Origin of the sequence: Pseudomonas sp. LBUM920 (assembly GCF_003852315.1) — a bacterium.
GTDB lineage: Bacteria > Pseudomonadota > Gammaproteobacteria > Pseudomonadales > Pseudomonadaceae > Aquipseudomonas.
The window spans coordinates 3409496-3465608 of the sequence record NZ_CP027762.1 but is presented as its reverse complement, the minus strand read 5'-3'; the positions used below and the strand labels follow the sequence as shown (position 1 = coordinate 3465608).

General features: G+C 59.8%; 58 protein-coding genes and 1 pseudogene (2 of these 59 cut by a window edge). 43 read left to right on the top strand and 16 right to left on the bottom strand.

Going from position 1 to position 56113, the window contains the following annotated elements; all coding sequences use genetic code 11:
- From C4J83_RS16125 to C4J83_RS15975, 31 genes and pseudogenes are all read left to right on the top strand, one after another.
- A pseudogene (locus C4J83_RS16125) lies at nt 1-2120 on the top strand (bifunctional DNA primase/polymerase) (it extends 570 nt beyond the left edge of the window).
- 328 nt (nt 2121-2448) lie between these two features.
- Entirely contained in the window at nt 2449-2937 is a 489-nt protein-coding gene (locus C4J83_RS16120) for a hypothetical protein (RefSeq protein ID WP_124417589.1), read from the top strand.
- Nucleotides 2938-3196: 259 nt separating this feature from the next.
- Complete coding sequence (locus C4J83_RS16115; RefSeq protein ID WP_047541828.1) at nt 3197-3541, top strand: phage holin family protein; 345 nt, start codon at nt 3197-3199, stop codon at nt 3539-3541.
- Between the two features lie 37 nt (nt 3542-3578).
- Nucleotides 3579-4079: a hypothetical protein gene (locus C4J83_RS16110; RefSeq protein ID WP_124417588.1), complete on the top strand. Its 501-nt coding sequence runs from the start codon at nt 3579-3581 to the stop codon at nt 4077-4079.
- Between the two features lie 246 nt (nt 4080-4325).
- Nucleotides 4326-4928, top strand: a complete 603-nt coding sequence (locus C4J83_RS16105) for a terminase small subunit (RefSeq protein WP_124417587.1) — start codon at nt 4326-4328, stop codon at nt 4926-4928.
- Nucleotides 4929-4931: 3 nt separating this feature from the next.
- The gene (locus C4J83_RS16100; RefSeq protein WP_124417586.1) at nt 4932-6956 is read left to right on the top strand and encodes a phage terminase large subunit family protein; all 2025 of its coding nucleotides are present in this window, start codon (nt 4932-4934) and stop codon (nt 6954-6956) included.
- A gap of 1 nt (nt 6957) precedes the next feature.
- Nucleotides 6958-7164 (top strand): phage head-tail joining protein, encoded by a 207-nt coding sequence (locus C4J83_RS16095; protein WP_124417585.1) that lies wholly within the window; start codon nt 6958-6960, stop codon nt 7162-7164.
- Nucleotides 7164-8645, top strand: coding sequence for a phage portal protein (locus C4J83_RS16090; RefSeq protein ID WP_124417584.1), 1482 nt, complete (start codon nt 7164-7166; stop codon nt 8643-8645). Before C4J83_RS16095 ends, C4J83_RS16090 begins: the two co-directional genes overlap by 1 nt.
- The gene (locus C4J83_RS16085) at nt 8642-9778 is read left to right on the top strand and encodes a head maturation protease, ClpP-related (RefSeq protein ID WP_124417583.1); all 1137 of its coding nucleotides are present in this window, start codon (nt 8642-8644) and stop codon (nt 9776-9778) included. The genes C4J83_RS16090 and C4J83_RS16085 overlap by 4 nt, the downstream gene beginning before the upstream one ends.
- Entirely contained in the window at nt 9775-10113 is a 339-nt protein-coding gene (locus C4J83_RS16080) for a head decoration protein (RefSeq protein ID WP_065929222.1), read from the top strand. Before C4J83_RS16085 ends, C4J83_RS16080 begins: the two co-directional genes overlap by 4 nt.
- A 62-nt stretch (nt 10114-10175) precedes the next feature.
- Nucleotides 10176-11171 carry a major capsid protein gene (locus C4J83_RS16075; protein WP_099489030.1) on the top strand — a complete coding sequence of 332 codons (996 nt, stop codon included), beginning with the start codon at nt 10176-10178 and terminating at the stop codon, nt 11169-11171.
- 2 nt (nt 11172-11173) lie between these two features.
- The gene (locus C4J83_RS16070) at nt 11174-11494 is read left to right on the top strand and encodes a head-tail joining protein (protein ID WP_124369982.1); all 321 of its coding nucleotides are present in this window, start codon (nt 11174-11176) and stop codon (nt 11492-11494) included.
- Nucleotides 11491-12156, top strand: a complete 666-nt coding sequence (locus C4J83_RS16065) for a hypothetical protein (RefSeq protein ID WP_124417582.1) — start codon at nt 11491-11493, stop codon at nt 12154-12156. The genes C4J83_RS16070 and C4J83_RS16065 overlap by 4 nt, the downstream gene beginning before the upstream one ends.
- Nucleotides 12149-12664, top strand: coding sequence for a hypothetical protein (locus C4J83_RS16060; RefSeq protein ID WP_124417581.1), 516 nt, complete (start codon nt 12149-12151; stop codon nt 12662-12664). The genes C4J83_RS16065 and C4J83_RS16060 overlap by 8 nt, the downstream gene beginning before the upstream one ends.
- A gap of 29 nt (nt 12665-12693) precedes the next feature.
- Nucleotides 12694-13227, top strand: coding sequence for a phage baseplate assembly protein V (locus tag C4J83_RS16055; protein ID WP_124418879.1), 534 nt, complete (start codon nt 12694-12696; stop codon nt 13225-13227).
- A gap of 56 nt (nt 13228-13283) precedes the next feature.
- The gene (locus tag C4J83_RS16050; protein ID WP_124417580.1) at nt 13284-13562 is read left to right on the top strand and encodes a hypothetical protein; all 279 of its coding nucleotides are present in this window, start codon (nt 13284-13286) and stop codon (nt 13560-13562) included.
- A 5-nt stretch (nt 13563-13567) separates the two neighbouring features.
- Nucleotides 13568-13894: a GPW/gp25 family protein gene (locus tag C4J83_RS16045; RefSeq protein ID WP_124417579.1), complete on the top strand. Its 327-nt coding sequence runs from the start codon at nt 13568-13570 to the stop codon at nt 13892-13894.
- The gene (locus tag C4J83_RS16040; protein WP_124417578.1) at nt 13891-14772 is read left to right on the top strand and encodes a baseplate assembly protein; all 882 of its coding nucleotides are present in this window, start codon (nt 13891-13893) and stop codon (nt 14770-14772) included. The genes C4J83_RS16045 and C4J83_RS16040 overlap by 4 nt, the downstream gene beginning before the upstream one ends.
- A gap of 1 nt (nt 14773) precedes the next feature.
- A complete protein-coding gene (locus C4J83_RS16035; protein ID WP_256660601.1) occupies nt 14774-15463 on the top strand; it encodes a phage tail protein I in 690 nt (229 codons plus the stop codon).
- Nucleotides 15460-17001 carry a phage tail protein gene (locus tag C4J83_RS16030; protein WP_124417577.1) on the top strand — a complete coding sequence of 514 codons (1542 nt, stop codon included), beginning with the start codon at nt 15460-15462 and terminating at the stop codon, nt 16999-17001. The genes C4J83_RS16035 and C4J83_RS16030 overlap by 4 nt, the downstream gene beginning before the upstream one ends.
- Nucleotides 16998-17429 carry a phage tail protein gene (locus tag C4J83_RS16025; protein ID WP_124417576.1) on the top strand — a complete coding sequence of 144 codons (432 nt, stop codon included), beginning with the start codon at nt 16998-17000 and terminating at the stop codon, nt 17427-17429. Before C4J83_RS16030 ends, C4J83_RS16025 begins: the two co-directional genes overlap by 4 nt.
- Nucleotides 17430-17533: 104 nt before the next feature.
- Complete coding sequence (locus C4J83_RS16020; protein ID WP_124417575.1) at nt 17534-18700, top strand: phage tail sheath subtilisin-like domain-containing protein; 1167 nt, start codon at nt 17534-17536, stop codon at nt 18698-18700.
- A 12-nt stretch (nt 18701-18712) separates the two neighbouring features.
- Nucleotides 18713-19216: a phage major tail tube protein gene (locus C4J83_RS16015; protein ID WP_124417574.1), complete on the top strand. Its 504-nt coding sequence runs from the start codon at nt 18713-18715 to the stop codon at nt 19214-19216.
- A gap of 14 nt (nt 19217-19230) precedes the next feature.
- Complete coding sequence (locus tag C4J83_RS31170) at nt 19231-19830, top strand: phage tail assembly protein (RefSeq protein ID WP_124417573.1); 600 nt, start codon at nt 19231-19233, stop codon at nt 19828-19830.
- 150 nt (nt 19831-19980) lie between these two features.
- Nucleotides 19981-23115, top strand: coding sequence for a phage tail tape measure protein (locus C4J83_RS16005; protein WP_124417572.1), 3135 nt, complete (start codon nt 19981-19983; stop codon nt 23113-23115).
- A gap of 9 nt (nt 23116-23124) precedes the next feature.
- Nucleotides 23125-23970, top strand: a complete 846-nt coding sequence (locus C4J83_RS16000) for a phage tail protein (RefSeq protein ID WP_124417571.1) — start codon at nt 23125-23127, stop codon at nt 23968-23970.
- Nucleotides 23945-24151: a tail protein X gene (locus C4J83_RS15995; RefSeq protein WP_124417570.1), complete on the top strand. Its 207-nt coding sequence runs from the start codon at nt 23945-23947 to the stop codon at nt 24149-24151. Before C4J83_RS16000 ends, C4J83_RS15995 begins: the two co-directional genes overlap by 26 nt.
- 92 nt (nt 24152-24243) lie before the next feature.
- On the top strand, nt 24244-25290 hold the full coding sequence (locus tag C4J83_RS15990; RefSeq protein WP_124417569.1) for a phage late control D family protein: 1047 nt from the start codon (nt 24244-24246) through the stop codon (nt 25288-25290).
- A gap of 604 nt (nt 25291-25894) precedes the next feature.
- Nucleotides 25895-26458 carry a glycoside hydrolase family 19 protein gene (locus C4J83_RS15985; RefSeq protein ID WP_124417568.1) on the top strand — a complete coding sequence of 188 codons (564 nt, stop codon included), beginning with the start codon at nt 25895-25897 and terminating at the stop codon, nt 26456-26458.
- Nucleotides 26440-26982, top strand: a complete 543-nt coding sequence (locus C4J83_RS15980) for a lysis system i-spanin subunit Rz (protein ID WP_124417567.1) — start codon at nt 26440-26442, stop codon at nt 26980-26982. Before C4J83_RS15985 ends, C4J83_RS15980 begins: the two co-directional genes overlap by 19 nt.
- Before the next feature lie 150 nt (nt 26983-27132).
- Nucleotides 27133-27927 (top strand): DNA adenine methylase, encoded by a 795-nt coding sequence (locus C4J83_RS15975; protein WP_124417566.1) that lies wholly within the window; start codon nt 27133-27135, stop codon nt 27925-27927.
- 163 nt (nt 27928-28090) lie between these two features.
- Here C4J83_RS15975 and C4J83_RS15970 read toward each other — a convergent pair whose 3' ends face one another.
- On the bottom strand, nt 28091-28303 hold the full coding sequence (locus tag C4J83_RS15970; RefSeq protein ID WP_124417565.1) for a hypothetical protein: 213 nt from the start codon (nt 28301-28303) through the stop codon (nt 28091-28093).
- Nucleotides 28304-29303: 1000 nt separating this feature from the next.
- On the opposite strand from C4J83_RS15970, the gene C4J83_RS15965 reads away from it, so the two are divergent.
- From C4J83_RS15965 to C4J83_RS15955, 3 genes are all read left to right on the top strand, one after another.
- Nucleotides 29304-30848 carry an S-type pyocin domain-containing protein gene (locus C4J83_RS15965; RefSeq protein ID WP_124417564.1) on the top strand — a complete coding sequence of 515 codons (1545 nt, stop codon included), beginning with the start codon at nt 29304-29306 and terminating at the stop codon, nt 30846-30848.
- A gap of 1 nt (nt 30849) precedes the next feature.
- The gene (locus C4J83_RS15960) at nt 30850-31125 is read left to right on the top strand and encodes a hypothetical protein (RefSeq protein WP_124417563.1); all 276 of its coding nucleotides are present in this window, start codon (nt 30850-30852) and stop codon (nt 31123-31125) included.
- An 842-nt stretch (nt 31126-31967) separates the two neighbouring features.
- The gene (locus C4J83_RS15955; protein ID WP_124417562.1) at nt 31968-32972 is read left to right on the top strand and encodes a hypothetical protein; all 1005 of its coding nucleotides are present in this window, start codon (nt 31968-31970) and stop codon (nt 32970-32972) included.
- Between the two features lie 183 nt (nt 32973-33155).
- On the opposite strand, the gene C4J83_RS15950 is transcribed toward C4J83_RS15955, so the two are convergent.
- The gene (locus C4J83_RS15950; RefSeq protein WP_124417561.1) at nt 33156-33479 is read right to left on the bottom strand and encodes a hypothetical protein; all 324 of its coding nucleotides are present in this window, start codon (nt 33477-33479) and stop codon (nt 33156-33158) included.
- Nucleotides 33480-34117: 638 nt separating this feature from the next.
- Here C4J83_RS15950 and arr point away from each other — a divergent pair.
- A complete protein-coding gene (gene arr / locus C4J83_RS15935; protein WP_119740178.1) occupies nt 34118-34534 on the top strand; it encodes an NAD(+)--rifampin ADP-ribosyltransferase in 417 nt (138 codons plus the stop codon).
- Between the two features lie 29 nt (nt 34535-34563).
- Here arr and C4J83_RS15930 read toward each other — a convergent pair whose 3' ends face one another.
- The 7 genes from C4J83_RS15930 to C4J83_RS15900 form a co-directional block, all read right to left on the bottom strand.
- Nucleotides 34564-34821, bottom strand: a complete 258-nt coding sequence (locus C4J83_RS15930) for a hypothetical protein (protein WP_119740826.1) — start codon at nt 34819-34821, stop codon at nt 34564-34566.
- Between the two features lie 110 nt (nt 34822-34931).
- On the bottom strand, nt 34932-35693 hold the full coding sequence (locus C4J83_RS15925; protein ID WP_124417560.1) for an SDR family oxidoreductase: 762 nt from the start codon (nt 35691-35693) through the stop codon (nt 34932-34934).
- Between the two features lie 38 nt (nt 35694-35731).
- Nucleotides 35732-36559 carry an EamA family transporter gene (locus tag C4J83_RS15920; RefSeq protein WP_124417559.1) on the bottom strand — a complete coding sequence of 276 codons (828 nt, stop codon included), beginning with the start codon at nt 36557-36559 and terminating at the stop codon, nt 35732-35734.
- 74 nt (nt 36560-36633) lie between these two features.
- On the bottom strand, nt 36634-37506 hold the full coding sequence (locus tag C4J83_RS15915; protein ID WP_124418877.1) for a LysR substrate-binding domain-containing protein: 873 nt from the start codon (nt 37504-37506) through the stop codon (nt 36634-36636).
- A 63-nt stretch (nt 37507-37569) separates the two neighbouring features.
- The gene (locus C4J83_RS15910) at nt 37570-38991 is read right to left on the bottom strand and encodes an efflux transporter outer membrane subunit (RefSeq protein WP_124417558.1); all 1422 of its coding nucleotides are present in this window, start codon (nt 38989-38991) and stop codon (nt 37570-37572) included.
- Entirely contained in the window at nt 38988-40556 is a 1569-nt protein-coding gene (locus tag C4J83_RS15905; RefSeq protein ID WP_124417557.1) for a DHA2 family efflux MFS transporter permease subunit, read from the bottom strand. The genes C4J83_RS15910 and C4J83_RS15905 overlap by 4 nt, the downstream gene beginning before the upstream one ends.
- Complete coding sequence (locus tag C4J83_RS15900; protein WP_119740189.1) at nt 40549-41658, bottom strand: HlyD family secretion protein; 1110 nt, start codon at nt 41656-41658, stop codon at nt 40549-40551. The genes C4J83_RS15905 and C4J83_RS15900 overlap by 8 nt, the downstream gene beginning before the upstream one ends.
- 98 nt (nt 41659-41756) lie before the next feature.
- Here C4J83_RS15900 and C4J83_RS15895 point away from each other — a divergent pair, with 98 nt between their 5' ends.
- The 7 genes from C4J83_RS15895 to C4J83_RS15865 all read left to right on the top strand — a co-directional run bounded on the left by C4J83_RS15895 (nt 41757) and on the right by C4J83_RS15865 (nt 48135).
- Nucleotides 41757-42467 (top strand): CerR family C-terminal domain-containing protein, encoded by a 711-nt coding sequence (locus C4J83_RS15895; RefSeq protein WP_124417556.1) that lies wholly within the window; start codon nt 41757-41759, stop codon nt 42465-42467.
- A gap of 34 nt (nt 42468-42501) precedes the next feature.
- Nucleotides 42502-43023, top strand: a complete 522-nt coding sequence (locus C4J83_RS15890; RefSeq protein ID WP_124417555.1) for a DUF1993 domain-containing protein — start codon at nt 42502-42504, stop codon at nt 43021-43023.
- Between the two features lie 224 nt (nt 43024-43247).
- The gene (locus C4J83_RS15885) at nt 43248-43712 is read left to right on the top strand and encodes a hypothetical protein (RefSeq protein WP_106579097.1); all 465 of its coding nucleotides are present in this window, start codon (nt 43248-43250) and stop codon (nt 43710-43712) included.
- Between the two features lie 226 nt (nt 43713-43938).
- Nucleotides 43939-44883, top strand: coding sequence for an alpha/beta fold hydrolase (locus C4J83_RS15880; protein ID WP_124417554.1), 945 nt, complete (start codon nt 43939-43941; stop codon nt 44881-44883).
- A 70-nt stretch (nt 44884-44953) separates the two neighbouring features.
- Nucleotides 44954-45562, top strand: a complete 609-nt coding sequence (locus C4J83_RS15875) for a LysE family translocator (protein ID WP_119740197.1) — start codon at nt 44954-44956, stop codon at nt 45560-45562.
- A gap of 624 nt (nt 45563-46186) precedes the next feature.
- Nucleotides 46187-47170: a GlxA family transcriptional regulator gene (locus tag C4J83_RS15870; RefSeq protein WP_124418876.1), complete on the top strand. Its 984-nt coding sequence runs from the start codon at nt 46187-46189 to the stop codon at nt 47168-47170.
- Between the two features lie 50 nt (nt 47171-47220).
- Nucleotides 47221-48135, top strand: coding sequence for an ADP-ribosylglycohydrolase family protein (locus C4J83_RS15865; RefSeq protein ID WP_124417553.1), 915 nt, complete (start codon nt 47221-47223; stop codon nt 48133-48135).
- A 22-nt stretch (nt 48136-48157) separates the two neighbouring features.
- Here C4J83_RS15865 and C4J83_RS15860 read toward each other — a convergent pair whose 3' ends face one another.
- The 5 genes from C4J83_RS15860 to C4J83_RS15840 are packed head-to-tail and all read right to left on the bottom strand — an operon-like array spanning nt 48158 to nt 54603.
- Nucleotides 48158-49417 carry an NAD(P)/FAD-dependent oxidoreductase gene (locus tag C4J83_RS15860; protein ID WP_124417552.1) on the bottom strand — a complete coding sequence of 420 codons (1260 nt, stop codon included), beginning with the start codon at nt 49415-49417 and terminating at the stop codon, nt 48158-48160.
- A gap of 3 nt (nt 49418-49420) precedes the next feature.
- Nucleotides 49421-50992, bottom strand: coding sequence for an aldehyde dehydrogenase (NADP(+)) (locus tag C4J83_RS15855; protein WP_124417551.1), 1572 nt, complete (start codon nt 50990-50992; stop codon nt 49421-49423).
- Between the two features lie 60 nt (nt 50993-51052).
- Nucleotides 51053-52000 carry a dihydrodipicolinate synthase family protein gene (locus C4J83_RS15850; protein WP_119740208.1) on the bottom strand — a complete coding sequence of 316 codons (948 nt, stop codon included), beginning with the start codon at nt 51998-52000 and terminating at the stop codon, nt 51053-51055.
- Between the two features lie 38 nt (nt 52001-52038).
- Complete coding sequence (locus C4J83_RS15845; RefSeq protein ID WP_124417550.1) at nt 52039-52965, bottom strand: 4-hydroxyproline epimerase; 927 nt, start codon at nt 52963-52965, stop codon at nt 52039-52041.
- 12 nt (nt 52966-52977) lie between these two features.
- Complete coding sequence (locus C4J83_RS15840) at nt 52978-54603, bottom strand: APC family permease (RefSeq protein ID WP_106579106.1); 1626 nt, start codon at nt 54601-54603, stop codon at nt 52978-52980.
- Between the two features lie 176 nt (nt 54604-54779).
- On the opposite strand from C4J83_RS15840, the gene C4J83_RS15835 reads away from it, so the two are divergent.
- The gene (locus tag C4J83_RS15835; protein ID WP_119740214.1) at nt 54780-55574 is read left to right on the top strand and encodes an AraC family transcriptional regulator; all 795 of its coding nucleotides are present in this window, start codon (nt 54780-54782) and stop codon (nt 55572-55574) included.
- On the opposite strand, the gene C4J83_RS15830 is transcribed toward C4J83_RS15835, so the two are convergent.
- Both C4J83_RS15830 and C4J83_RS15825 read right to left on the bottom strand, forming a co-directional pair.
- Entirely contained in the window at nt 55507-55992 is a 486-nt protein-coding gene (locus tag C4J83_RS15830; protein WP_124417549.1) for a nuclear transport factor 2 family protein, read from the bottom strand. The genes C4J83_RS15835 and C4J83_RS15830 overlap by 68 nt on opposite strands.
- Nucleotides 55989-56113, bottom strand: the 3' end of a protein-coding gene (locus tag C4J83_RS15825; protein ID WP_124417548.1) for an SDR family NAD(P)-dependent oxidoreductase. Its footprint extends 730 nt past the window's final position; 125 of the gene's 855 nt are visible here — the last part of the coding sequence; its start codon lies beyond the right edge, outside the window; its stop codon occupies nt 55989-55991. Before C4J83_RS15825 ends, C4J83_RS15830 begins: the two co-directional genes overlap by 4 nt.

The following is a 56113-nucleotide window of genomic DNA, read 5'->3' as shown; positions in this document are numbered from 1 at the left end:
CCGCCATCGATTCACCCGGGCACTGGCAAGCCGTACACCTGGCGCACGCCGCCGAATGCTGCAGATGGTCTGCCGGTGCTTACCAACGAGTTGCTGAACATTTGGCAAAATTGGGATGTGTTCAAACGCAGCGCCGAGGCCGCGTGCCCTTGGGCTCCGAAACCGAAGAAGCCCGCCGCGAAACCTATCAAGCGTGCTCCACCTGCTGACGGCAAACCCTCGGTGATTGATGAATTCAACCGATGCCACGATGTGGAAGAGCTGTTGCGTGCCCACGATTACATCAAGCGCGGTAACAAATGGCTGTATCCACACAGCAGCACCGGGCTACCTGGTGTGACGGTCACCGACCGCAAGGTCTATTCGCACCATGGCGCGGATCCGTTGGCCAACGGTCACCAGAATGACGCGTTTGAGGTGTTTTGCCTGCTGGACCACGATGGCGATCAGTCGAAGGCGGTGAAGGTAGCCGCCCGGATGTTGGGTATGCAGCATGCGTCGCGCCCAGCCACACAAGATCTTCCCCTGGCCCCATCGGCGGATGCCAGCGAGCAGGACTCCAGTGCGACGGCAAGTAAGGCAGCTCCTGCTGCTGATGGGGGGCGGGAGAGGTGCTGACCTATGAACAAGTGCTGCGGCGTTACGTGCTGGTCGAAGGCACCACGCAAGTGTGGGATCTCGACAAGGCGCGGGTGATGAAGAAAACCGCGTTTGAGGCTCGCGTCGGCAAGCCATTGGCGAAACAGTGGGTCGACGATACCAGCAAAAAGCTGATCTCGGATGACAAGGTCAAGGAGATCGAGCAAGCCCGCAAGATGGCTGGCAAGAAGGGTGGTGTACTGAACCTGGAGCCGATTGAACGGTACGTGTACATCGATGGTACCAAGGACGTTTGGGACCGGGAAAAGAAGCGGCGGGTTGCTGAAGGCGCGGTCAAGATGGCCCTCGGCGATATGTACGGTATGTGGTTGAACAGCCCGGAGCGGCGCGTGGTCGATGTGGAAAACATCGTGTTCGACCCGACGATGACCAAGGATCCAAACATTTACATCAACACGTTCGACGGTCTGCCAATGGAGCCGGCGCGCGATGATGCCGCGTGCGAGAACCTGCGGTGGTTGATTTCATTTCTGTGCAACCACGACCAGTCGTCACGAGATTGGCTGGTGAAGTGGTTGGCGTACCCGTTGCAGCACTTGGGCGCGAAGATGGATACGGCGGTGCTGGCGCACTCGACGATGGAGGGCTCGGGCAAAAGCCTGCTGTTCGCCGATGCCTTCGGATTGCTCTATGGACAGTACGCGGCTACGGTCGGACAGACTCAGCTCGAAAGCAACTTCAACGCCTGGCAAAGCCGCAAGTTGTGGGCGGTGTTCGAAGAGGTCGTGAGCCGTGATCAGCGTTATAACCAGGTGGGCAAGATCAAGCACCTGGTGACCGGCAAGACGGTGCGTATGGAATCGAAGTTCATCAACGGTTGGGAGGAAGCCAACCACATGAACGCCGCGTTCCTCAGCAACGAGATTATGCCCTGGCCGATCGCGCCCAGTGACCGGCGAATGTTGGTGCTTTGGCCGATGAAAACACTTCCGGTTGAGCGCCAGAAGGCAGTAGGACGAGAGCTGGAGAATGGCGGCGTCGCGGCGCTGTACGCGTGGTTGTTGTCAGTTGACCTGGGCGGCTTCGACCAGCGCACCAGGCCGCCAAGCACTGACGCGCGTGAGCGGTTGGTGGCACTGAGTCGGGCCAGTTGGCAGACTTTCCTGTTCCTCTGGCAATACGGCGAGCTTGGGCGTGATATGTGGGGCGCCTGTTTGTCTACTGACCTTTACGCAATGTTCCTAGAGTGGTGCCACCGCAACAAAGAGCATGTGATGAGTCAGACGAAGTTCTCGTTGTTCATCAGCTCGGAGGTGGACAAGACCCGCGCCATCCCCTGGACGGATGGCAGCAATCGCAAGTTCGCGGCGTTCTTCTTTCCCCGCGATGAGCAGGCTTCCCTGCCCCCATCACTCAGCTCGGCCGACCTGGGCAAAGCGGTGGTTGCTTGGCGGGCTGCGGCGCGCCTGGCGGGATGGAACGTCGACAACTGGGACCACATTAAGGCGGCTGCAGCATGAGTCCGTCTAAAAGTGTGTTGGGTGTGTCGGGTATGTGTTGGGCTGGTTTTAGATGCCCAACACAATTTCATCCCTTCTATTTCGCGGCTTTCAGCTTTGTGTGCTGGGTGTGTTGGGTTTGGCGTCGCGCATGCGCATGGGCGACGTTATTTGAACAAACGGCAGCAATATTTTTTTCTTATGCGAGAACCCTTAAACCCAACACACCCAACACACTCGACACATTTGATTTAAGGCTATTGATTTCAAAGGGTTTTAGTTGTGTTGGATTTGTGTGGGGTATAGCGTTTTTTGTGTCGGGTCCTGTTTTGGGTAGGGGAGCGGTGTGATGATCGAAGAAATTGAAGAGCTCATGCAGCATTGGGGTAACCAGTACAACCAAGTAGGTGATGGCGTTGGACTGGGCAGCCCCATGGCGACGATCATGGAGTGGGGCGGCTCTGCTCCTCGCGGAACCCCGGGATCTCGCGATCTTATGATGGCCTCCGGTGGTGGGATGGACCACGCTGCAATGGAGGTCGCGGCTGCCCTCGCGGAGCTGGAGCGGCAGTCCGAAAAAGGGGCGTTGCTCGCTAAACTGGCGCGTAATCGCTATCTGCCTCGGCCTGCGTGGTCGGTACGCTCTCAGTTGCCATTGTTGGGCTTGGGAGATGATGCGGATCGGACGTATAGGAACTGGGTCCACGCTTTGCATCAGCAGGTACAGGTGATCTTGACCGTGCGTAGTGCGCCAGGTCGTGCACGGAATATGCGCGTGAAATCGCCGGAAACTGATCTGACGCGAGCGTCAACAGTTGTCCGCATGAGATCTTGCTGACTGCCGCTCGTCTGGAGGGATTGCCTCAAAGCTGCGTCAAAGTGCGTCAAAGGTGCGTCGAGCGTATCGACCGAAAAACACCACTTTTCGGTTTTTCCGGAGCAGGGTAAAAAGCCCCCACGATATGGAATTTGCGCCTTGGCGCTCCCCGAGCACGTGCTGTGCACTCCGTCCTGGCGTTTGTCATGACACTGAAACCCTGCCACCCGGCGGGGTTTTCTTTTTTGTTTTCGGCACACTCCTTCACTTGAGGCACGACATGACAAATGAGCAGCAAGCGCTGGCAGAGATGCCGATCTGGTTAGTGATCGTTCTGGCCCTGGTCGGCGGTGTTTCGGGGGAGATGTGGCGAGCCGATAAGGACGGGGCGCGGGGCTGGGCATTGTTACGCCGCCTCGCGTTGCGATCCGGTGCCTGTATTGCCTGCGGTGTGACAGCGATGATGTTGATGATTGCCGCCGGCATGTCGATCTGGACGGCAGGCGCTTTGGGTTGCCTGACCGCGATGGCCGGCGCCGATGTCGCCATCGGCCTTTACGAACGCTGGGTCGCCAAGCGGCTGGGCGTCAGCGAAGTGTCCGCCGAATCGAATCGCTCTGAATAGCTCCCACCCCAGCCATTTATTAAGCAGGTCTTCAGAAATGAATGTATCCAGGCAGCAGCAGATGCTTGCAGGGCAATCTTCTATTGCTCAAAAAATCTTTGGTTATGTACCGATCCAAATGAGCTGGAGCGTTCCCGCTATCCACGCCGCCGTTCAGGCAGCAAAAGCCACTGGTGCCACAGCCCCTGCAATACGCCGTGCTCTTGGCGAGCTCAAAGACGCCGGTCTTATCCGCGAGCCAGTAGCCGGAAAGTTTCAGCGTGATGCCGCCACCCCAAAACCAAAGAAGGAGCAAGTCGTGACTCAGGTAGCCAAGCAGACCATTGTTTCGATCAAGAAGCCTGAGGGCGCATTGGATGTGCTGGCGGCACTGTCTGGTGAGGTGGTGAGTCTTTCGGAAGAGTTCAGCAAGCGCATGAAGGCGTTGGCTGGCCGTATTGAAGAGGTAGCCCTATCGGTTGAGGCTGAGCGCGAAAGTAATGCTGAAGCCATCGTCAAAGCCAGACGCCTGCAAGAGGCACTCCGGGAATTTGCGTAAGCTCTCGGTTTTGTGAACCCCGGACCTTCACGCGTGCTGGTGTCGACGAAGCGCCCCCGCCTGTGGGGAGCAGGGATGATGCACCGTTTCGGGGCGCCGAAAATCGCCGGGGACCCTGGAGGCATCCGAGGGACACGGGGCATGAAACCCGCGGGAAAGCGTTAGCGGATGGGCTGCCAGCTTACTGAAATTCAATCCATTGAAATTGAAAGGTTTCCATTGAAAAGCCGTTGAAAAGGAGGGCTTATGACGGATTCACTCTTTCTGTCTAAAAGCGCTTTCGCGGCTCGCATCGGCAGGACGCCGAGCTACATCACTTGGCTCAAAGGCAACAACCGCCTGGTGCTGTCGCCTGATGGCAAGATGGTTGACGTGCTGGCAACCGAAGCGCTAATCCTCGAAACCGCCGACCCCAGCAAGGCCGCCGTCGCTGCTCGACACCAGCAGGACCGGATCCAGCGCGACGTTTACAGCCAACTGTCCCCCCAGGTCGAGCCGACAAACACGGCTGCGCCGCAGCTGCCTATTGCTGTCGGCGCCAAGGGCCACGACTTCCAGAAGGCTCGCGCCATGCGCGAACACAACCTGGCGCAGTTGGCCGAGATCGAGCTGCACAAGGCGCAGGGCTCCCTGGTCGGCAGGGATGCAGTCGAGCTGGGCGCCTACAACGCCGGGCGCCATCTGCGGGATCAGTTGTTCGGCCTGCTGCCGCAGCTGTCGCACAAGCTCTCATCCATGAACGACCCCTGGGACATCGAAAAACACCTGGCGGCGACCCTGCGTAAAACACTGGAAGAGGCTGAACGCATGTCCTCATCTGACCTTGAACGTGCAATGACTTCGAGTTGACCTATGCACCCGGAAATCCCTGACGGTGAGAAGGTCTTCCGTGAGGCGTATTTCCGTGGGCTACGACCCGACCCCGACCTGTGGATCGACGAGTGGGCCGACGAGTACATGCGCATCCCGCGAGACACGGGCGCCCCTGAGCCTGGCCAGTACCGCACCGAGCGCACGCCGTACGCTCGCGAGCCCATGCGCTGCCTGTCGCCGGCTCACCCGTGTAGGCGCGTGATCACCATGGTGGCTTCGCAGCTGATGAAAACGCAGATTGCCTTGAACTGGATGGGCGGCCTGATTCACATGGCGCCGTCCAACATCCTGGCCCTGCTGCCCAGTCTGAGCCTGTCAAAGCGGGTCTCCGGGCGGATCAGCAAGACCATCAAGGCCACGCCGGAATTGGCGAAGCGCGTAGCGGCCAGCCGCTCGCGGGATGCGCGCAATACCATGGACACCAAGGAGTTCGAGGGCGGCGCCTTGTACGTCACCACGGCGGGCTCTGCGGCCAACCTGTCCGAGCTGTCTGCGCGCTACATCTACGGCGACGAGGTCGACCGGTGGGAAAACGATGTCGGTCAGGAAGGTGACCCCATCGTTCTGGCGGAAACGCGGGCGACCAACTTTGGCCGCAACGCCAAGATCTACTTCTCCAGCTCGCCGACGATCAAGGGCGCCTCGCGGATCTCGGACCTGTTCGAGTCCAGCGACCAGCGTTACTACTACGTACCATGTCCCACCTGCGGCCATATGCAGGTGCTGGAGTGGGAGCAGCTGCTCTACAGCAAGGACTACAGCACGGTTCACTATCAGTGTGCCGCGCCTGAGTGTGACGTCCTGATCGAGGAGCATCACAAAACCGACATGCTCGCTAGGGGCGAATGGCGTGCCCATGGCAGCGGCGACGGCAAGACTGTTGGTTTCCACCTCAACGCGCTTTATTCGCCGATTGGTTGGAAGGACTGGGCCTCGCTTGCTGAGGAGTTCGAAGACGCCAAGAAGGCCCAGGCTAAGGGCGACATGGGCCTAATGCAGGTGTTCTACAACACACGTCTAGCCAAGGTTTGGGACAGCGCGCAAGAGCAGACTAAGGCCGAAGTGCTGGTCGCTCGGGCACGGCTGGAGACTTACACCCTCGGCAGCATGCCGCTGGGTGTGCTGATGCTGACCGGTGCCGTCGACGTCCAGGCCAACCGCCTGGAGCTGATGGTGATGGGCTTCGGGGTCGGCATGGAACGCTGGGTGGTCGATCACCAGGTGATCTGGGGCGACCCTGCCGATGAGCGTACCTGGGCGGTGTTGGACGAAAAGCTCAAGGCCCGGTATCGACACCCGTGCGGTGTCGGACTGGCGATTCTGGCGACAGCTGTCGACTCCGGTGGCCATCATACGGATGAGGTTTACCAGTTCTGCCGCTCGCGCCGCTGGCGAAACATCTTCGCCATCAAGGGTGCTAGCAAGCCCGGTAAGCCCGTGATTGCCCAGCGGCCGTCAATGCAGGATGTCACCTGGAAAGGCCAGACTGAACGCAACGGTGTCGAACTGTGGTTTGTTGGTACCGACACGGCCAAAGACTGGATCTACAACCGGTATCCGTTCGAGGAGGGCCCCGGCTCGCTGCACTTTGCCAACGACCTACCGGACGAATTCTTCGCTCAATGCGTGGCCGAGCGCAAGGTCGCCCGGTACGTCAAAGGCTACAAGCGTATCGAGTGGGTAAAGGGCAAGGCCGAGCGCAACGAAGCGCTCGACCTGATGGTGTACTGCCTGGCGATGGCGCATTACCTGGGCATCAACCGCTACCAGGAACACGACTGGGAGCGGGTACGCCAAGCGCTGGCTCAGTCCGGTTTGTTCGACGATGTGTTGGGCGTCAAGCCCGTACAAGGCGAGCGCGTCGACGCTGACGAAACACCAGCACCGGTTGCGGCGCGTCAGTCGCTACCTGCACCGCCACCTGCAGCACCTGTGGCCCAACCGCGACCCGCTGCACCCCCACAACGCCGCAGCTCCACCAGCGGTTACCTGAAGAGACGCTGATATGTCGTTTACCCCGAAGCACCTCGAAGCCATCGAGCGCGCCATTGCACGCGGTGAAAAGACCGTGCGCTACAGCGACCGCACGGTGGAATACCGCTCCATCGACGAACTGCTCAAGGCTCGCGACGAGATCCGCACATCGCTGAGTCAAGCCGCCGGACCGCGCTCTCGCGTAGTCAGGCTCTACCACGGAGGCAAGGGAATCTAATGGCCCGACATTATCCGACGCTGACCCGTAACGGATTCTTGCTGCCGTCGAACATCAAGGCCAGTTACGAAGGCGCCGGTGAGGGCCGACGTTCGGCCAGTTGGGAAGCCACTGACAACGGCATCAACAGCATCAACACCCCGGCCCTGCGCAACCTGCGTGCGCGTTCGCGGGCGGCGGTGCGCAATGACCCGTACGCGTTCAACGTCATCGACAAACGCGTCAGCAACCTGATCGGTACCGGCATCACGCCCAGGCCGACCACGGACGACGCCGAGCTGCGCAAGCTCAAGCAGCAGCTGTGGGATGACTGGGTGGATGAGGCGGATGCCGATGAGCTGACCGACTTCTACGGCATGCAGGCTCTGGTGGCGCGCACCGTTGAAACGGCCGGTGAATGCTTTGTGCGGTTGCGACCACGCAGCCCCAGTGAGGGCTTGGCGGTGCCGCTGCAGCTGCAGGCGCTGGCGCCTGAGTTTGTCCCCCATGACAAGTTCGAGACCGCCAAAAACGGCAACGTGATCCGCGCCGGTATCGAGTTCAACCCGGCCGGTAAGCGTGTGGCGTATTGGATGTACCTCTCACACCCACGCGACTCGTCGTCACTGAACGTTGGTTACAACCAGTTGGTTCGCGTACCGGCAACACAGGTGCTGCATATCTTCGAACCGATGGAGCCCGGGCAGTTGCGCGGCGTCCCACGGTTGGCCCCGGTGCTGAAGCGCCTGCGCAGCCTCGACAATTACGACGACGCGGTGCTGTTCCGGCAGGAAGTGGCGAACCTGTTCGCGGGCTTCATCAAGCGCCCGGCACCGGAGGCTACGCAGCAGCCTCGCGATCCAGTTACTGGCATGCCATTGAACGTTGACCGCGACGGCTTCACGCCGATGGTCGCCTTGGAGCCCGGCACCATGCAGGAGCTGGGGCCAGGTGAAGAGGTGGAGTTCTCCAAACCACCGGATGCCGGCAACAACTACCCGGACTTCATGCGGCAGCAGTTGATGGCGGCGGCGGCGGGTTCGGGCACCCCGTACGAGATCCTTACCGGCGACATGCGCGAGGTCAACGACCGGGCACTCCGGGTAGTGCTCAACGAGTTCCGGCGGCGTCTGGAGCAACTGCAGTTCGGCGTGTATGTGCACCAGTTGTGTCGCCCCGTGCGTGCCGCCTGGATGGACATGGCGGTGCTGTCCGGTGCCCTGGCGCTACCGGACTACGCGCAACGTCGACGCGAATATCTGCGCACGCGTTGGGTGCCGCAGGGCTGGGCCTACATCCAGCCGGTGCAGGACGTTCAGGCGCGTCGGATGGAAGTGCAGGCGGGCTTTGGCTCGCGCAGCGAGATGTGTCTGCGCAACGGCTACGACGCGGAAACCATCGACGCGGAAAACGCCGCTGACCTCGCCCGTTCCACTGACCTCGGCCTCAACTACACCACGCTTGATGCCATCGAGACGAATGACGACAAGGAACAATCATGAGTAAAAAAGCCAAGCTCCGCGTCTTTGACAAGGCGGGCAAGCAGGTCAAGGTCGCCGACAAAAGCTGGTACACCCTTCAGGCTAGCGGCGAAGCCGAGCAACGCAGCATCGAAATCTTCGTGTATGGCGAGATCGGCGCCTGGGGCGTCACCGCCAATCAGTTCGTGCAGGATCTGCGCGCCATGGATGACGGCGCGTCACCGGTGATTGTTGCCTTTAACAGCATCGGCGGGGACTTGTTCGACGGCCTGGCGATCCACAACGCGCTGTCGCGCCTGGGCGAGCGCTGCACGGGTCGCATTGATGCCCTGGCGGCGAGCGCTGCCAGTGTCGCAGTGTGCGGCGCTCACCGAGTGGTGATCGCGGCCAATGCCATGTTGATGATCCACAACCCCTACACCTTTACCGGTGGTGATGCCGAAGACTTCCGCCGTGTCGCGGATGTGCTGGACCAGACCCTGGAAGCGATCATCGCTGCTTACAAGGCCAAGGCGCCTGACATCGACGAAGCCGAGCTGCGACGCATGGTCAATGCTGAAACCTGGCTTACGGCCAACGAGGCGGTGGCACTGGGTCTGGCTGATGAGGTGGGCGACGGCTTGAAGGTCAGTGCCTGTCTCGGCCAGGGCAGTGTGCTGCAGCGCTTCCAGCATGCCCCGGCCGAACTGCTCGCCCAGCTTGATGAAGAGCCGGAAGTGGAGCTGCCTGAGCTTGTCGATCCACCGGCACCTGTACTGGATGCGGCCGGGTTAGCGCTGATGGTCACCAAGGGGTGTGCGGCGGCCGGCATCAGTAACCTGGTAGATCCGATACTCGCTGCGACGAAGTTGGAAAGCGAAGCCGTGATCCAAGCCGCGCTGACCAATGCCAAAGCCCTGCACGGCCTGTGTGTCGCGGCACGCTTGCCCGAGCTGACCGGCGAATTCATCGCTGCCGGCCTGGACGAAGCCGCCGTCAGGGCGCGGTTGTTCGACAAGCTGGTGAGCAGCGGCGGTGGCTTTGAAATCAACAATAGCCTGCCGCTGGACGATGACCCAGCCGCAACGATCAAGGCCAAACAGGTCGACACCCACTCAATCTGGGCCACCCGTCAGGCGGCACAGAACGGAACCTCGAAAGGAGCAAGAGCATGAAAATTGAATCGATGCACGCGGGCGAGTTCCTGCTGTCCGAAGGCGCTGGCAACATCTCCCGCGAAGCGATCAACGTCGCCGCCGGTGCCGCCTTGGAGCCTGGTCAGATCCTCGGCCTGGTCACACTCACCGGCGAGTTCGCCCCGTATAAGCCGACCGCCGAAGACGGCACCGAAAACGCCATCGCGATCCTCTATGGGCCACTGGGCGAATCGGATGTGCCACGTCGTGGCCGCGCCATCGTGCGGCTGGCCGAGGTCAGCGAGGCACATTTGACCGGCCTTGATCCTGCTGCTGAAAAGGCCCTGGCTACCCACTTCGTGATCGTCCGCTAAGACGTTCACCCCCTTTTATTCATCCCGCTGCGTGCGGGATTTTTTGTTTCTGGAGAGTACCCATGGCCGATATCGCCATTTTTGAAGACGATGCATTCAGCGTTTCCTCGCTGACCGCTGCAATCAATGACCAGGAATACCTGCCAGGTCGTATCAGCAGCCTGGGACTGTTTCGCGAAGAAGGCATCAGCACGCTGACCGTGCAGATCGAGAAGGACGGCGACACCCTGGCGCTGGTGCCAGCGGGCGAGCGCGGTACCTCAGGCTTGGTGGTTGGCGGTACCAAGCGTCAACTGATCCCGTTCAACACCGTCCACCTGCCGGAACGCTTCACCATCAAGGCCGACGAGATCCAAGGCATCCGCGCCTTCGGTACCCGCAGTGAGTTGCAGGCCGTGCAGGACGTCGTCAACAAGCGCCTGGCGAAAGCGCGCCGCCAGTTGGATGCCACCCACGAGTTCCAGCGCATGGGCGCGCTGAACGGACAGGTACTGGACGCCGATGGCAAGACGGTCCTGTTGGACATCTATAAATCGTTCGGCGTGAATCGCCAGAAGCTTCAGATGGGCTTGAACAGTCCAGACACCGAGCTGCGGGTTAAATGCGGCGAAGCGTTGGACATGCAGGAGGAAGCCCTCGGCAGCGTCACCAGCAGCGGCTCCCGCGCGATGTGCGGCAAGAACTTCTGGAACAAGCTCATCGTGCATAAGTCGGTCAAGGAGACCTACCTCAACACCATGCAGGCCGCGTCCCTGCGTGGCGATGCCCGTGAAAGCTTCGAGTTCGGCGGGATCGTCTGGGAGCGTTATCGCGGCAAGGTGGCCGGTGTTGCTTTCGTCCACGACGACAAGGCGCTGCTGATTCCCGAAGGTGTGCCGGATCTTTACATCTCTTCCTTCGCGCCGGCCGACTATATGGAAACGGTCAACACCCAGGGCATTCCGTACTACAGCAAGATCGAGCCGCTGCCGTTCAACAAGGGTGTCGCCGGTGAAGCCCAGTCCAACCCGCTGCACCTTTGCACTCGGCCCCGCGCGCAGATCCTGCTGGAGATGTGATCGTGGCCTTCCGCGATCTGATCGACGACATCGACGAAGTGGTATTCGAAACACTGGGCGATAGCGCGCGGATCGAAGGCCGTGAAGAGCCGGTGCTTGGTATGTTTGCCGCGCCCTGGTTGCAGCCCAAGCTCGGCAAGCTGAACACCGGCTTGCGCGAGCCTCGGTTTGAGATCCGCGTCAGCGATTCGGAAGGCTTGAAGCGCGGGCTATTGGTTAGCGTCGATTTGCCTGCTTTGGACGGCGGCGGCGATTACGACCTGCTGCAGCTGGAGCCGAGCGGCGACGGTCTGGTCGCCTTGATTCTGAGGTTACGCCCATGAGCATCGGTAGCCATTACAAACCCTCGGCTGGCGGCGGCATGATCTCCATCCAGTCGTCCGCCGCAGACCTGCAGGCGTTTCAGGACTTTGCCAAGTTGGTGCCCAAGGCAGCTGCGACTGCTCATCGTCGAGCCATCAACAAGACGCTCGGGTGGTTGCGCACGCACATCGCCCGGGCGGTCAGTCGGCAAGAGCGCATCGCTGTTGCGGCGGTGCGTCAACGGTTGCGCAGTTACCCGGTGTCCGGCAGGGCTTCAAGCGGCAAGCTGTGGTTCGGTCTGAACGCTATCGAGTCCAGCCGGATCGGCCGCGCGCGGCAGACTGGGAGCGGTGTATCGGTGGCGGGGCGGCGTTATCAAGGCGCGTTCCTCAAGAAGGTCTACGGCAACAAACCAGATATTTGGATTCGCACCGCGAGCAAACATTTTAATGCTGATGATTATCCTGGCAGCACGGTGTCACCTGGTCGCGGGGCGAGTTCTGGATGGGTCGCGGAAAATGGCAATCGCTTTCCGTTAGCCAAGGCCAAAGTGTCACTGGAGCAAGCCCGTCCCCATTTTGAAAGCTGGGTACAAAAGGCCGATGAACGTTTGCTGGAGATCCTGAAACAAGAGCTCAACTACGAGCTGCAGAAATACCTCAAGAGGATCGGTAATGGCTGACGAACCTTTTTGCCTGGATCAGCTTTATCAGGCGATAGAGCAACACCTGTCGAGTCACCTGAACGGGGTTCAGGCCGTAACTGCCTGGCCGAACATCGAAGACCGTATCGCGTTGCCGGCTGTGTTTCTGGAGCTGGCTGAGATTGAGCCGGGTACCGACATCGGCACGGGTGAAGCCGTGTTGGTGTGCAAGTTCGAGGCACGCATCATTGTTGACCCGATTCATCCCCGACATCAGCAACAGGCGGTGCAGTTGGCTACTCAGCTCGCCGTTCTACTGCGCGCACAGACCTGGGGGTTGGCGGTCGAGCCAGCGGAGTTCGTCCAGGCCTCACAGGATTGGACACAGCCAGCGCTCGATGGGTACACCGTATGGCTGGTGGAGTGGACGCAGCAAGTGTATGTCGGTCCCGAGGAATGGCCTTGGCCTGACCAGCCGCCGGGCATGCTGTTATTCGGTTTCAACAACGACGTCAAAGAGGACTTTGTTCCTGCGGAGGACTTGTGAGCGGATACGCCACTGCCCAGCACGACCGGATGCTGGCGGGGGTAGTGAAGGAATGCTTCGTAGTGGCGGTCGATCTGGCCGCCTCCCCGCCGGTTTGTCGGGTTTCAGATGGCGAGTGGGTTAGCGCATGGGTGCGCTGGCACAGCATCGCCGCCGGCAAGGCCAGGCACTGGCGGGCACCCTCCATGGGGGAGCAGGGGACTTTGATAAGTGCCAGCGGTGACGTGGCCCAAGGCACTTTCATACCCGGCCTGTATGGCAATGCAGGCCCACCACCGGATAACCGCGATCATGTAGAAGTCTGGCGTTTTGACGATGGCGGCTCGCTGATCTACGACTGGCAGGCCAAGAGCTACAGCATCACCCTGCCGAGCGGTACGGTGACTATCAGAGTCGCCAGTACAGAGGCAGTCATCACGGACAGCGCCGTGAACGTGACCACCGGCAACATCAATCTGAAAGCAGCGGTGCTGATCGACGGTGCATTGCACGTTACAAAGGGCATCACTAGTGCTGGCGCGATCATTGACGCCGGTGGCAACAGCAACCACCACACACATTAATTTCAACTCACAACAGCCCGCCCAGTGCGGGCTTTTTCACATCTGGAGTCTGCCTTATGAGTAAGCCTAGAACTGATGGCGATCTGTCCGGGTCTGTCGAAGCGGTTGCGGCCTCGGGATTGAAGCCCGCACTGCTTGGTCCACCCGTGAATGCTGACACGGTGGCGTCCATCGTTCCCGCACGCGTATTTCGCGACAAGGTTTTCACCTCGCGCACACTGATCCTTCCCAGCGGCGAGGCGCTTCCTGTGATTGCAGGTCGCGTCACCGCATGTGGCGATGATCAATTTGCGTTCTTGAAAGCGCATCCAGATCTGGAGCAAGTCAAGGAGTAATCACAATGATCGGAATGGACCGCCACACCGGCCAGCCCATCTCCGGCATCGCGCATTTACGCCAATCAGTTCCAGACATCTTGGGCACCCCGTTGGGCAGCCGCCGGCATCGGCCGGAATACGGCAGCATGCTACGGCGGTTCGTTGACTTGCCCGTTAATGAGGGCTGGAAAAGCGCCGTACAGGCGGAAGTCGCCCGCGCCCTAGGGCGCTGGGAGCCGCGGTTAAAAATGGACCAGGTGCGCGTCATTTCCGTGATCGGCGGGCAAATCAATCTGAAGCTCGTCGGCCAGTATCTTGGCGATGCCGTCACGCTGGAGGTGGCCGTATGAGTACCGTAGATCTTTCGTCGTTGCCGGCGCCGACGGTGTTGGAGCCGCTGGACTTCGAAGAGGTGTACCAGGAGGCATTGGGAGTTTTTCGCGGCTACATGGGCGGTAACTGGACCGCCGCGCTGGAAAGTGATCCGGTGGTCAAGGTGTTGGAAGTCGGCGCTTACATCAAGGTTGGTAATCGCGCACGGGTCAATGATGCCGGCAAGGCGGTGCTGCTGGCGCACGCCGTACGCGGCGACCTTGATCACTTGGGGGCCAACGTCAATCTGAAGCGCCTGGTCATCCAAGCCGAAGATCTGCTGGCGGTGCCACCGGTGCCGGAGGTCAAAGAGGATGACGATCCGTTTCGGGAGCGCATTCAATTGGCCTATGAGGGCCTGACCACCGCTGGGCCGCGTAACAGCTACATCCTGCACGCCCGAAACGCATCTGGGTTGGTGGCAGATGCTACGGCCGAAAGCCCAGCGCCTTGCTACGTGACGGTAACGGTGTTGGGCCTCGACGGGGAGGGCGTGGCTTCGCCAGCATTGCTGGCTACGGTATCTGCCGCGCTGAATGACGAAAACGTGCGGCCGGTGGGAGATCGAGTGACGGTGCAAAGCGCCCAGGTGATCCGCTATCAAATTAACGCGATTCTGCACATGGCCAGTGCTGGCCCTGAAGCCGACGCCAGTTTGGTAGAGGCGAAAGCTCGATTGGCTGCCTGGATCAATCCGCGCAAGCGGCTGGGCGTCGAGGTGGCGCGATCCGGCGTAGACGCTCAGTTGCACGTTGCCGGCGTTTCTCGGGTGGAGTTGATCGGCTGGCAGGATCTGGCGCCCACCAAGGCTCAGGCGGCGTTTTGTACGGGCTACACCGTGACTCTGGCGGGTTGATATGAAAAGCCTACTGCCGATCAACAGCACGCAATTCGAACGGGCCATGGAGGCTACGTTTTTTGAGAAAACGATTGTCCCGCTCCGTGACCTCTACAACGCCGATACTTGCCCGGTGCATTTGCTGCCGCACCTGGCTTGGGCGTGGTCAGTGGATCGCTGGGATTACCGATGGACTGAAGCGACAAAACGCGCCGCGATCAAGGCGTCTTACTACATCCATGCTCACAAAGGCACCATCGGTGCGTTGCGCCGAGTAGTCGAGCCCTTGGGCTACCTGATCGAGATTGTCGAGTGGTTCAAGATGGTGCCGGAAGGCATCCCGGGCACGTTTGCGCTGAAGGTTGGCGTTCTCGACACTGGCATCACTGAGGAAATGTATCAGGAGCTGGAGCGACTGATTGATGACGCCAAGCCCGTCAGCCGTCACTTGACAGGGCTCGCTATCAGCCTTGAAACCACCGGTGTGTCGAACATGTTCGCCAGCGTTTATGAAGGCGATGAAATCGACGTATATCCCCCCGTCCTGCGCGACATCAGCACCACTGGCGTGATTGGCAGTACCGGCCGTGAGCACTCTATCGACACAGTTAGCGTTTATCCGCCGATCACCGGCGTCATCGACCTTGCCTGCTACATCGGCGCAGCCGGGCGGGAACATTCCATTGACACACTGGACATCTACCCATGATCGATTCCAACTCGCAGTTTTTTGCGCTTCTTACCGCGACCGGTGAGGCCAAACAGGCCAATGCCGACGCGCTGGGCATTCCCTGGAAACTCACCGAACTGGGTGTGGGCGATGCCAACGGCACCGATCCTATCCCTGACCGTACACAAAAAAAACTGATCAATGAACGGCGCCGGCGGCCACTGAACAAGCTTTCAGTTGACCCGTCAAACCCCAATATCATCGTGGCCGAACAAATCATCCCAGCCGACGAAGGCGGTTGGTGGATTCGAGAGATGGGTCTGTACGACTCCGATGGAGCCCTGGTAGCTGTCGCAAATTGCCCGGCCACCTACAAACCATTGATGTCTCAAGGGTCTGGTCGCACTCAAGTTATTCGCATGAACTTCATTGTCTCCAGCGCCGCGAATGTCGTCCTGAAGATTGACCCGGACGTGGTGCTGGCAACAAGGCAGTATGTCGATGATTCGGTGGTCGACGGGATCAACAGGCAAGACGTGAAGCAATCAGTACTGGTGGCAACGACTGGGCCGATCCAGCTGGCTGGTGCACAAACGATTGACGGTGTGGCAGTGCCGCTTGGCTCGCGGGTGTTGGTCAAGGACCAGGCGCAGGCAAAAGATAACGGGATCTACCTCACAGCGGAGATTTGGAAGCGCACCAGCGATGCAGATACCAGCGTCAAGGTCACCCCGGGCTTGTTGGTTGCCGCCGAGCAGGGCGCGGTGAATGCCGATACGTTGTGGTTGCTGTCGACCGACGGGGCGATTGTCCTGGGAACCACGGGACTGAATTTCAAAAATATTACGCAAGGTCTCGCGCCGATCAGTTCGCCGGCGTTTCTGGATAAGCCCACAGCTCCAACAGCCCCTCTGTTTGACAGCGGTAAAACGCTGGCTAATACAGAATTTGTGCAGCGGGCGCTCGGTAACCTGAGTGGTATCAGGATCTATGAAATCACCGCCAGCATGGCCGCATCAGATTTTGGTCGTCTTGTTCTGGCGAATTCTGGGTCTGCAATCTCATTGACTCTTCCTCCAATTGGCAACGTGCCAATTGGAGCGACGATCCACATCAGAAACGTCGGTGGGGCTCCGTTAACAGTAGTGCCACCCGCTGGTGGAACTATGTCCGCCGTTGCCACGCGCACGCTGCCGAGCGTTGTGGTCAACGTCGGCGGGTCTCTTGACGTAACCGTGCAAGGCTCCAATTACTTCATGGCCGGTTCGGCGTCTTTGAAGCACATCGCCGACTTTGCCGAATCGACAGGTCATCAAAAGTTGCCTGGTGGGGATGTTGAACAATGGGGTCTTTATGTTTCGGCTCCATCAGGTTCTGACACGGTAATCCCGCTGCCCTACGCGCTTTCGGCGGTGCCTACAGATATTCAGCTGACGTTCGCCGATTTTACTAGCGGTCAAAGAGTTGGTGAATATCCGGTATTGCAAGCGAGAAATAGCACGCTCGGGAGCATCACCGTTCGAAATCTCTATAGCGCTAACGCCTCATTTTTCTGGCGAGTCAGGGGTAAAGCATGACTGTCTTTTATAGTCCTGAAACAGGCTTCTTCTACGACGATCAGGTATGCACGTTTATCCCTGCTGATGCGCGGGAGTTCTCCGCCGAAGCCAGGGACGAGCTGTTGGCTCAAGTCAGTCATGGAAAGCGTTTGGTTTGTGGGCCGGATAAATGGCCTGTTGTGGTAGACGCCCCGGAGCAGACAGACGAACAGTTGGCCGAAGTCGAGCGGTATTGGCGCTCGGTTCAGTTGACGTCTACAGACGGCGTAGTGACCCGGCATCGTGATGAGATTGAAGACGGGTCGCCAACCTCGCTTACACCGGAGCAATACGCCGAGTTGCAAGCATATCGGCGCTTACTCCGTAACTGGCCTGAAGCTGGTGAGTTCCCTTTGAGCGAACATCGCCCTACGGCCCCTGACTGGCTCTTGTCGCTGCAGCAGTAAACGTCCCGCACTGACGGGGCGTTTTCTTTTCCACTACACGTAACACGTACATCCCTAACGGCCTCGCTCATGCGGGGCTTTTTCGTTTCTGGAGATCGAGCTTTATGAGTTTCTTTCATGGCGTTACCACGACCGACATCAAGACTGGCGCACGCACTATTTCGTTGCCGTCTTCTTCCATTATCGGATTGTGCGACACCTTCAACCCGGGCGTGCTTGGCGGCGGTACTGCCAAGGCAGGCGAGTTGAAGCTGATCACCTCTGAGCGCGAAGCCATTGCCGCTTTCGGTGAAAATTCGGCAATCACCAAGGCCTGTAAAGCAATCTACACCAAGGCCAAGGCGGTGATTGTCGCCATCGGCGTACCGAAGCTTGAGGACGCGGCGCTGCAAACCTCGGCGATTATTGGCGGCGTCTTGGCATCTGGTCAGCGGACCGGCCTGCAGGCGTTGCTGGATGGTAAAAGCCTGTTCAACGCGCAGCCACGATTGTTGATCGCGCCGGGACATACCGCCACACAAGCAGTGGCTACAGCACTCGATAGCCTGGCGCAGAAGCTGCGGGCTATCGGCATTCTCGATGGTCCTGGCACCACGGATGAGGCAGCGATGCTCTACGCCGATAACTTTGGCAGTCGCAATCTGTTCATGGTTGACCCGGGCGTTCAGTACTGGGACACCGAACTCAGCAAGACTGTTGATGCGCCGGCGTCGGCCTGGGCGGCGGGCTTGTTCGCCTGGACTGATGCTGAATATGGCTTCTGGGCCTCGCCGTCGAACAAAGAGTTCTCGGGTATCACCGGCACGACTCGGGCGGTTGAGTACCTGGACGGTGACGAGACTTGCCGCGCCAACCTGCTGAACAACGCCAATATCGCGACGATCATCCGCGATGACGGCTACCGCTTGTGGGGCAACCGCACGCTTTCGAGTGATCCGAAGTGGGCATTCGTCACTCGCGTTCGCACGCTGTTCATCCTTATGGACGCGGTGCAGGCAGGCCACAAGTGGGCTGTAGACCGCTCGATCACCAAGACTTACGTCAAGGATGTGACTGACGGCTTAGACGCCTTCATGCGCGACCTGAAGGCCCAGGGCGCGATTATCAATTTTGAGGTGTATCCGGACACCGAGCTGAACACCGCCAGCCAGATTTCCCAGGGCAAAGTTTACTGGCGCATCCGTTTCACCGACGTGCCGCCGGCAGAAAACCCGAATTTCCTTTTCGAAGTCACCGATCAGTGGATGACCGAAGTTCTCGAAGCAGCCTAAGGGGCCTAGTCAATGATTCCTCAAACTTTGTTTAACACGAACCTGTTTGTCGACGGCGTGAACTTCGCCGGCGATGTGCCGACTCTGACGCTGCCCAAGCTGACGGTAAAGACCGATGAATATCGTGCCGGTGGCATGGCAGGTGCCATCGAAATGGCGCAAGGCCTGGAGAAAATGGAGGCGTCCTTCGTCACCAAGGGCGTGCGTCGTGAGTCGTTGAAACACTTCGGTTTGGCTGATGGCACGGCGTTTAACGCGACATTCCGAGGGGCTTTCAGAGGGCAAAAAGGCGCAGTGACGGCGGTGGTCGCCACCCTGCGCGGCTTGCTCAAAGAGGTCGATCTGGGCGACTGGAAAGCCGGTGATCCGGCTGAGATCAAGCACGCCATCGCGCCGTCTTACTACAAGCTCGAAATCGACGGTCGCCTTATGTACGAAATCGACATGGTCGCGGGCGTTCAAGTGATCGACGGCAAAGATCAACTGGCTGACATCCGCACCGCGCTGGGCCTTTAAGGGAATAGATCTAAATGAATAAAGCTACTTTCAAAGAAGTGCCGGCCTGGCTGTCACTCAATGCGCTTGCCGCCGTCGTGACGCTCACGCGGCCAAGCAATTCCAACGGCGTGTTGGTCGAAACGTTGACATTGCGTGCCCCGGTCGTTCGGGAGGTGCGGGCAGCCGACCGCGCCTCTAATGGCGACGACGAACAGCGCGAACTGATGCTGTTTGCGGGGTTGGCAGATGTCGGCGTCAAGGACCTGGAAGGCCTCAAATTGGCGGACTATCGCCGTGTACAAACCGCTTACTCGCACCTGGTTCCCGATACCGACTACACCAACGTGATGCCGTCGTGGTTGTCGGTGACCACGGATCAGGCAGTGGTGACGCTTTCCTGTCCGAGCACAATCAATGGAGTGTCGGTTGATAAATTGGCCCTGCGCTCTCCGACGGTGGGCGATGTGCGTACGGCAAATCGTGATGCGGGCGGGGATGACGAGCAGCGGGAGCTGATTTTGTTTGCCGCGCTTGCCGGTGCGCCTGTCGCAGATCTGGAGGGCCTGAAGTTGGTGGATTTCAACCGTCTGCAGGCCGGCTATTTTCGTATGGACCAAGACGACGGGCTTTGATCCTGGCGTCATGAAAATGGCCGCGAAACGTCTGGCGGCGGAAACCGGATTTTCCGCTACCGAAATTCAGTCGATGCCGTTTGCTGAAATGGTGTGGTGGCTCACGGATTGAGCTGCCATCGGTAATGCATTGCAAATGGGGGCCATGACATGGCGAACAAAATCGCCCTCGGGCTGGTGATCGGCGGCGCCGTCAGTGCGACTGTCGGTGCCGCGTTCAAAGATGTAACGGGCCGTATTAAACGTCTTGAGGCGGAAGGCCTCAAGGCGCGGGTTCTGCAGCGAACTATCGGCGATACCATTCGCTTGCGTGATGAATGGAAGAAAGCCCATGACAGCGGTTCTGAGGGAGCGTCCAAGCTGCTGGGGCGCTTGAACTCCAATCTCGACAGCTTGAAAAAGCAGGGTATTGAAGTCGGCCGGCTGGAGAAGGCCTATCGGTCAATGGGTCAGACCGCCAATAAAGCGGACCTGAAGGCCCGGGGGCATCAGCAACTTGATGCAGGTAGGACCGGGATGAAAAGCACAGTCGGCGCCGCTGTCGTCGGAATCGGTGCTCTAGCTGTTCCGACCAAGGTCAGCGCGGACTTTGGAGCCATTGTTCGTGATATCGCGATCAAGGCTGGCATTGCCAATAAGCCGCAAGAAAAGGAAATGTCACGCAAGATCATTGATACCTCGCGCGACACAGGCATGGCGCGCAACGATGTGGCCGACGTGGTTAACCAGTTGGTGAGCGCCGGCATGGATTTGAGCAAGGCCCTGGAATATGCGCCAGTCGCGGCCAAATTTGTTGTAGGACAGGGATCGAACGGTGTTGATACTGCGAAGATGATCAACGCGCTGGGTCAGAACGCCAAGATCACTGACCCCAAGCAGATGCAGCAGGCTCTGGAAGCGATTGCCTACCAAGGACAGGCGGGCAGCTTTGAGGCGGTCGACATGGCCAAGTGGTTCCCTGAGCTATTGGCGAACATGGGCAGCCTCGGTATCACTGGCATTGATGCGGTGACGCAGTTGGGCGCCATGCTGCAGGTGCAGATGAAGTCTGCCGGCGGCGCCGATGAGGCGGCGAACAACCTCAAGAACTGGATGAGCAAAATCGGCTCTGGCGAAACCGTCAAAGCGTATGCAAAGGCGGGTATCGACTACAAGGGGTCGATGCAGACCGGTTTGCAGAACGGTATGTCTACGCTTGAAACCAGCATGGCGTTGGCGCAGAAGTACATCCAGGCCACTGATCCGAAGCGCGCGGCGGCGATGGCTGAGGCGACGGCAAAGATCAGCAAGGAATCCGACCCGGAGAAAGCCAAGGCCATGATGGCCTCGCTTGAGGAGTCACTGCGCACCGGCGATCTGTTCGCCGATATGCAGGTCAAGGCTGCGCTTTCCGCTTACATGCAGAATAAGGCGCTATACAGCCAGCTCAAGAATGATTCGCGAGACGCAACGGGCATTCTCGATAAAAACCTCAGCGAGCGACGTGAGGCGTCGTCGCAGAAGTGGGCCGAGATGGCTCAGTCGATGGATGATGCAATGCGCAGCGTTGGGGACGCCTTGCGTCCGGTCACGGACACCGTGGCTGAAGCATTGACCAAAGTCACCAAGGGTATTACCTCGCTGTCTGACAGCGCGCCCGGCGTTGTGATGGGCATCACTGCAGTCGGTGGTGGGCTTGTCGCTCTCAAGGGCCTGCTTAGTTCGTTCAAAATCGCTAAAGGATTGCTCAACGTTGCGCGGGGCTCGTTAGGTGGCAAGTCCGGTGAAGTACAAAAAGTCTTTGTGACGAACTCCCCGGATGGGGGCGGTTTTGATGGCAAGGGCAGCGACCCCAAGGGGAAGGCCGGTAAAGCCCTGTCGTTGGTTGAGTCCGGGCTCAAGGCTGTGGCCGCTTTCAAGGGTGATTCAGATGATGTCGAGGGTAAGGACGATAAGAAACCCGGCAAGTTCGACATTGTTGCGACAGGCCTCAAGGTTGTCTCTCTGGCAAAAGAGGCGGCGTCTGGCAATGAAGACGGCGCCACGGTTCGCGATTCGGCAGCGGGTGGCGCTGATGTTCAAAAGGTTTTTGTCGTCAATGCAAACGCTATGGGGGCGTCGAATGGAGGTATAGGCGACCTTCGTCGACGTGGTCCCGGCTCAAGGCGTAACCCTTCGCGTCGGCGGCCCATACCGCCTCGTGTGGCTAGTTCGCCGCGACCTCGGGTACAGGCGCCGCGCCCGTCAGTGCCACGGCCACCAGCTCCGGCCCTGCGCCCGGCAGTGCCACGGCCTCCAACTCCGGCCCTGCGCCCGACAGTGCCACAGCCTCCAGCTCCGGGCCCACGTCCGCCAGTGGAGCGTTCGCCTGCTCCCAGCTCGCGTCCGCCAGTGCCACGGCCGCCGGTTGCAGTTCCGAGTTCACCGGCGGCTCGGCCTCCTGTGCCCGGTCCGCGTCCACCAATGCCGCGACCACCGGTACCGGCTCCTAGTCCGCCAGTGCCACGGCCTCCAGCGGTGATCCCCCGGCCGCCGCTTTTACCAGTTACGGTTCCAACGGGGGCGTTAGCTAAATTGGGTGGAGTGGTGCAAGCGGTCGGTAAGATTGGCAAAGCGGCCAAGATGATACCCGGCGGTTCACTGATGGAGGCCGGCGCTATGGCCTTCGACACCTATCAAAACGCCAAGACCAAGGACGAGAAGGCCGAGGGGTATGGTGCCGCCGCAGGTAATCTGGCCGGTACCATGGCCGGCGCTGCTGCAGGTGCGGCTATTGGTTCGGTAGTGCCGATTATCGGCACAGCTGTTGGCGGGCTGATAGGCGCCTACCTGGGCAGCATGGGTGGGGCTGCGGTGGGTGGCGCTGCGGGTAAGTCGTGGTTTGGGGGCGATGACGAAAAGCCTGCGCCTCCGGTAACACCTTTGCTGATGGCGCCTCGGCCGGGGCCGGCTATTCCAAGCTTGGCTGCCATGAGCAAGTCATTCAATGGCCAGAACGGTTCGGGTGCGCTGCTGATGGCACCTGCGCCGCATTCGCCGGCGTTGGGTGACGTGGCGCGCTCGATGGCGGTGTCTGCACCGACCAAGCCGGCGGCAGTGGCAATTCAGCCCAAAGAACCAGAGAAGCCCGTGCCAGCCAAAGTGGATCAGAAGTTTGAGTACTCGCTGACGATGCCAATTACGGTGCAAGGGGATGTGAAGGATCCCCAGCGCTTGGCGCAAGACCTCATGCCGCATATGCGGCTCATGATGGCGGATGCGGCTAAACAAAACGCCGCGAAGCTGTACGACGAACCCCACCTGTAAGGAGGCCCAATGGCTTATATGGAACAGATGAAATCGGGCCTCAAGTACCTGGTCGAAGCCGGGGAGGCTGGCAGGCGAAGTGCTGACGGTATGCTTGGGCCAGTCAACGGCGCGATCAGGGAGATAACCGGCGCTGCATCAGAGTTGGAAAATATCCCGTTTGTGGGGCCGTCAGTTGGTGCCAAGTTACAGCGGGTCATGCGTGGTGTGAATGCAGCACAGGCCAAGGTCGGCCAGGTGGCGGCCGTGTACGGCCGTGCGACACGGGCGGCCGCCGAAGTTCAGGAACGAATGGGCACACTGAAGGAACAGGCGGGCAAGGCTGCTACGGCAATCAACAAGATCGCCGGTAATGTCAGTCCTTCGTTGGCGAACATTGTGCCTACCAGTGCCTTTGCGATGGATGCAACGCCGGCACCGGAAGCGGTGAAACCGTTTCCGCACCTGCTGATCATCCAGCCCCGCGACCCCAAGATTCAGCCGTACTACTTCAATTTAGATACGGCGGCCTTTGACGAACTGAGTCGCTCGACTGAGTTTCGCTGGGCTTCCCAGGAGCGACTGACGCGACGTCCGGCGCAGCAGGCAGTCGGCATGGGAGAGGAAAAGCTCACGCTTAAAGGGACGATCTACCCAGGCTTCAAGGGTGGCCTCAAGCAGCTTGATACCCTGCGCACCATCGGCGGCCGGCTCCAGCCGCTCACGCTGACCACGGGCTATGGTGAGGTGATCGGCACCTGGTGCCTGAAGACCATCAACGAGGAGCAGGGCGCGCTGCTACACGGCGGGATTCCCCGTAAACAAGGGTTCACTTTGGAGTTTGCGCGCTATGGCGACGACATGCAGAACATCTGACGGTGACATGCTCGATGTCATTTGCCATAACGTTTACGGCCATCTCAATGGCACCGTTGAGGCGGTACTTGATGCCAATCAGGGATTAGCAGATGAGCCCCAGCCTTACCGTGCTGGCGTGGTGATCGTGCTGCCAGACCTGCCAGGCCCGACCGAGGAGGGGATTAGTTTGTGGGATTGACCCCGAACAACACCGCCAGCAGCACTTTACGATAAACGTGACGATACTTTGATCATGACCCGCCCTGTGCGGGTTTTTTTTGGACTAAATCCATGACTCCCACTTTTCGAATCGTCGCCGACGGTGCCGATATTACAGCCAAGATCAATGATCGCCTGTTGTTGCTTCGGACTTCAGACAAGCCGGGAATGGATTCCGACGAGTTTGAATTACGAATAGATGATCGTGACGGCCAAGTGGTACTGCCTCGGCGCGGCAGCTCTGTCGAGATCTATCTGGGATATGCCGAAACATCCCTGAAGCGCCTGGGGCGTTATGCGGTGGATTCGGTCGAGGTGTCCGGACCGCCGGATACGATTGTGATAAAGGGCAAGGCCAGCGACATGCGAGGCAGCGGCAAGACCATCCGTAGTGGTAGTTGGGAGGACGTGCCGCTGTCCAAAATTGTGGCTGACATCGCCGCACGCAATGGATGGCAAGCGGGGTGCCAGGTAGCGACGAAGGTCGCGCGCGTGGATCAACTCAACGAGTCCGATTTTAATTTCATTACGCGCCTGGCAAAGCAGTACGACTGCACGGCTAAGGTCGCAGACGGCAAGTTGTTGGTGATGCCGCGCCAGGGCGGGCAGACCGCCAGCGGCAAAGCGTTCGGTGCGATCACCCTGACCCGCAGCGACCTCAGCCGATGGCAGTTCAGCTTGGGGGATCGCAATTCGCACAAGGCCGTATCGACCAAGCACCAGAACAAAAAGGACGGCAAGTTAGTGGTGGTCACCGTCGACAACGTCGATGCTCCTGATGGCTTGCCGGCGGTTCATACCGACCGACATATCTACCCGAACAAAACCGCCGCTGAAGCGGCCGCCAAGGCCCGTTTGGCAGCGTTCAATCGTTCGACTGCTGACGTGCGGCTTGAGATGCCCGGGCGGACAGATCTGTTCGCGGAGCGATCAATCAACGTGCAGGGTTTCAAGATTGGTCTTGATGGCGAATACCTGGCGGATTCGGTCGAGCAGGTGTTCACCCAATCAGGCTGGTCGACCACGGTGGAGTGCAATGCGGGCAAGCAAGGTAAATCCAGAGGCAAGAAAAAGAAGGAAAAGAAGCCGCTCAAAGTATTGAGCGTCGAGAAGCAGTAGTGGATCGCATCGCTGAATTAGTGCGGTTTTTTGTGTCTGTGAGTGGACCGCGGCTGCATAAGCATAGAACCGAATGCTCGCCGCCAAGCCGGTGTTTTTGCTCCTGCACGATACATACGGAGCATGATTTACTACTGCATCGTGGAATTTTCGTCAGAAACCCTGCCTATATTTTAAAGTGTTATCCCAGCGACAAGGGGGCGCTTTAACTTCGCTAAACGAGCTGTCAAGACTCGCTTTAATGCGAGTAATTTGCGTATGTCCCGACGAGGTGAAAGGGAGTTTTGACGTCCATGTTATGCAATATTGCCCATGATCAAGGAGGGCAACTTTGCAATTTAGCAGTCCGCACTCCCCAAGGTTTTTCACTGCTTCAAAATCATGAACGCTAGATTGAATATCAACTAGGGAAGCCCCGGTTTGAAACTCTGCACTCAATGATAATAGAGCCTTGTTCAGCCGAATTTGCTCCATAAAGCCTCCTGTCCTCACGCTAGCAATAAAGGCTTACTGCCATTAGTAGCGAGGGTGATCTTCTCAAAGTTGAAAAAAAAATGAAACAACCGTCAGAGTTCGCTCATCGGTTTTTTGAATGGAGAAAGCCATGCCAATCACCGAACATCAGTTACTGCAAATCCTCCCGAACGCCGGCCGCAAAGCCGGCGTTTTTGTTCCTGTACTGAACGCAGCCATGATCAACCGTAAGATCGATACGCCGAAGCGCCAGGCGGCATTCCTCGCCCAGGTGGGACACGAGTCTGGTCAGCTGCAGTACGTCCGCGAATTGGGCGGCGATCAGTACCTGAGCAAATACGACACTGGCGCCCTGGCTGCCAAGCTTGGCAATACGCCCGCGGCCGACGGCGATGGTCAGCGGTATCGCGGTCGTGGGTTGATTCAAGTCACCGGCCACGACAACTACCTGCGCTGCAGCCTGGCACTGTTCGGCGATGAGCGATTGCTGCGTACGCCTGAATTACTCGAACTGCCCCAGTGGGCCGCAGAGTCTGCCGCATGGTTCTGGTCTGTAAACGGGCTGAATGCGCTCGCGGATCAGGACCAGTTCAACACGATCACTCGCCGAATCAACGGCGGCCTTAATGGCCTGGAGGATCGGCTGCAGTTGTGGGCCAGGGCGAGGGCGGTGTTATGCGTCTCTTCGATCTGATCCCGGCGCAGTTCCGTATCGCCGCTATCAGCTTGCTGTTAGTGGTGGTGGTCGCAGGATCTGCAGCATTGGCCTGGACTGCTCAGAACTGGCGTTATGGCAGCGTGCTGGAGCGGCAAGCCCGGCTGCAGGCGGACACCCTCAACGAAATATCCCAAGCGTCTGCTGCTCAGCTGCGTACAGAGCAGGACAAGCGTCTTGCCCTAGAGCTCCGCCTGCGTCACAAAGACGAAACCCACTACAAGGAATTGACCGATGAGCAAATCAAGCAGGCTCGTCTGCGTGATCGGCTGGCTACTGCTGATCTGCGGCTGTCAGTCGTACTCGCCGCCACCGAAACCACCGGCAGCTGTTCAGTGCCAACCACCACCGTCACCGGCCGCGTGGTTCATGGCCCCACAAGAGCCCAACTTGACCCAGCGCATGCTCAACGAGTTATCGGAATCACCGATGCCGGCGACCGAGGGTTGATCGCCCTGCGGGCCTGTCAGGCCTACGCAAAAGAAGTTTCTACACCGAAGTAAAAAGGAGCGGCCGGGCAGGATGCGTCAACATCCAACCCGGCCACCTTCCCCGCAGAACGTCCCTGCAAGTCCAGCCAAGGCTCCTGCTTCGTGCACAAAGCGGAGCGAGCCTAGCACTGTTTATCTATACAGCAAAGGTCTTGCTTTTATATGTCCACACCCATCATCCCTTGGATGGGCGGCAAACGCCGCCTGGCCGACCGCCTTATCCCGCTCTTCCCACCTCACGAATGCTACGTTGAAGTATTTGCCGGCGGCGCCGCGCTCTACTTCATGCGTCCCCAGGCCGCGCCAGTTGAAGTCCTCAATGACATCAACGGCGATCTGGTGACGCTTTACCGCGTCGTGCAGAACCACCTGGAAGAATTCGTGCGCCAGTTCAAGTGGGCGCTCAGCTCCCGGCAGGTGTTCGAGTGGCAGAAGATGACCCGCCCGGAAACCCTCACCGACATCCAGCGCGCCGCCCGATTCTTTTACCTGCAGCACCATGCCTTCGCCGGCAAAGTGACCGGGCAGACGTTCGGCACTGCAACTACCGGCCCAGCCATAAACCTGCTGCGGATCGAGGAAAACCTGTCTGCAGCGTGGGAGCGTTTATCCGGCACTTACGTTGAAAACCTAGGCTGGCTTGAATGTGCCGAGCGCTACGACCGTGCCCATACGTTCCACTACATGGATCCTCCTTACTGGCAGACCGCCGGCTATGGCGTGGACTTTCCATTTGAGAATTACGAGCGCATGGCCGACTTCATGCGGCGCTGCAAAGGGAAGGTCATGGTTAGCATCAACGATCACCCAGACATCCGACGGGTGTTTGACGGCTTTCACTTTGAGACGCTCGATATCCGCTATTGCAATACCAATCAGCGTCAGGGAAAGGCTGAGGTGAGTGGCGAGCTAGTGATTATGAACTGGGAGCCCGCCGCATTGGGAGGACTGTTCTGAGCATCAAACATCCCTGGATTGCACCGGCAGCAATAAATCAGCTCCCTGGTTTTTCACATTCATGCGTTTGTGCATGCTGCGTAGCTATGCGCTGAGCCCCCGTAAATACATGGGATTCTGGCTTAAGGTCCGAAATACTCCAGCATCATCGGCGTGTGCTTTGTCAAAGACGATTGGTTAGTAGCTTCGCCAGGCCCTGCTTGATGTGCCCAGCGTTTTCGCCGATCACGAATAGCGCGCCACGTACGTTATTACCAACCTCATTCAGGCCTTGCTTTTCGCTTTGAAGGGCCAATTCCATCAGAGCTGTTTCTAACGCGAGCTGATTCTCGGACATTCGTTCAAGCAAATCCGGGAGTGAGTATTCCCCTGACATGTGTTCTATCTCATCGAAAAAGGTTAAGGATAGCAGGGGCCTACCAAATTTATGCTTGCTTAGAAATTGCTACGAGACCAGCCGCTCAATGCCAGCTAAGCATAGCTGGCGGTGGTTTTGAGGAGGGCTATGTCCAATCCATCACCGCTATGATGCGCTTGTCAGGAGTGCTGGGATTGGAGCTACAAGCAACTGCTACGTAGAGAGCCCTGTACTTTGTCCGCTGTAGGGAAAGTAGAGCGTAATCGCATAGATACTGATTGTTTGATGCGTGGGCCGTCCTGAATGAGCATCATCGGGGCGACGGAGAAGCGGCGGGAGAGGGGAGCGGTTTGTAGGGGTATTGGGGGGTCTGAGTCAGCGAGGCGAATGGGGCGCAGTTTATCAGGGATGGGTCTAGGGTATGGGATGGGCTTGTGCGCTTCTCACCACCTCGCGTTGCACATTGCTTCGTGTGGAATGCGTCGGGATCGGAGGGAGGCCAGTACGTTAGATATTGTGGTCTGACCCCGATATCCCCCGTTTGCCAGTCTGGATATGCATAAATGCATTTTTTTGTTGCGGTTTTTGCTGTATATGCATACAGTATGTGTGCGGCATGATGAAGAGTGCAGCAGACGGGGATTTTTGTTCGTTGAGCTTTTCAGAAACAGAGAGCTTCAGAGCCGAAGCCGTTCGTCAGAGGGTAGTAAGGTGATGGGGTAATCAGCCGTTCACTTTACTGAAATATGAGAGCTATCGTACTGAATATAGCGAAAAGGAAATTCACTATGCCTATGATTGGCGACACGCTTTATCTTCCAGAAATTGAAATCAACGCTATTAATAAATATGAACCACAGACATTCGGAGGCGGAGGTGGTGACAGTGATTTCTCACATAGTCACACTGGACAGCTAATTAACGTTGCAACGCGTACTTATATACTTAGCACATACCCCCCATTATTTCCCAAAATGTTAAGGATCAAGAGGCGAGCTTTGCAACGAATCTTCAGTCGATGCCCGAATCTATTGCAAAAAGCATTACCGCAATAGAACAAAATGAAGGCAGTCCCGCGAGCGAAGTCGAGAAAATCGAACAGCATATTCGTTCGGTGGATACGCTAATCACTCAAAAATCACAGGCTGCTGCTGCTCAAAAAGCGATTGCTGATAAGTACTACTATGGAGACTTCTTTCGTTTCCCGACTATGCAATTTATTAAAGATGCAATCAGCGGGAGCAAGACAAACTACCCTCCAGATAAAAATTATAAAGAATGGTACACTTCACTTGAGGCTGCGTATGCTGCAAAATATATCAATCGGGAGATCGATTATTTAAATGTCCTGAAGCAGAATCTTCAAGCACAGGCTAACCAAGCACGTGCAGACGCTGAGGCCAAACGTATTGCCGATGAGGCGGCAGCAGCTGAGGCTGCTAGGGTAGCTGCTGAAGCCGCAGCACTTAAAGCAGCTCACACGTTCAGGCTTCCCGCAGCCGGTGCTATGCAGCTGAGTACGGCTGCAGGCTCCATTGCCGTCACGGCAGGTTCAGGCGTTACGTTGGAGGCGGCGATTCAAGCGGCTAAGGTAGCGCTGAGTACAGTTGTGAGTGCAGCCACGGCAGTCGGTATTGGAGCTTTGACGTATTCAGAGTCCCTTGGCAACGGGGAGCTGCCCGCGACAATGCTGGATCTGCCCGCTAAGGAACTGGCGCCTAGCCTGCCTGATAATCTTCTCGAGGTAGCGGCGGCTGGTGGGACGGTTGATGTGCTATATCGGCTTTATGGTGATCAATCGAAGTATTCGGTAGTGGCCACCCAGGTCACTGGTGGACTAGCCCCCACTGTTCCGGTAAGGGCATTGGTGCTTGATCCTGTGGCCAACGCCTATACGTTTACTACAACCGATACACCGCCGATCACCCTGGCATTCCCTATTGCAGTACCAGGAAATAGCTCAACGGCAACTCCGGCACAGCCGGTGGAGACTCCGGTATACACAGGCATCACTCTGACCCCAATTGACGTCAAAGCTGAGCCGTTTCCGATTGCCAGCCAATTGAGCATCCGAGACGCTATTTATGTTTACCCCGCGGATTCGGGTTTGCCGCCGATTTATGCGGTATTTAGTAGTCCGTACGAAGGTGCTACCACTAAAGGTGTACACAGCGGACGGATGTACAATCCTGATAAAGCCGGAGGTCCAACCCAAGATCTTGATTGGGCAACGGCAACGGTGACTCAGGAAGGTATTGATCTGGTTAAATTGCATACGTCACGATTCGTACCTTCTGATGCTAATAAGATTATGATTGAACGGCTAGAAAAGATACTAAGTGGTCAGATCCCTGTTACGGATGTTGATAAACGATTTTACACCCATGAAATGCGAGAGTTAGAACGTTACAGGGCGCTCGGGGTAGCTGATGGGGTAGAAGGAAATGTTTGGAATAATGCTCATGCTGCAACCTTAGAAGACTATAAGCTGAGGGATGCTGACGATTTATTCTATACGCCTGAAGCCATTGCTGCAGAAATTAAACAAGTATATGGAGAGTAAAATGAGTAACATTAATAACGTGGTAGTCGCTGAAGCACCAAGGGATGTAGTTCTTTTTATTGTAAGAAACAAACCAATTTCGTATCCAATGCTTGATCGACTCTACAGCAGGAATGGGTGGGCCAATATTTCAAATAACTTAGAGCTTTTGAAGCTTATTGAAAGTATGGAGCTCGAAGGGGTGGTTGAACATGTTGATGGAGGAATAAGAAAAGGCCCAAACTGGAATGCGCCAGCATTCATGGTTGAGAATAAGTATACGTTGAGTGATATTTAGGTCTGCAAAAAAACCCAGCTCAAGCTGGGTTTTTTTTTGCTTGGACTTTGAAAAGTTATTCCTCTCCGTATTCTGGATACTCTTGATGCTTGTGCTTTTTAGGTATACCCAAATGGGTCATGGATACCCACACAGCGTCAGATGGTGACGTTTGAAGGGGATGTTGGGATTGGAGCGACAGGCATTGGCGATAAGCACCGTGCCTTACGGATGTGGTTTTGTCGGCCAGGCGATGGCTATTTCAGGAGGGGAGTGGTACGAAAGTGGTACGGGGTTTTTATCGTGCGCTACAGGGCACGTATTACAATGTCTGTAGGATTAGCAGTTCCAATCCATCATCGGATCGACTATTCAACAGTAGGCTACGATGCGCAGAATCCATTCCGCAACCGATGCAGAGTAGCCCGATTTTAGAGGGCTCTGAGGCCGATTAAATATTCGTAATGCGGAATTGAATTCGACGTAATTGATTGATTAATAGAAGTATTTTCGTGGATTGCAAATCCGCCTACGCCGGTTCGATTCCGACCTCGGCCTCCACTCTTAGAAACCCTGTAGATTAACGTCTACGGGGTTTTTTATTGCCCTCAAATTGACTGCGCTCAGCCTGTCATCCGGTTCTTGTGGCGTGATGCTACCGCATCCCATGCCTTACAAAGTTTTTGGAACCTACAAATTACCCTGTCCGTCACTACCCTATCGACGCAATGCTGAGGTGCTGTGACGTGTGTCGGTTTTCTTCATCGACGCTGTGTGCGCTGTTTGCGTAGCCGGGTGCACCTCTGGGGCGATAGCTGCTGGTCTCGATTGCGCCTTTTTCGGGCTAGACAGAGGACAGGTCGATGACGACAAAACACATACTGTTTGCCGGTGGGTCGGGCATCGTTGGGCGTGCTGCCATCCGGTGGTTTCGTGAGCGCCAGCCCGGTATGCCCTTACTGGTGGGCGGCCGCAATTTGGATGCGGCGCGCGAGGTTGCGCGGGAGGCGGGTGCTGCCCACGCGGTGGCAATCGACCTTGATAAGCCTCGCCTGGGCTTTGATGACGGCGTCGCATTAGCGGCGGTGGTCATGCTGGCACCTGATGATGGACTCCGGGGTTTGCGCTATGCGCAGGACTTGGGCATTGCGTACCTGAACATCGGCAACGGGCTGGTAGAGGTAGGGCCGGAGATGGCGCTGTTCGCGCACCGTGCGACGGCGGCGCCCGTGGTCCTTGCCAGTCAATGGGGCGCCGGGGTCGCGGTGTTTATTGCGCTGCACGGTGTAAAAGGCTTCGAGCGCGTGCGATCCATCAGGATCGGGGTTGTACTGGATGAACAAGACGCTGCAGGCCCACTGGCGCTGGAAGATATGCAGCGGCTGAGTGCGGCGGCGCCTGCCGCGTTGGTGTTCACAGGCGGGAAGCGGTCCTGGGTGTCCGGTGACGCCGCCAAAGCCAGGATCAAGGCCATTGACGGTCGGGAGCTTGCGGCTGACGCGTACTCTCCGTTCGACATTATCAGCCTCTACGCCGCCACGGGCGCGCCGGATATTCGCTTTGACCTGGCGAGTGGCGAATCATCGAGCCGTCGTCGCGGTGACGCAGTGGCGGCAGAGATCATCGTCGAGATCGAGGGCGAGGCTGAGGGGCGGCCACGACGGTCACGCGCTACCCTTGAGTTCAGGCATGGCCAAGCGTCGCTCACCGGACTGAGCGTGGTGCTTTCGCTGTCAGCCGTGCTGGGCCTCAACGGCGGTTCTCCCTTTTCCGCCGGACTGTATATGCCCGAGCTGCTTGAGGACGCCGAGGCGTATCTGGATGAATTGCGCCGCGCAGGCGCGGTTATTCACGAAGACATTGAGTAACCGTCATCTGATAACAACGCGGTTCAACTTCCAGCGTAAAAAAGGAACGGATCTATTCAATTCCATAGGTCCGTTCCCTTTTCAGTCATTGCAGTACATGACTCGATTTATACCGAAGTTCGACCATATAAAAGCTGACAGTGAGAGCCGAGTTGATCACGCCCTGCGATGTTGGCGTGACAGTTATCCGCCAAACGGCCCGCTCTTTACCTGCTCGCCTTTTTTCGCGCAAGAGGGCGGGTTGGACATGCCGAAGGTCAAGATATTGCCGCCGTTGATGATGCAGTTGAATTGCTTGTTGTCGTTGGTTTTCAGCAATACGTAGGTATTGGTGCCCTGGGTTTGGCGATTGACAATAGTCAGGTCCGCAGGGGCGTAGCCCAGTGCGCCGGCGCTTTGCGATTTCACGTCATCATCGCTCAACATGTTGGTCTTGCCTGCGAGCGCATTGCAGCCGCCCAGCAATGCCACAGTGATGACCAGTGCAAATAACTTGTGCAGTGACATGTCCCTTATCCTTTTGCCTATAACACGTGAATTAAGCGCTTGTGCGGTTCAGCTATCGTCGTCTGACAGCGCACGTTATCAACCTGCGCTGTTGGTTCGCGACGGCTGTTAACCAGCGTTAATTATAAAATGTTACAAATAATTCCAGAGAGAAATCTCTTGTCTCTCAGTCTCCATTACTTGTCTGTGTGTCTCGCCGGGGGTCGACCCCGCACCGTCATCGTCTGTAAGCAATGGCAGTTAAACCTGTAAGAGAATGTAACCGTTCGTCGGAACCCGCGCACTATCAAAGGGATACAGAGGTCGACTTACAGAACAAATAAGACAGGTAGCTATGCGATCTCTAATTTTGGATATGCCTAACGGGCGTCAGCTCGTAGAAGAACTGGACCTTGCAACGGAGCAGATGATGGCGACGCCCGTCGAGCAAATCGGCGGCGAAGAGTGGCAGGCGGCATTTGCCAGGCAGCAACGGGCATTCAGGCTGTGGCGCGATTATCTGCATTGCAAGGCTGACGGCAGGGGGCTCGCCTGCCCTCGTAAGGTTGCCTAGGGGTTCGACAGTCAGTTACAAGAGGGGCATGCCTTGCGCTGCAGACAGGCGGCCTGGCACCACGCATTCTTGGAGTAACAAGCCCATGTCAAACGCCGCCGGCATGTTTATACGACAGTACTTTCACGGCACTCGCGCTGACCTCAAGCCCGGAGACATGATCCGCGTCGGTTATCCGTCCAATTTCACCGAAGGGCGAGCGCTGTCCTGGGTTTATTTTGCGGGCACGCTGGACGCCGCTATCTGGGGCGCCGAACTGGCGCTAGGTCATGAGCGCGAACGCATTTATGTCGTAGAGCCCACGGGCCCGATCGTGGACGACCCCAACGTGACGGATAAGAAGTTTCCCGGCAATCCGACGCTGTCCTATCGCTCCTGCGAGCCACTGCGGGTCGTTGCCGAAGTGACCCAGTGGCAAGGGCATTCGCCGGAGCGGTTGCAGCAGATGAAGGACAACCTCGCTCGTTTAAAGGCCGAGGGCGGCGATGTCATCCTCGACTGATGGGCCGGTTCCTGCGCGTTGAGCACCGATCAAGCCCCGACCTCGGACCTGGTGATGCGCTGCGCTTTGACCTCATCTGCATACAGGCCAATTTTCCCCTGCTGAGCCGTCAGCAACGCACATATTTTCATCAGCGCCACCGCTTCGGCCGGCGTCCTGCCAGTGCCGGCCAGGGCCGTCAGTTCAACCACTGACCAGCCGATAACGGCGGCCGCATCTTCAAGGTCATAAAACAGTTCTTGCTGCGCAGTCCTGAGCCCATCGAGCCCCTGCATCAATTCTTCCATCTGCCTGCCTACCTGATGTTGCTTGAAGTCCAATCCATTAACCCCCATCCCACTTTCAGCCAGGTCTGGGGGATTACCCAAATGCCTCAAAAAAACCGTGCGTCCTGCCCTTACTTGCCCCCGGTGACGTCAAGAAACGTCCCGGTAATGAACGACGCTTCATCGCTCGCCAGCCACAGGATAGCCCGCGCAACTTCTTCGGGTTGTCCGCCGCGGCCCATGGGGATCGAGTCCTTGACCCGATCGACCCGACCCGGCTCTCCGCCGCTGGCGTGCATGTCGGTGTAGATATGGCCGGGGCGGATGCAGTTGACGCGGATGCCGTCTCGCGCGACTTCTTTGGCGAAGCCGATGGTGAACGTCTCCAGGGCGCCTTTTGAGGCAGCGTAGTCGATATATTCGTTCGGACTGCCGAGCCGGGCCGCGCCCGAGGATACATTGATAACAACGCCGCCGCGGCCGTTATGGCGATGGGACATGCGTTTGACCGCTTGTTGCGCGCACAGCATCGGGCCGATGGCATTGACCGCGAAGATGCGCTGCATGCGTGCAAAGTCGAGGTCTTCGAGGCGCGATTGTGGTCCGAGTATGCCCGCGTTGTTGACCAACACGTCGACACGGCCGAACTCGCGGTCAATCGCGGCGAATAGCGCCGCGACCTGCTCTGGCTCTGCGCTATCGGCGCGTACCGCCAGCGCTCGCCGTCCGGCGGCTTTCACGTCATTCGCCACGGCCAGAGCGGCGGCCTCGTCGGACACGTAGCTGATCGCGACATCGTAGCCGCGCGCGGCGGCCAGTCGCGCGGTGGCCGCACCGACGCCGCGGCTGCCACCGGTAATCAGGATGACAGGGGCCTGGAGAAGGGTGCTCATAACGCGTAAACCTCACTGTGTAACAGCCATGGACGGCCTCAGCCGATAAGTACAGCGCCGAGCGCAATCACTGCGCAGGCCAGAAACTTGCGCAGCGTGAAGGCCTCGCCGAGAAACCAATAACCGATCAGCGCGGCAAACAACACGCTGGTTTCGCGCAATGCAGACACCGCGCCCATGGGCGCATAGGACATCGCGTAGATAATGATCGCGTAGGCCAGCAGCGAGACCAGCCCGCCGCCCAAGGCTGTCGCGACACCGGGTCGCGAGCTGAACAAACTGCGCGTCCCACGTAAACCGATATACACCAGAGGCATCAACACGCCCCACAACGCGCACATCCATACGGTATACGCCAAAGGCGCGCCAGACAGCCGTGCGCCAATACCGTCGGTCACGCTGTAAGCCGCAATAAAAATCCCAGTGCCTAATGCGTACGGCAGGCTGGGAACGGCAAGCCTGCGGTTGTTGAACGCCAGGGAAACGATGCCGCCAGACACCAGCGCAATGCCCAGCAGCGCCACGCCGGTGACTGCTTCCCCGACAAAAAACGCAGCGCTGAGGGCGATCAGGATAGGCGAGGCACCGCGGGAAATCGGGTAGGTTTGCCCCAGGTCGCCAACCTTGTAGCTGCGAACCAGAAACAGGTTATAGCCCACATGCAGCACCGCCGAGAGGCCGGCATAGCACCAACTGGCCCGCGCGGGCGGCGTCACCAACGGCGCGATGAGCGCGCTGGCAGTGGCCACCGCCAGGCACATCACCGTCATCGACCACAACCTGTCGGCGCCGCCGCGCAGCAGCGCGTTCCAGCTGGCGTGCAGGAGGGCGGCGAACAGAATCAGCAAAACAATATGAAAAGGCATGCGCCATCCTAAGCAACGGCGCGCCTGCACTAAAGCGAAGTCCTCTCATCCAGGCATGAGCAAACGCTCATGCTTTAGCGATAGCTCAGTTGTGCCTGCTGTGACGCTTCCATCAGCCAGTGACGAAAACTGACGACGTGGGGCTGTGATTCGATGCCTTTTGGGCAGACAAAGTAGTAGGCCACCGGGGAGTCGAACGGCACATCAAACAGCCTGACCAAACTGCCGTCGCGGATCTGCGCTTCGACATGCCCGCTGCGGGCAAGCGCGACGCCCTGGCCCAACAGCGCAGCCTCGATGGTCATATTGGTGTCTGCAAAGCGCACACTTTCCTTGAGCGCCGCGATGCCCGTGCCGACATGCTGGAACCAGGCCTCCCACTTCGGCACCAGGTCTGCGCCATCGCGCGTCAGCAATGGGTAACGCAATAACTGCGCAGGCGTCTGTGGCAGGCCAAAGCGGTGCAGGAGATCGGGGCTGGCCACGGGGAAAATCTGTTCCCTGAGCAGAAACTCCGAATGCAGGCCCGGATAATTACCATTGCCCAGGCGGATCGCCACGTCAGACTCACTGCTGGAAAACGTGATGGCTTTGTCGCTGGTCTCAAGCGTAATCAGAATTTCCGGGTGCTGCTGCGACAGACTCGGCAACCTGGGAAGCAGCCATTTGAGCGCAAAGGAGTAAGTGGTGCTGACCTTGAGGCGCACCCGGCCTTTGTGTTCCCGAAGGTCAGCCAGGGTGGCTTGCAGGTTCATGAAAAACTCACGCACGATCGGCGCTAGCGCGGCGCCGGCGGGTGTCAACGTCAGCGACTTGCCGCGCTGAAAAAGCTCCAAACCCCAAATCGCTTCAAGGTGTTTTAACTGATGGCTGACAGCACTTTGGGTGGCATGCCGCGTGGCAACCTCAAAGGCGCGCAAGGTGGCGGTGGGCGGTAAGTCTCTCATCGGATGCAAGCCGGTAGCCATGAAGGAAGGCTCATGGTAGTTGATTTGCCGCCAATCGACTGTTCACCGTGTCCATCCCAGCCCCAGCGCCTTGTGCAACGACGCAAAATCCTTCAGCAACTCTGCGTCCGCGGAGATCCGGCTTTCTTGCGCCTGATAGCGCGTGCGCTCCGCATCCAGCCAATCCAGCGTACTCGCGGTACCTGCACGGTAACGCTGACGCGTCAGGTCGGCTGCACGCACTGCGGAAGATTCCACCGCGCGCAACAGCAGCACGTTCTGGCGCTGGTGCCCGTAACGCGCCAACGCCACGTCGGCATCGCGCAAGGCACTCAACACCACGCTTTTATAGTTGGCCAGGGCCTCGTCACGTCCAGCCTCTGCCCCTTTGACGCTGGCGGCAACACGGCCGAAATCCAGCGCGTTCCAGGTGATCCGAGGCAGGATCAACCAGGTGCCGTTGTCCTTGCGTGCAAGGTGCCCAGGGTCACCGGCCGAGAACGACAGGTCGCCCATCAAGCTCAGTTTGGGAAACCAGTCTGCGGTCTTCTCGCCAATCTGGGCATTGCTCGATGCCAGTTGGCGTTCGGCGATGCGGATGTCCGGGCGGGCCTTCAATAGCGCGGCCGGGTCGGCGACCGGCACCGCCTCCGGGATAGCAGGCAGCGGCCGCGCGGTGGCCAGTTGGCTGTCCAGCTCGCCGGGTTCCAGGCCGCAGAGCAGGCCAAGCTGGTCGAGCGATTCGACGATGGCGGCTTGCAGCGGCAGGCGTTGGGCCTGGGTGTTTTGGGCCTGTGTCAGTACCTGCTCCAGTTGCAGTTGCGAGGCCACGCCGCGTTCGCGCCGTTGCTGGGTGAGGTCCAGGGCCTGGTTTTCGATGCCGACGCTGGCGTCGACCAGTGCCAGGCGTGCTTGCTGGTCGCGCAGGTCGGTGTAGGCCTGCACTGTTTCGGCAGCCAGTTGCACTTGGGCGTCAGCCAACCGGGCCTGGGAGGCGTCGGCCTCTGCCTGGGCGGCTTCGACTGCACGGCGTGTGCCGCCAAACAGGTCGGCCTCCCAACTGGCATCGAAACCGGCGAGGTACAGGCTCAACGGGCCTCGGCCACCGCCATTGCTGCCACCCAGCGCGGAGGTGTCCGGGGAGCGCAGTTTGAGCATCGCGGCGTCCCCGGTGACCTTGGGCATCGCGTTGGCTTGCGCGCCGCTGAGGCTTGCGCGGGACTGCTTGACGCGCGCCTGTGCCGTGGCAATGTCCGGGCTGTTTTGCAGGGCTTGCTCCACCAGCTGGTTCAATTGCGCGTCGCCCAGGGTTCGCCACCACTGCGCGACACCGGGAGCGCTTGCCGATGCGCTGTCAGCGTGCGGCAGGTGCCCAGCCGCCAGGGTCTTTGGCGCGACGTCGGGGGCACCGTGGTAGTTCGGGCCGACGGTGCAGGCCGACAACAGGCCGACGGTCAGCAAGAGGGGAAGGGTGCGAGGAATCATCGTTGTACCGTGCGCTTTTTCAGGATGAAGATCAGGGGCAGGCACGCCAGCATCGCGAGTCCCAGTACATAAAACGAGTCGTTGTAGGCCATCACCGAGGCTTGTTGCGCAATGTCATTGGCAAGTTGTGCGAACGCCTGCGCTTGCGACGTCGAGGCATCGCCGGTTTGCGCGAGGTAGCTGGCGGTGTGGCTCGCCATGTGGTCCTGCGCCAACTGGCTGTTGGCCTGGATGCCTTCGCGCAGCCTGTCGTCATGAAAGTGGCTGCGCCGGTCCATCAGCACGCCGAGCAAGGCCAGGCCGATGGTGCCGCCCAGGTTGCGCGACATGTTGTAAAGCCCGGCGGCGTCCCCGGCGTCACGGGTCTCGACCGAACGCATCGACAGTTGGCTGAGCGGCATCATCACCAGAATCTGCCCAAAACCACGCAATAGCTGCGACCAGACAAAGTCGTGCCCGACACTCTCGGCGGTGAGTTGGGTGTCGACAAAGCAGCTGGCCCAATACAGCAACAGGCCGGCACCGACCATCCAGCGCAGGTCATAACGGCCGAGCATGCGCGGCAAAATGGGCATAAGCAAAAACGCCGGTATCCCCGACAGCAACATGATCGCGCCGGACTGCTGCGCGTTGTAGCCCGAGAGGATGCCCAGGAACTGCGGCACCAGATACGCCGTGCCATAAATCCCGGCGCCCACGGCGGTACCGATCAACAGCACGCTGCCAAAGCTTTTGTTCAGCACCAGTTGCAGTCGCACGATCGGCGTACTCGAGCGCAACTGCCCGACCGCAATCAGGAAAAAGCCGATCACCGTGGCGATGCTCAGCCACGTGATCAGCAGCGAGTCGAACCAATGCTCACGCTGGCCTTCTTCCAGTACCACCGTCAGCGAACTCAGGCCCATGGCCAGGCCGAGGATGCCCAACCAGTCGGCACTGATGAAGCGTTGCAGGTTCATGCGCTCGCTTGGCAGGCCGGTGATCAGCAGCGTGATCAGAGCGATGCTGATGGGCAGATTGAGAAAGAAGCACCACCGCCAGTTGATGTTTTCCGTGAGCCAGCCGCCGATGACCGGGCCAAGCAAGGGGCCGAGGATCACGGTCATGCCAAACATCGTGGTGCCGATGGCCAGTTGGTGCGGCGGCAGGCGCGTGCGCACGATGGTTTGCGCGGTGGGAATCATCGCGCCGCCGGCGAACCCCTGGCCGATGCGCCCGGCGATCATGGCGCCGAGGCTGGAGGACAGGCCACAGAACATCGAAAACGCCGTGAACATCAAGGCCGTGCCGATCAGGAACCGGCGCAGGCCGAATACGCGAGTCAGCCAGGCGGCGAGGGGGATCATGACGATTTCCGACATCAGATAGCCCGTGGCGATCCACGTGCCTTCGGTGCCGGTTGCGCCGATTTGCCCCTGAATCTGCGGCAGCGCCGAGTTGGTGATCGACACGTCCAGCGTCGCCAGCAAGGCGCCGAGTGCGCCGGCAGCCACGGCGATCCAGTCGGTCAGCGAGGCGTTGCGTGGTTTTTCTGCGGCCACCTCGGCCATCAGTGCTTCAGCCATGGTTGGCGTCCGCGGCGGGGGTGCGGGTGTCGACGTCAACGGTTGCCGACAGACCAGGCATCAACGCCACGCGCACCTCATCGGGTATGTCCAGCGAGATGCGCACGGGTACGCGCTGCACGATTTTGGTGAAGTTGCCGGTGGCATTCGAGGGCGGCAGCAGCGCGAACTGCGCGCCGGTGCCTGGGGACAGGCTGTCGATATGGCCCTGCAGATCACGCCCTGGCAGCGCGTCGACGTGCACGCTGACGGATTGGCCGGGGCGCATGTCGCCGATCTGGGTTTCCTTATAGTTGGCGGTCAGATAAATCGCGCTGATCGGCACCACGGTCAGCAAGCGGGTGCCGGGCTGCACATATTGACCGACACGTACGCCGCGGTCGGCCACGCGCCCGTCCAGCGGGCTGCGAATCACTGCGTCATCCACGTCCAGCTGGCTCTGCGCCTCGCTGGCCTTGGCCACGCCGAGTTGCGCCTGGGCTTGTTTGAGCTGCGCTTCAAGCGTGCCGTAGCGGGTCTGACTGGAACGCAAGGCGGCCTGTTTGGCTGCCACGGTGCTGCGGGCCTGGGCCAATTGGTTATTGAGCTGCGCCAGGCGCTCTTCGGGCTCGGCACCTGAACGCGCCAGCGGGGCATAGCGCGCGACTTCGGCCTGCGCGTGTTTCGCATCGGCCTCGGCGCCTTGCAACTGCGCGCGCGCTTCGGCAATGGTCGAGTCCTGCTGCACCAGGTCGGCCTGGGCCTTGGCGTAATCGGCCGTGCGCGCGGCGATTGTGGCCGAGGCTTCATCGCTGACGGCCTGGTATTTGCGCGCATCCAGGCGCACCAGCACGTCGCCGCGCTTTACGTTCTGGTTGTCACTGACCAGCACTTGGGCGACGTAGCCACTGATCTTGGGCGCCACGCTGATGCTGTCGGCTTGCAGGTAGGCGTCGTCGGTGGTCTGGATGAAACGTCCGCTGAGCCACCACCAGGCGGCCCAACCCACAGCACCCAAAAGTGCGACGGTGGCGATGGTCAGGAGGATCCGTCGAGCCTTGCCGCGTTGACGGTTGACGGTGTCTTCAGGAATGACCTGAGGCGAGGGAGGTGCAGCGGACATCGGGTCACTCCAGATTTATAACAGATGGAATAAATTCTATTTTTCGCGAATTTTTGTCAACTGGTATATTTTGGTCCGGTATTCGAAAGGAGCTGCACATGGCACGACATAAACCTGCCGCCGAGGGTGGTTATCAGCGTGGTGAAGAAACCCGCGCGCGTATTGTCGACGCGGCGGTCGTGGTATTTGGCGAGCGCGGCTACGACGGCGCGTCGACCCGCGACATCGCCACGGCCGCGGGCGTCAACGCCCCGGCGATTCAGTACTATTTTGACGGCAAGGAAGGCATCTATCTGGAGTGTGTCGAGCACTTGATCGCACTGCTGTGGCGCAAGATGGCGCCTTGCGTGGAGGCCGCCGAATGCGCGTTGGCCGATCAGGCCTCGGACGATAAAACCCTGATCGACGTGTCGCTGGGTATCCTCGGTACGGTGGTTTCCACCATCCAGGACAGCCCGCAAACCACCGCCTGGCGTACGTTTCTAGACCGCCACCAGGCCGGCCTGTGCCCAGAAAGCGCGACAACAGCGTTTGAGGATCGCTTCAAGGCGCGCATTGGCCGGGTTATCCGCCAACTGATCGCGCGCCTGGCCGGTATTGCGGTGGAGGACGAGCGCACCGTGATTCACTCGATGGCACTGTTCACCCAAGGCCTGGCATTCCGGGTGCAAAAACCCAAGCTGCTCGAGGCGTTGAAGTGGGCCGAGGTCAACCAGAAGGAAATGGAACTGGTACGCGACGTGGTGCTGATGCAAGCCCGGTTTACCCTGGAAGGCCTGGTCAAGCAACGCGGCGTGGTCGCTACGTGATGTGATTTTTTCAACCCCAGACAAGGACGCAACGATGTCGCTCTATACCATTACCATTCCCTGCTTCGCCCAGATGCTGAACTCGCTCAAAGGCCTGCTCTCCAAGGGTGACGCTCACGCTGCAGCACTGGCTTTCGACCCGCAAGTTCTTCTCGATTCACGCCTGGCACCCGACATGCACCCCCTGGCGACCCAGGTTCGCTACGCCTGCACCCAGGCGCGCGAGGCGGTTGAGCGGCTAAGCGGGCATCCGCTGTCGACGCTGCAGGCCCCGGCCTCAATGGCTGAGGCGCTCGCACTGATCGACCAGACGCTGGCAGTGCTCACCGGCGCTGACCGCAGCGTGATTGAGCGTCGTGCGGATGAATCCATCGCCATCGAACTCCCCGGTGATATCGCCTTCCAGATGACCGGCAACGAATACGCCGTCAATTGGGCCACGCCGCAGTTCTATTTTCACCTGATGACCGCCTACAACATCCTGCGCCATAACGGCGTGCCGCTGGGCAAAGCGGACTATGTACCGCACATGTTCGCGTATGTGCGTCAGGGCTGAATGCAGCGTTAAGGGCGGCGGCGATTGTGGTGCTGCGCAGTGTCGACACGAGCATCTGCAGCCGCGCTTTTGCGCTGATGGCCTGTGCCCAAAGGCTGCGAAAATCGGCCAGCCGTTGTGAAATGTTGTGAAGCATGGGGAATGGCCCTTTGCCCATGCTAACGTCCGCATCGGGGTATCGTCAGCACGACGATTTCATTCGTTCCATTGAGGGAGCAGCGCCGATGTCTACTACCGTAACGCCCGCGTCTGGCGGGTCGAACACGCCAAAGTCCTCGCCGTCGTCTTTCGACGACAAGTTGAACATTGCCAAGTCCAGCAAGGTTATTGCCGATTACATGCGCCAGACCGGCAAGTCGGCCATCACCAAGCAGGAGCTGTCGCAACTGGCCAGCAATGCCTCAGGCAAGGTGCCAGCGAACGTTTCCGACGCTGCCAAGTACATGGAAAAACACCCCGATGTATTCACCGCCATCGAAACCCACGACGTGGCCGGTGCCGATAACCTGTCCGGCGTGTGGAACTTCGACTGGGCGGCCAATGGCGGGCTGAAGGGCACGGCGACCGATGCTATCGCCAACATGCAGGACACGTTTGACATGGCCATCGCAAAGTCTGCGCAGATCACTGAAATTTCCACCGCTAAAAAAGCCGAACTGGACTCGACCAAACAACGGCCGCAGAACTGAGGCCGCAAGTTGTCAGCCACGCCAAAAACGGTTCCCGGTGCGTCAGTGGGGACCGTTTTGTGCATGACCGGCGGTCAGTGTCATTCAGTCCCCGCAACTCAACCACAACGCTGTGCCGACACTCATGGCTTGGCCTTTTGTGATGCGTTCAGCCCAGATTCAAGCGACGTGAGCAACTATACCGGTCAGTGAAAGCAATCCAGTCGTCACTGCCGGAGAAACCTTGATGCTTGTGATCGTCGGCGTACTTGCCCTCGTGCCCGTGTGGATCTGGTGGACCTACCCCCGGGTTGGCAACGTGCTGTTTGCGCTCATCGCCTGGGTAGAAGCGCGGCGGTCTCGATTGAAGACCCTCAACGTACCGATCAAAGGCATGACCCTCGCCACTTATCAGGGGGGCGACACGCATGCGCCGGCGCTGTTGCTGGTGCACGGTTTCAGCGCCGACAAGGGCGTCTGGCTGGGGTTTGCGCGGCACTTTGTCGATGCTTACCGCGTGATCATTCCGGATCTGGCCGGACACGGTAAAACTGCCTTTGTGACGGGCGGCGACTACAGCATCGCGGCCCAGGCGCGGCGCATGGTGGCGCTGCTGGACGCCTGCCAGGTCGACAAAGTGCACGTTATTGGCAGTTCCATGGGCGCGTATGTCGCCAGCTGGTTGGCCACTCATTATCCGGAACGCGTGCTGTCGCTGGGTTTGATTGGCGCCGCGGGCGTGAATCTGCCGCAGCCCAACGAAGTCGAAGCGTTGGTCAATAGTGGCGATAACCCGTTTCTGATTCGCACCCGTCAGCAATTCGACCGGTTTTTCGCCATGACCATGGCGGCACCGCCTTTCATCCCCGAAGTGTTATTGGCGGCCGAGGCGCAAAGCTACATCAAGCGCCGCGCGGAGCTGGCGGAGATTTTCGCGAACTTTTCCGACAGCCCGCGCATGGAGCCCTGGTTGCCGCACGTACGCGTGCCAAGCCTGATCCTGTGGGGCCGGGAGGACCGCATGGTGCCCGTTGCCAGCGCGCAAACCTGGCTTGAGGGGATCCCGCATGCGCGCCTGGAAATTCTTGAAGGCATCGGCCACTTGCCGATGGTGGAGGCCACGCAGCAGACCGTCGCGCACTGTCGCGAATTTCTCGACAAAGCCAAAGTGTATTCCTCGATCCGCCCCTAGCTGTACGGGGCAGCCAGGGCTGCAACCGATTACTGTCGCAGGCATACCACCGCCGTCGGGATGCCGCGCCATGTTCATGTCTACCAGCCTGCTCTCAGCCTTTGTGCTGTTTGCCTTCGTGTCCTCGATCACACCTGGCCCCAACAACACGATGCTGCTGGCTTCAGGCGTGAACTTCGGGTTTCGCCGGTCGATGCCCCACGCGATGGGCATCAGCATCGGCTTTATGCTGTTGGTGATTTCGGTGGGGCTGGGTCTGGGCGAGGTGTTCAAGGTATTTCCATGGGCCTACACCCTGTTGCGGTATGTGGGCGCGGCTTACTTGTTGTACCTGGCGTGGAAGATTGCAACCTCGGGCGGCATGCCCGAGAGCAACAACGAACACGCCAAACCCATGACCTTCCTCGGGGCGGCGGCGTTTCAATGGGTCAATCCCAAGGCGTGGATCATGGCGTTGGGGGCGATCACCACCTACACGCCGGCCGAAGGTTATGTGACCAACGTGTTGGTGATTGCCCTGGTGTTTGCGGTGGTCAACTTGCCCAGCGTGTGTGTATGGGTGGTTTGCGGCACTGGCCTGCGCACTGTGCTGCGTGAACCGCGTTGGTTGCGTCTGTTCAACGTGTCGATGGCCGGGTTGCTGGTGGTATCGCTGTACCCGATGCTCTTTGCGAGTTGACAGAGCCGGGTGACGTCACAGGTGTTGCAGCTGCGGGCCGGCGACCGCTATGACGAGGGTGAGGCGCCAGCGGCAGCGGTGGTCGCGGCGCTGTTCGAGTATTGCCGACCCACTCAGTCATGGACGGGTTGGCCGGCCACTGCGCTGATCATCAGCGAGCTGGCCACACAGGCGGCGCGCAGCTCGGCCGATACCCAGACGGTGACGCAATCACACAGGCGAGATGGTCGCCAGCAAGCCGATGCCGATGGTCAACACCAAAAAGCCGAACAGGAAAAGTGCCATCTTGGTCATAAGGCCTCCGAAGGGAAGGGGACGACAGGAATGTCGGGATGGCGCCATTGTCCGCTTCGAGGCGTTTTCGATACAGACGCAGATAGCAAAGAAAAAACCGTATCAGATGGCCCCGCGACTGCCCGGTAGCAGGCCTGGAAGGCACACAGTTTTCTCAAGATCAGGCACGCGGCGGCGTCCAACAGCGCCGCCGGTGCAACCGCACGCTCAGGCACCACGCCTGGGGAATGCCGGGGGACAGCGTCTGCATTTGCCCCTAAGATAGCGCCCACTGCATCAACAATAAGAGTGGGCCAACCCTCGATGGAAAGACGCCAATTCAGCGGTGGCATGCAAGGCAAGAACCTGCGCTACCTGAATGACACCCCCCAGCAGTCGCCGCCGGTTACCCGCGTGGGTTTTTTGCTGCTCGAACACTTCTCCCTGCCCGCATTCACCCAGACCCTGGACACGCTCATCACCGCCAACCTGTTGCGTCCCGAACTGTTTGCCACCCGTACGTTCGGTTGCGGCGACGGCGAGGTCATCAGCGACCTGGGCCTGGTCATCCGTCCCGATGCGCGCCTGGACGTGTCGGCGTTGCCGCAGTTGGACTTGTTGGTGGTGTGCGGCGGCTTTCGTACCGAACTCAAGGCTGATGACGAATTCAGCCACTTGTTACGCAGCGCCGCCGAACAGGCTGTCGCCCTTGCCGGGTTGTGGAACGGCGCCTGGTTTCTCGGCCGTGCCGGCCTGCTGCAGGGCTATCGCTGCGCCATTCACCCGGAACATCGCCCGGCGCTGGCGGAGGTCTCCAAGGCCGCCCAGGTGACCAGCGAACCCTACGTGATCGACCGTGACCGCCTGACGGCCTCCAGCCCCTCGGGCGCGTTTCACATGGCCCTGGACTGGATCAAGGGCCTGCACGGCAAGGCGCTGGTCGAGGGCATTGAAGACATTCTGGCGTTCGAGGAGTCGCGTTACCGACGCATCAAACCCACGGAAAATGTCTGCGTCAGTGCGCCACTGCGTGAAGTGGTGAAGCTGATGGACGCCAACCTTGAAGAACCGCTGGAACTCGACCAATTGGCCGTTTACGCCGGCCGCTCGCGCCGTCAGCTGGAACGGCTGTTCAAGGAACAATTGGGTACCACGCCGCAGCGCTATTACATGGAACTGCGGGTAACCGAGGCGCGGCGCCTGTTGCAGCACACCGAACTGTCCCAGGTGGACGTGCTGGTGGCGTGCGGTTTTGTCTCGCCGAGCCATTTCAGCAAATGTTACAGCGCGTATTTCGGCTATCGCCCCTCCAAGGAGAAGCGGCTGATCAAGTAGGCTGCGCGCGTTGATTTTCTATTTGGACGACGTTTTATCAAGGAGTAGCTATGCCTATAACACTGCCAGACCGCTACCGCGGCAGCTTGCTTGGGCTGGCCTGTGGCGACGCGGTCGGCACCACGGTTGAGTTCATGCCCCGCGGCACATTTGCCGCCGTGACGGACATGGTCGGAGGCGGGCCGTTCAGCCTGAAGCCTGGCCAGTGGACCGACGACACATCGATGGCCCTGTGCCTGGCCGAAAGCCTGCTGAGCAAGGGCGGCTTTGACGCGAAGGATCAGATGGGCCGGTACCTGAACTGGTGGCAATGGGGCTATTTGAGTGCCACGGGAGACTGCTTTGATATCGGCATGACCGTGCGCGAGGCCCTGGCGGCTTTCCAGCAGCATGGCGACCCGTTTGCGGGTTCTACGCACCCGTATTCGGCCGGCAATGGCTCGATGATGCGCCTCGCGCCTGTGGTGTTGTTCTTCTTCCCGAACCGGCAACGTGTGCGCACCTTTGCCATCGACAGTTCACGCACAACCCACGCAGCCCCGGAGGCCATCGAGTGTTGTGTGGTACTCGCGCAGGCGCTTTGCAATGCCTTGAGCGGCATGCCCAAAGACGACGTATTGCGCGTCTCGGACGCTGCGCTGACGGCGCCCAAAGTGCTGGCTGTCGCCGCCGGCGAATACCGTGACAAGTCGCGTGGCGAGATTGTCGGTTCCGGCTATTCGGTTGCCTCGCTGGAAGCCGCGTTCTGGTGCTTTCACCACACCGACAGCTTTGCCGATGCCGTGCTCGCCGCTGCAAACCTGGGTGACGATGCGGACACCACGGCCGCCATCGTGGGTCAGCTGGCGGGCGCCCACTATGGCGTCCAAGGCATTCCCGCGGGCTGGCTGGAAAAAGTATGGATGCGCGCGGAAATTCAGCAGATGGCGGATGCCTTATCAGACGCCTCCAGGGCCGGCCACTGAGGCCCGCACCCGGCAGCGTTGCTCAGAATCGCCCCAGTCGATAGGGCGCAAGCGTGGGCAGCCCTGACAGCGACGGTTGTGCGGCGGCCAGTTGCGCCACGATCTCTGCCGTCACCGCTGCCTGGGTCAGGCCCAAGTGCTGGTGCCCGAACGCGAGCAGCACCTTGCCGTCGCACAGCCGATCAATGATCGGCAATGAGTCGGGCAGGGAAGGGCGAAACCCCATCCAGGCAGTCGCGTCCTGCGCGTTCAGGTCCTGACGAAACAAGCCTTGGCTCAGCCGGTGCAATTGCCAGGCACGTTGCATATTCGCCGGGCGCTTGAGCCCTGCGAACTCGACGGTGCCGGCCAGGCGCAAGCCATCGGTCATGGGCGTCATGATGAACTTGCGCTCAAACGAGGTGACGGCAAACGGCAGGCGGTTCTGTTCCGTTGGCAGCATCAAGTGATAGCCGCGTTCGGTGTCCAATGGCACTGTTTTACCCGTGAGTGCCGCGGTGAGTCTGGCCGAATGGGCACCGCAGGCGATCAACACCTGGCGCGCGGCGACGACGCCTTGATCGGTCATCAGCGACACGCCGGCGCCATCCAGCCGCCCATCCAGCACGCGCTGCTGCACAAACTGCACGCCACTGGCCCTGGCGGCGCTCACCAGTTCGCAGACCACGGTGTACGGGTCAATAAAATGCCCGGTGCCGGGGAAAAACAGGCCGCCTCGGATAGCCTCGCTCAGTTGTGGCGCCACCTGGCGTATCGCCTCACCTGGCCAGAATTCCACTGCCACGTTTTGCTGCTGCATGCGCAGGCGCAATGCGTTGATCGCCTCGGCTGACGCGGCGCGCTCAAACACCAGCAAGGAGCCGTCTGGGCGCAACAACTGTGGCCGGTCAATGCGCTGCAACAACCGTTGCCACGCCGCCAGGCTGGCTTCATTCAGCGCGCGAATACCTGCGACCGTGCGCCGGTAGCTCGCCGGGCGCAGGTTCAGCAACAGGCGCACAAACCAGGGCAGGGCGCGCGGCAGGTATTTCCAGTCCAGGCTTAGCGGGCCCCTGGGGTCCATCAGCATCGCCGGCAGGCGCTTGAGGATCGACACGTCGGCAATCGGAAACACCTGCTCGGTCGCCAGGTGCCCGGCGTTGCCATAGGAGGCGCCCATACCGGGCTGCTGCGGGTCGATGACCACCACGCGCCGGCCTTGACGCGCCAATTGCAACGCGCAGGCCACGCCGATTATCCCGGCGCCGATGACCACGGTGTCCGCGATATTGGAGTCGGACATGGCCTAGGCCTCTCTCTGACCGTCGAGCAAACGCCTTAACTGCAACGGGTTGCCCTGTTGCAGCGCGCGAGGCAACAAGCCATCGGGGAAGTCCTGGTAGCAGACTGGGCGTAAGAACCGCAGGATCGCCACCGTGCCCACCGAGGTGCTGCGTGAGTCCGAGGTGGCAGGGAAGGGGCCGCCGTGGACCATGGCGTCACACACCTCCACACCCGTGGGCCAGCCGTTGACCAGCAAGCGCCCGGCCTTGCGTTCAAGCACCGGCAGCAAGGCTTTGGCACTTGCAACGTCGCCATCATCCAAATGGAGTGTGGCCGTCAGTTGGCCTTCCAAGTGTTCCGAGACCTGGCGCACTTCATCTTCGCTGGCGCACACCACCACCAGCGATGCGGCGCCGAAGACTTCTGCTTGCAGGTGCTGATTGCGCAAAAAATCATGGGCCGGGGTGACGAACACGTGCGCCTGCCCCTGGTTGGGACCGTCGGCCGCCTGACCTTTTGCCGCAATCCGGGCATGTTCGGCCAGCGTACTCACGCCGGTTTGGTAGGCGTGGAAAATACCCTGCGTCAGCATGGTCTGGGCCGCGCAACCGCGCAGCAACTGCGTTGCGGTGGCGATGAACGCATCCAATGCGCTGCCTGCGACGGCAATCACCAACCCAGGGTTGGTACAAAATTGCCCGGCGCCCTGAGTCAACGACGCGACAAAACCCTGCGCCAACGCTTCGCCACGTGCCTGCAACGCGGCAGGAAACAGATACACCGGGTTGATCGAACTCATTTCGGCATACACCGGGATCGGCTCCGGCCGCGCCTGCGCTGCCTGGGTCAACGCGATACCAGCGTTGCGCGAACCGGTAAAGCCCACGGCCTTGATGCGCGGGTCTGTGACCAGCGCCACGCCGATGTCCGTGCCTGCGCCGTAAAGCAGTGAAAACACCCCGTCGGGCAAACCGCAGGCCTTCACCGCCTGGGCCACCGCGCGTCCGACCAGTTCACTGGTGCCGGGATGGGCACCGTGTGCCTTGACGACTACCGGGCAGCCGGCCGCCAGGGCCGAGGCGGTATCACCGCCCGCCACCGAGAACGCCAAGGGGAAATTGCTCGCGCCAAACACGGCCACCGGGCCCAGTGGCACCTGCCGTTGACGCAGGTCTGGACGTGGCAACGGCTGGCGCTCGGGCTGCGCGGTGTCTACACGCACGCCCAGCCATTCACCGGCGCGCACGGTGCGCGCAAAGGTACGCAACTGCGCGCAGGTGCGGCCTCGTTCGCCCTGGATGCGCGGGCGCGGCAGGCCCGTTTCGGCCATGGCGCGTTCGATCAACTCATCGCCGAGGGCTTCGATAGCGTCGGCAATGACGTCCAGAAAGCTGGCGCGCTTGGCCAGCGAGGTTTCGCGATACGCGTCGAACCCAGCCCACGCCAGGGCGCACGCCTGCTCGACATGCTCACGACCGCCGCCGGCGTAAGCCGGTTCCAGTGGCGCGTCGGTGGCGGGATTGATGGCCCGAATCGCTTCGCGATGGCCGGAAATGGCTTGCTGACCGATCAGCATCTTGCCCGTCAGAGTCATGGGGTCGTCCTGGAAAAATGAGGGTTGGCCGCTGTGAGAAGCACAGCGGCGCGCGAAGGCTCAGGCGAGGTTCTGTTCGGCCGACCAGTTGGCGTACCACTGGCGGAACAGCGCGTATTGGTGCTCGGCATAATGGCGCTGCGCATCACTGAGCACGTCGGTTTCATTAAAGTGCAGGGCGTAACCGTGGTCACCGTTGAGCACCATCAGATGTTTGTAATACAGCACCAGGTCGCAGCCTTCGTCGAAGGAGGACAGCACGCCCAGCGCCGCTTCCAGTTCGCGGGCCAGGCGCCGCGCCTTGGCGTCACCTTTGGCGGCTTGCTTGCTCAGGGCCACCAGGTGCAGCACTTCACGTGGCAGCGCATTGCCGATGCCGGTGATGGCGCCGGTGGCGTTGCAGTTGACGAAGCCGTGCACCACCTGGGTGTCGACGCCGACCATCAGGGTCACGTTATCGTCCTGGGAGGTGATGTTTTCAGCCGCGTAACGCAGGTCGGCAGCGCCGCCAAATTCCTTGAAACCGATGAGGTTGGGGTGTTCGCGGCGCAGTTCGAAGAACAGGTCGGCGCGGGTGGCAAAGCCGTAGTACGGGCTGTTGTAGATCACCGCCGGCAGGTTTGGCGCGGCATTGAGAATGGCCGAGAAGTGCGCCTTTTGCGCGGTCGCCGACGCACCGCGTGACAGCACGCGCGGGATCACCATCAGGCCATGGGCACCGACGTTGGCCGCGTGCGCTGCGTGGGCCACGGCCTCACGGCTGTTCACCGCACCCGTGCCGACAATGGTCGGTACACCGGCACCCACCAGGCGCGCCACACCTTCCTGGCGCTGGGCTTCGGTGAGCAACGGCCAGTCACCCATGGAGCCGCAGTACACCACGGCGCTCATGCCGATATCGATCAGTTCGCGCCCCTTGGCCACCAGGGCGTCGAAGTCCGGCTTGCGCTCACGCGTGCACGGGGTCATCAGCGCGGGGATGCAACCGGTGAAAATGTTGTCGCTCATTGTTTTAACTCCTTGCAGCGTTCAGTAAAAATCGGGGCTCAGATGCCCCAGGCGAAAGGGTCCTGCGCGTCGATCAGCAGGGTGCTGTCGGCGGTCATGTAGGCGCGGCCGGTGATAAAGGGGCGTACGCGCTCGCCGTCCCATTCATAGCGGCCTTCGAATTGGCTGCCGGTGATGCTGGCTTGCACCCAGATCGCACCGGGCGCGAGCTTGCCGTCGGCGGCCAGGCACGCGAGCTTGGCGCTGGTGCCGGTGCCGCACGGCGAGCGGTCGTAGGCTTTGCCGGGGCACATGACGAAATTGCGGCTGTCGGCGTTGGCGTCGTCTGCGAACAGTTCGACATGGTCGATCAGCGCGCCATCGGCGCCGTGGATGCCTTGGTTTTCCAAAGCCTTGAGCATCGTCCAGGTGTAGTCGGTGAGGGCATCGACGTTGCTCATCTCAAGCGTTTGACCGTGCTGCGAAACCAGGAAAAACCAGTTGCCGCCCCAGGCAATGTCGCCGTGGACCACGCCATGGCCCGGCACGTCCACTGCCACGTGGTGGCGATGGCGATAGGCGGGCACGTTGCGCAGGGTCACGGCGCCGTCTTCGTGCAGGGTGGCCGTTACAGAGCCGACCGGCGTGTCGATGCTGTGAACGCCGGGCTCGATGCGGCCCAAGTGGTGCAACGAGGCGACCAGCCCGATGGTGCCGTGGCCACACATGCCGAGGTAGCCGGTGTTGTTGAAGAAGATCACCCCGCACGTCGCACCCGCAGTGACCGGCTCGCAGTACAGCGCGCCGACCAGTACATCATTGCCTCGCGGTTCCAGCAGGCAGGCCCGGCGCCACCGGTCGTGCTCGGTGCGCAGGTTCTGCAGTTGCTCGGCGATACTGCTGCCTGTCAGCGAGGGAAAGCCGTCCAGCACCAGGCGCGTGGGTTCGCCGCCGGTATGGGAGTCGATCACGTGCAACCGTTTCATAAAACGCTCCATTCAGTGGGTGGCCGGGGACAAGGGTGCGCTGTGCCGGGGTTGGCTGACGGCTTCGCTTTCGTCGTCTTCGTGTTCCAGGCGCACAAGGTGGGCAGGCACGCCGGTGGCCGCGCCCCAGTAATAAATGCCCAAGGCGCAGGCCGCGACGATCAGCGTGTCAAACGGGTGGCTGAGCACGCCGAGGCCACCAAAGCTGCCGAGTTTGGAGAGCAGGAGGGTCGCCGCGTAAAAGCCGATCAGCCACGCCGACGAGCGCACTTGCTGCTTGATGTTCAGGTGCGCGGTCGGCACCCAGCGTGCGCACAGCAGGTACACCCCAAACATCAGGATTTGCAGGCCGAGCAGCCACGACACGGTGCTCCAGCCGGACCAGTACACAATCAGCGCGGCGATGATGAACGACAGCGGGCCGAGTACCGCCATGCCCTTGACCCGAAATGGCCGTGGCATGCCCGGTGCATTGCGGCGCAGCGCGGCGACGGTCACCGGGGCGACGGCGTAGCTCAGGATCAGCGCGGCCGACACCACATTGATCAGCGCTTCCCAGGATGGGAACGGCAGGGTCCAGAACACCGACAGGCCAAAGGTCAGCCACAGCGCCGGGCGCGGGATGCCGGATTTCTCATCAATGCGCGTGAAGATCTTGAAGAACGTGCCGGTCTGCGCCCAGCCATACACCACGCGCGGCGTGGCATTCATGTAGATATTGCCGCAGCCGCTGGGCGAGATCACCGCGTCCGCCACCACTAGGTACGCCAGCCAGCCCACACCCAGCGCCAAGGCAATATCGCGATAAGGCAGCGCGAGTTCCTTGCTGATCCCCGCCCAACCGTTGGCGAGCATCTCGGTGGGCACGCCGCCGAGGAACGCGGTTTGCAGCAGCACATAGATCGCCGTCGAGAGCAGCACGGAGAGGATCAACGCGATCGGGATTGTGCGTTGCGGGTGCTTCACTTCACTGGCCACCGAGATGATCGGCGTCAGGCCCAGATAGGCAAAAATCACGCCGCCGGCCGACACCGCCATCTCAATGCCCGACAGGCCGAACGGGGCAAAACCCTGGGCCTGGAAGTTCGCCGGTTTAAAGAAGGTGAACAGCACGCCAATCACCAGCAGCGGCACGATGAACTTGAACACACTCACCAGGTTATTGGCGATGGCGAAGGTCTTCACACTGCGGTAATTAAGCACAAAGAACAGGCACAGCAGGGCCAATTGCATCAGCCAGCCCAAGGGGGTGGGGTCGCTGGAGCCGGCCTTGGTCAGCCCGGGAAACCAGGCAGCGGCGTATTGGCGCGAGGCAACCACTTCAATCGCCACAAGGCTTGAAAACGCAATCAGCGTGATAAAACCCATCAGGTAGCCCAACAGCGGGCCGTGGGAATACACCGGGTAACGCACCACCCCGCCGGCACGGGGCAGGGCAGCGCCGAGTTCGCAATAGACGATGCCCAGCAGCAGCACGGCGAACCCACCGATCAGCCAGGAAAAAATTCCGGCCGGTCCGGCGATGGCCGAGACGTGACTGGCCGCGAACAGCCAGCCCGAACCGAAGATGGCGCCCAGCCCGATGAAGGTCAGGTCCATCAATGAAAGTTGTTTCTTGAACTTGCCTTGAGCAGACATGGCGGCGCCTTCTTGTGAGTTATTGGATAGGCAGGTAGTGGCGCTATCCTGAACGCATCAAGGGCGTGGCGATTGATGTTTTGCGCCTGCGTGGATGACGAATTCGGCACAGTTGGCCGCGCTCGACAGTCACATCGGCATGCGGCAATCTGCTCGAAAACAGGGGAGTCCAGTTCATGCTGCCGAGCGCATTTGCGAGCCTTTTTCAGGCCAATCGTCCCCACGACATGCAGCAGCTATTGGCCGGGGTGGCGCAGCTGTTGCCGATGCTCGACGTGCTCCCCAATGCCGCGATCTTCATCAAGGACATCGAGGCGCGCTACGTGCTCGCCAACCACACGCTGGTGCAGCGCTGCGGCCTCAAGCAGCTGCAACCGCTGCTGGGCAAGACCAGTGCGCAGGTGTTCCCCGCGCAGCTGGGGCCGGGCTATACCGAACAGGATCGGCGCGTGCTGGAACAGGGGTTTGTGCTTGAGGACCAGCTGGAACTGCACCTGTATGGCACGCGCGAACCCGGCTGGTGCCTGACGCACAAGTGGCCGCTGTACAGCGATGTCAACCAGATCATCGGCCTGGCGGGCATCTCCGTCGACCTGCAGTCAGCCAGCGAAACGCACCCGGCGTATCAGCGCCTGGCCGCTGTCGACGCGCACATCCGCACGCATTTCAACCGGCGCGTCAGCCTCGGTGAACTGACGCGCATCGCCGGCATTTCCGTGGCGCAGCTGGAGCGCTACTGCAAACGCGTGTTCCACCTGACGCCACGGCAGATGATCCAGAAAGTGCGTCTGGAACACGCGCACCGGTTGCTGCATACCGAACTGCCGATCACCGAGGTCGCGCTGCAATGCGGCTACACCGACCACAGCGCGTTCACTCGCCAGTTCAAGGCATTGACCGGCTTTACGCCGAGGCAGTATCGGCAGGCGCCTCGCTACCGGCCACCGGCTTCCAGTGGGGCAGCGGCGTGAGGTAGTGCAGGTCGAATCGGCGCTCGACAAAGGCCCAACGCCCACCCCGACGTTCGAGCCGGTCGTGGTAATGGCCGCTGATTTGCACCTGCCCCAGCTCACGGTGTAACACCATGCAATCCACTGCAGCCTGGGCGGTGGCCGTTTCACCCTCCAGCTCGATCAGCGTATTGGCCATCCAGTGATGCATGTGGGGCATGTGCGCCCAGTTCTGGTGAGCGGAGTCGACAATCGCGTCGACACCCACGAAGTGACCGAACGCAGCGCCCAACGCCAGCACGGCATCTGCATGCCAGATACTGCGCAGCAACGCTTCATCGCGACGATCAAAGGCGTGTGCGTACTCGGCAATCAGACGTTGAATCGCCATGTGGCTTTCGAGGTTATCCAGGCGCGCGCTCAATGCTTGCAGGCTCATGCTGTTGGCTCCTGATGGGTGGGGAAATCGGTACTCAGGCTGAGTTCCAGCCACGCGGCGGTTTCCTTGGCGACCGCGGCCAGCTTGGCGTTGATGACGCTCAGTGCGTCGGCGCCGGCGA

Bases quoted from the DNA above. Each gene is read 5' to 3' on its own strand.
- C4J83_RS16030 (WP_124417577.1), top strand. From the start codon at position 15,460: ATGATCGATTCCAACTCGCAGTTTTTTGCGCTTCTTACCGCGACCGGT.
- C4J83_RS15955 (WP_124417562.1), top strand. From the start codon at position 31,968: ATGACGACAAAACACATACTGTTTGCCGGTGGGTCGGGCATCGTTGGG.
- C4J83_RS15840 (WP_106579106.1), bottom strand. From the start codon at position 54,603: ATGTCTGCTCAAGGCAAGTTCAAGAAACAACTTTCATTGATGGACCTG.
- C4J83_RS15895 (WP_124417556.1), top strand. From the start codon at position 41,757: ATGGCACGACATAAACCTGCCGCCGAGGGTGGTTATCAGCGTGGTGAA.
- C4J83_RS16015 (WP_124417574.1), top strand. From the start codon at position 18,713: ATGATTCCTCAAACTTTGTTTAACACGAACCTGTTTGTCGACGGCGTG.
- C4J83_RS15930 (WP_119740826.1), bottom strand. From the start codon at position 34,821: ATGGAAGAATTGATGCAGGGGCTCGATGGGCTCAGGACTGCGCAGCAA.
- C4J83_RS16075 (WP_099489030.1), top strand. From the start codon at position 10,176: ATGGCCGATATCGCCATTTTTGAAGACGATGCATTCAGCGTTTCCTCG.
- arr (WP_119740178.1), top strand. From the start codon at position 34,118: ATGTCAAACGCCGCCGGCATGTTTATACGACAGTACTTTCACGGCACT.
- C4J83_RS16000 (WP_124417571.1), top strand. From the start codon at position 23,125: ATGGCTTATATGGAACAGATGAAATCGGGCCTCAAGTACCTGGTCGAA.
- C4J83_RS15910 (WP_124417558.1), bottom strand. From the start codon at position 38,991: ATGATTCCTCGCACCCTTCCCCTCTTGCTGACCGTCGGCCTGTTGTCG.
- C4J83_RS15870 (WP_124418876.1), top strand. From the start codon at position 46,187: ATGCAAGGCAAGAACCTGCGCTACCTGAATGACACCCCCCAGCAGTCG.
- C4J83_RS16035 (WP_256660601.1), top strand. From the start codon at position 14,774: ATGAAAAGCCTACTGCCGATCAACAGCACGCAATTCGAACGGGCCATG.
- C4J83_RS16005 (WP_124417572.1), top strand. From the start codon at position 19,981: ATGGCGAACAAAATCGCCCTCGGGCTGGTGATCGGCGGCGCCGTCAGT.
- C4J83_RS16045 (WP_124417579.1), top strand. From the start codon at position 13,568: ATGATCGGAATGGACCGCCACACCGGCCAGCCCATCTCCGGCATCGCG.
- C4J83_RS16105 (WP_124417587.1), top strand. From the start codon at position 4,326: ATGACGGATTCACTCTTTCTGTCTAAAAGCGCTTTCGCGGCTCGCATC.
- C4J83_RS15830 (WP_124417549.1), bottom strand. From the start codon at position 55,992: ATGAGCCTGCAAGCATTGAGCGCGCGCCTGGATAACCTCGAAAGCCAC.
- C4J83_RS15905 (WP_124417557.1), bottom strand. From the start codon at position 40,556: ATGGCTGAAGCACTGATGGCCGAGGTGGCCGCAGAAAAACCACGCAAC.
- C4J83_RS16020 (WP_124417575.1), top strand. From the start codon at position 17,534: ATGAGTTTCTTTCATGGCGTTACCACGACCGACATCAAGACTGGCGCA.
- C4J83_RS16040 (WP_124417578.1), top strand. From the start codon at position 13,891: ATGAGTACCGTAGATCTTTCGTCGTTGCCGGCGCCGACGGTGTTGGAG.
- C4J83_RS15985 (WP_124417568.1), top strand. From the start codon at position 25,895: ATGCCAATCACCGAACATCAGTTACTGCAAATCCTCCCGAACGCCGGC.
- C4J83_RS15925 (WP_124417560.1), bottom strand. From the start codon at position 35,693: ATGAGCACCCTTCTCCAGGCCCCTGTCATCCTGATTACCGGTGGCAGC.
- C4J83_RS15855 (WP_124417551.1), bottom strand. From the start codon at position 50,992: ATGACTCTGACGGGCAAGATGCTGATCGGTCAGCAAGCCATTTCCGGC.
- C4J83_RS15960 (WP_124417563.1), top strand. From the start codon at position 30,850: ATGAGTAACATTAATAACGTGGTAGTCGCTGAAGCACCAAGGGATGTA.
- C4J83_RS15845 (WP_124417550.1), bottom strand. From the start codon at position 52,965: ATGAAACGGTTGCACGTGATCGACTCCCATACCGGCGGCGAACCCACG.
- C4J83_RS15860 (WP_124417552.1), bottom strand. From the start codon at position 49,417: ATGTCCGACTCCAATATCGCGGACACCGTGGTCATCGGCGCCGGGATA.
- C4J83_RS15835 (WP_119740214.1), top strand. From the start codon at position 54,780: ATGCTGCCGAGCGCATTTGCGAGCCTTTTTCAGGCCAATCGTCCCCAC.
- C4J83_RS15890 (WP_124417555.1), top strand. From the start codon at position 42,502: ATGTCGCTCTATACCATTACCATTCCCTGCTTCGCCCAGATGCTGAAC.
- C4J83_RS15900 (WP_119740189.1), bottom strand. From the start codon at position 41,658: ATGTCCGCTGCACCTCCCTCGCCTCAGGTCATTCCTGAAGACACCGTC.
- C4J83_RS15880 (WP_124417554.1), top strand. From the start codon at position 43,939: ATGCTTGTGATCGTCGGCGTACTTGCCCTCGTGCCCGTGTGGATCTGG.
- C4J83_RS16085 (WP_124417583.1), top strand. From the start codon at position 8,642: ATGAGTAAAAAAGCCAAGCTCCGCGTCTTTGACAAGGCGGGCAAGCAG.
- C4J83_RS15850 (WP_119740208.1), bottom strand. From the start codon at position 52,000: ATGAGCGACAACATTTTCACCGGTTGCATCCCCGCGCTGATGACCCCG.
- C4J83_RS15970 (WP_124417565.1), bottom strand. From the start codon at position 28,303: ATGTCAGGGGAATACTCACTCCCGGATTTGCTTGAACGAATGTCCGAG.
- C4J83_RS15875 (WP_119740197.1), top strand. From the start codon at position 44,954: ATGTTCATGTCTACCAGCCTGCTCTCAGCCTTTGTGCTGTTTGCCTTC.
- C4J83_RS15915 (WP_124418877.1), bottom strand. From the start codon at position 37,506: ATGAGAGACTTACCGCCCACCGCCACCTTGCGCGCCTTTGAGGTTGCC.
- C4J83_RS31170 (WP_124417573.1), top strand. From the start codon at position 19,231: ATGAATAAAGCTACTTTCAAAGAAGTGCCGGCCTGGCTGTCACTCAAT.
- C4J83_RS15885 (WP_106579097.1), top strand. From the start codon at position 43,248: ATGTCTACTACCGTAACGCCCGCGTCTGGCGGGTCGAACACGCCAAAG.
- C4J83_RS16025 (WP_124417576.1), top strand. From the start codon at position 16,998: ATGACTGTCTTTTATAGTCCTGAAACAGGCTTCTTCTACGACGATCAG.
- C4J83_RS16065 (WP_124417582.1), top strand. From the start codon at position 11,491: ATGAGCATCGGTAGCCATTACAAACCCTCGGCTGGCGGCGGCATGATC.
- C4J83_RS16115 (WP_047541828.1), top strand. From the start codon at position 3,197: ATGACAAATGAGCAGCAAGCGCTGGCAGAGATGCCGATCTGGTTAGTG.
- C4J83_RS16095 (WP_124417585.1), top strand. From the start codon at position 6,958: ATGTCGTTTACCCCGAAGCACCTCGAAGCCATCGAGCGCGCCATTGCA.
- C4J83_RS16110 (WP_124417588.1), top strand. From the start codon at position 3,579: ATGAATGTATCCAGGCAGCAGCAGATGCTTGCAGGGCAATCTTCTATT.
- C4J83_RS16055 (WP_124418879.1), top strand. From the start codon at position 12,694: ATGCTGGCGGGGGTAGTGAAGGAATGCTTCGTAGTGGCGGTCGATCTG.
- C4J83_RS16080 (WP_065929222.1), top strand. From the start codon at position 9,775: ATGAAAATTGAATCGATGCACGCGGGCGAGTTCCTGCTGTCCGAAGGC.
- C4J83_RS15980 (WP_124417567.1), top strand. From the start codon at position 26,440: ATGCGTCTCTTCGATCTGATCCCGGCGCAGTTCCGTATCGCCGCTATC.
- C4J83_RS16060 (WP_124417581.1), top strand. From the start codon at position 12,149: ATGGCTGACGAACCTTTTTGCCTGGATCAGCTTTATCAGGCGATAGAG.
- C4J83_RS15975 (WP_124417566.1), top strand. From the start codon at position 27,133: ATGTCCACACCCATCATCCCTTGGATGGGCGGCAAACGCCGCCTGGCC.
- C4J83_RS15950 (WP_124417561.1), bottom strand. From the start codon at position 33,479: ATGTCACTGCACAAGTTATTTGCACTGGTCATCACTGTGGCATTGCTG.
- C4J83_RS15865 (WP_124417553.1), top strand. From the start codon at position 47,221: ATGCCTATAACACTGCCAGACCGCTACCGCGGCAGCTTGCTTGGGCTG.
- C4J83_RS16100 (WP_124417586.1), top strand. From the start codon at position 4,932: ATGCACCCGGAAATCCCTGACGGTGAGAAGGTCTTCCGTGAGGCGTAT.
- C4J83_RS16050 (WP_124417580.1), top strand. From the start codon at position 13,284: ATGAGTAAGCCTAGAACTGATGGCGATCTGTCCGGGTCTGTCGAAGCG.
- C4J83_RS15920 (WP_124417559.1), bottom strand. From the start codon at position 36,559: ATGCCTTTTCATATTGTTTTGCTGATTCTGTTCGCCGCCCTCCTGCAC.
- C4J83_RS16120 (WP_124417589.1), top strand. From the start codon at position 2,449: ATGATCGAAGAAATTGAAGAGCTCATGCAGCATTGGGGTAACCAGTAC.
- C4J83_RS16090 (WP_124417584.1), top strand. From the start codon at position 7,164: ATGGCCCGACATTATCCGACGCTGACCCGTAACGGATTCTTGCTGCCG.
- C4J83_RS15965 (WP_124417564.1), top strand. From the start codon at position 29,304: ATGCCCGAATCTATTGCAAAAAGCATTACCGCAATAGAACAAAATGAA.
- C4J83_RS15990 (WP_124417569.1), top strand. From the start codon at position 24,244: ATGACTCCCACTTTTCGAATCGTCGCCGACGGTGCCGATATTACAGCC.
- C4J83_RS15995 (WP_124417570.1), top strand. From the start codon at position 23,945: ATGGCGACGACATGCAGAACATCTGACGGTGACATGCTCGATGTCATT.